General features: G+C 37.3%; 50 protein-coding genes, 1 tRNA gene and 2 pseudogenes (2 of these 53 cut by a window edge). 31 read left to right on the top strand and 22 right to left on the bottom strand.

Annotation, left to right across the window (positions count from 1 at the left end; all coding sequences use genetic code 11):
• Positions 1–144: the 5' end (the start) of a DNA primase gene (dnaG, locus tag MKJ01_RS05995; protein ID WP_241612564.1), read on the bottom strand. Its footprint begins 1,845 nt before the window's first position; 144 of the gene's 1,989 nt are visible here — the first part of the coding sequence; the start codon lies at positions 142–144; its stop codon lies off the left edge, out of view.
• Positions 145–225: 81 nt separating this feature from the next.
• Between dnaG and tsaE the strand changes: the two genes are divergently transcribed.
• The 7 genes from tsaE to MKJ01_RS05960 all read left to right on the top strand — a co-directional run bounded on the left by tsaE (position 226) and on the right by MKJ01_RS05960 (position 7,407).
• Positions 226–633 carry a tRNA (adenosine(37)-N6)-threonylcarbamoyltransferase complex ATPase subunit type 1 TsaE gene (gene tsaE, locus MKJ01_RS05990; protein ID WP_241612563.1) on the top strand — a complete coding sequence of 136 codons (408 nt, stop codon included), beginning with the start codon at positions 226–228 and terminating at the stop codon, positions 631–633.
• Between the two features lie 72 nt (positions 634–705).
• The gene (locus MKJ01_RS05985; protein WP_241612561.1) at positions 706–1,899 is read left to right on the top strand and encodes an alanine dehydrogenase; all 1,194 of its coding nucleotides are present in this window, start codon (positions 706–708) and stop codon (positions 1,897–1,899) included.
• Positions 1,899–2,270, top strand: coding sequence for a hypothetical protein (locus MKJ01_RS05980; RefSeq protein ID WP_241612560.1), 372 nt, complete (start codon positions 1,899–1,901; stop codon positions 2,268–2,270). The genes MKJ01_RS05985 and MKJ01_RS05980 overlap by 1 nt, the downstream gene beginning before the upstream one ends.
• A 76-nt stretch (positions 2,271–2,346) precedes the next feature.
• Positions 2,347–3,117 (top strand): histidine kinase, encoded by a 771-nt coding sequence (locus MKJ01_RS05975; RefSeq protein ID WP_241612558.1) that lies wholly within the window; start codon positions 2,347–2,349, stop codon positions 3,115–3,117.
• Positions 3,095–3,805: a LytTR family DNA-binding domain-containing protein gene (locus MKJ01_RS05970; protein WP_241612555.1), complete on the top strand. Its 711-nt coding sequence runs from the start codon at positions 3,095–3,097 to the stop codon at positions 3,803–3,805. Before MKJ01_RS05975 ends, MKJ01_RS05970 begins: the two co-directional genes overlap by 23 nt.
• Before the next feature lie 207 nt (positions 3,806–4,012).
• The gene (locus tag MKJ01_RS05965; RefSeq protein ID WP_241612553.1) at positions 4,013–6,304 is read left to right on the top strand and encodes a cation:proton antiporter; all 2,292 of its coding nucleotides are present in this window, start codon (positions 4,013–4,015) and stop codon (positions 6,302–6,304) included.
• A 257-nt stretch (positions 6,305–6,561) separates the two neighbouring features.
• Positions 6,562–7,407 carry a prephenate dehydrogenase gene (locus tag MKJ01_RS05960; protein WP_241612551.1) on the top strand — a complete coding sequence of 282 codons (846 nt, stop codon included), beginning with the start codon at positions 6,562–6,564 and terminating at the stop codon, positions 7,405–7,407.
• A gap of 145 nt (positions 7,408–7,552) precedes the next feature.
• Here MKJ01_RS05960 and MKJ01_RS05955 read toward each other — a convergent pair whose 3' ends face one another.
• From MKJ01_RS05955 to MKJ01_RS05925, 7 genes are all read right to left on the bottom strand, one after another.
• Positions 7,553–8,971 (bottom strand): L-serine ammonia-lyase, encoded by a 1,419-nt coding sequence (locus MKJ01_RS05955; protein WP_241612550.1) that lies wholly within the window; start codon positions 8,969–8,971, stop codon positions 7,553–7,555.
• Positions 8,972–9,152: 181 nt separating this feature from the next.
• On the bottom strand, positions 9,153–10,496 hold the full coding sequence (locus tag MKJ01_RS05950; protein ID WP_241612549.1) for an ammonium transporter: 1,344 nt from the start codon (positions 10,494–10,496) through the stop codon (positions 9,153–9,155).
• A 106-nt stretch (positions 10,497–10,602) separates the two neighbouring features.
• Positions 10,603–11,244: a hypothetical protein gene (locus tag MKJ01_RS05945; protein ID WP_241612548.1), complete on the bottom strand. Its 642-nt coding sequence runs from the start codon at positions 11,242–11,244 to the stop codon at positions 10,603–10,605.
• Between the two features lie 84 nt (positions 11,245–11,328).
• On the bottom strand, positions 11,329–11,955 hold the full coding sequence (locus MKJ01_RS05940) for a YceI family protein (protein WP_241612547.1): 627 nt from the start codon (positions 11,953–11,955) through the stop codon (positions 11,329–11,331).
• Between the two features lie 77 nt (positions 11,956–12,032).
• Complete coding sequence (locus MKJ01_RS05935; protein WP_241612546.1) at positions 12,033–12,599, bottom strand: YceI family protein; 567 nt, start codon at positions 12,597–12,599, stop codon at positions 12,033–12,035.
• Between the two features lie 156 nt (positions 12,600–12,755).
• Positions 12,756–13,805 carry a glucokinase gene (locus tag MKJ01_RS05930; protein ID WP_241612545.1) on the bottom strand — a complete coding sequence of 350 codons (1,050 nt, stop codon included), beginning with the start codon at positions 13,803–13,805 and terminating at the stop codon, positions 12,756–12,758.
• Positions 13,806–13,916: 111 nt separating this feature from the next.
• Positions 13,917–14,480 (bottom strand): hypothetical protein, encoded by a 564-nt coding sequence (locus MKJ01_RS05925; RefSeq protein WP_241612544.1) that lies wholly within the window; start codon positions 14,478–14,480, stop codon positions 13,917–13,919.
• Between the two features lie 250 nt (positions 14,481–14,730).
• Here MKJ01_RS05925 and MKJ01_RS05920 point away from each other — a divergent pair, with 250 nt between their 5' ends.
• Both MKJ01_RS05920 and MKJ01_RS05915 read left to right on the top strand, forming a co-directional pair.
• A complete protein-coding gene (locus MKJ01_RS05920; protein WP_241612542.1) occupies positions 14,731–16,110 on the top strand; it encodes a DUF1800 family protein in 1,380 nt (459 codons plus the stop codon).
• A gap of 47 nt (positions 16,111–16,157) precedes the next feature.
• Entirely contained in the window at positions 16,158–17,342 is a 1,185-nt protein-coding gene (locus MKJ01_RS05915; RefSeq protein WP_241612539.1) for a DUF1501 domain-containing protein, read from the top strand.
• 66 nt (positions 17,343–17,408) lie between these two features.
• Here MKJ01_RS05915 and MKJ01_RS05910 read toward each other — a convergent pair whose 3' ends face one another.
• From MKJ01_RS05910 to MKJ01_RS05895, 4 genes are all read right to left on the bottom strand, one after another.
• Positions 17,409–17,549 (bottom strand): hypothetical protein, encoded by a 141-nt coding sequence (locus MKJ01_RS05910; RefSeq protein WP_241612537.1) that lies wholly within the window; start codon positions 17,547–17,549, stop codon positions 17,409–17,411.
• A 52-nt stretch (positions 17,550–17,601) separates the two neighbouring features.
• Complete coding sequence (locus MKJ01_RS05905; RefSeq protein WP_241612535.1) at positions 17,602–18,615, bottom strand: YafY family protein; 1,014 nt, start codon at positions 18,613–18,615, stop codon at positions 17,602–17,604.
• Between the two features lie 148 nt (positions 18,616–18,763).
• Positions 18,764–19,093, bottom strand: a complete 330-nt coding sequence (locus tag MKJ01_RS05900) for a HopJ type III effector protein (RefSeq protein WP_241612534.1) — start codon at positions 19,091–19,093, stop codon at positions 18,764–18,766.
• The gene (locus MKJ01_RS05895) at positions 19,090–23,076 is read right to left on the bottom strand and encodes an AAA domain-containing protein (RefSeq protein WP_241612532.1); all 3,987 of its coding nucleotides are present in this window, start codon (positions 23,074–23,076) and stop codon (positions 19,090–19,092) included. Before MKJ01_RS05895 ends, MKJ01_RS05900 begins: the two co-directional genes overlap by 4 nt.
• Before the next feature lie 99 nt (positions 23,077–23,175).
• On the opposite strand from MKJ01_RS05895, the gene MKJ01_RS05890 reads away from it, so the two are divergent.
• From MKJ01_RS05890 to MKJ01_RS05845, 10 genes and pseudogenes are all read left to right on the top strand, one after another.
• Positions 23,176–24,558: an RtcB family protein gene (locus MKJ01_RS05890; protein WP_241612530.1), complete on the top strand. Its 1,383-nt coding sequence runs from the start codon at positions 23,176–23,178 to the stop codon at positions 24,556–24,558.
• 143 nt (positions 24,559–24,701) lie between these two features.
• Positions 24,702–25,850 (top strand): annotated as a pseudogene (locus MKJ01_RS05885) (IS256 family transposase).
• 259 nt (positions 25,851–26,109) lie between these two features.
• Positions 26,110–27,525, top strand: a complete 1,416-nt coding sequence (locus MKJ01_RS05880) for a TolC family protein (RefSeq protein ID WP_241612528.1) — start codon at positions 26,110–26,112, stop codon at positions 27,523–27,525.
• Entirely contained in the window at positions 27,522–28,274 is a 753-nt protein-coding gene (locus tag MKJ01_RS05875) for a C39 family peptidase (protein WP_241612526.1), read from the top strand. The genes MKJ01_RS05880 and MKJ01_RS05875 overlap by 4 nt, the downstream gene beginning before the upstream one ends.
• 338 nt (positions 28,275–28,612) lie before the next feature.
• On the top strand, positions 28,613–29,380 hold the full coding sequence (locus MKJ01_RS05870; RefSeq protein ID WP_241612525.1) for a C39 family peptidase: 768 nt from the start codon (positions 28,613–28,615) through the stop codon (positions 29,378–29,380).
• A 63-nt stretch (positions 29,381–29,443) separates the two neighbouring features.
• Positions 29,444–30,532 (top strand): hypothetical protein, encoded by a 1,089-nt coding sequence (locus MKJ01_RS05865; protein ID WP_241612523.1) that lies wholly within the window; start codon positions 29,444–29,446, stop codon positions 30,530–30,532.
• 13 nt (positions 30,533–30,545) lie between these two features.
• The gene (locus MKJ01_RS05860) at positions 30,546–31,982 is read left to right on the top strand and encodes a hypothetical protein (protein WP_241612521.1); all 1,437 of its coding nucleotides are present in this window, start codon (positions 30,546–30,548) and stop codon (positions 31,980–31,982) included.
• On the top strand, positions 31,966–34,161 hold the full coding sequence (locus MKJ01_RS05855; protein WP_241612519.1) for a peptidase domain-containing ABC transporter: 2,196 nt from the start codon (positions 31,966–31,968) through the stop codon (positions 34,159–34,161). The genes MKJ01_RS05860 and MKJ01_RS05855 overlap by 17 nt, the downstream gene beginning before the upstream one ends.
• Positions 34,154–35,491, top strand: a complete 1,338-nt coding sequence (locus MKJ01_RS05850; protein ID WP_241612517.1) for an HlyD family efflux transporter periplasmic adaptor subunit — start codon at positions 34,154–34,156, stop codon at positions 35,489–35,491. Before MKJ01_RS05855 ends, MKJ01_RS05850 begins: the two co-directional genes overlap by 8 nt.
• A gap of 100 nt (positions 35,492–35,591) precedes the next feature.
• Positions 35,592–35,828, top strand: a pseudogene (locus tag MKJ01_RS05845) (transposase); the annotation flags it as partial.
• Between the two features lie 10 nt (positions 35,829–35,838).
• Here the strand turns inward: MKJ01_RS05845 and MKJ01_RS05840 are convergent.
• Positions 35,839–36,372, bottom strand: coding sequence for a transposase family protein (locus tag MKJ01_RS05840; RefSeq protein ID WP_241612515.1), 534 nt, complete (start codon positions 36,370–36,372; stop codon positions 35,839–35,841).
• A 484-nt stretch (positions 36,373–36,856) separates the two neighbouring features.
• Here MKJ01_RS05840 and MKJ01_RS05835 point away from each other — a divergent pair, with 484 nt between their 5' ends.
• The 5 genes from MKJ01_RS05835 (at position 36,857) to MKJ01_RS05815 (ending at position 40,888) form a co-directional block, all read left to right on the top strand.
• Positions 36,857–37,606: a nucleotidyltransferase domain-containing protein gene (locus tag MKJ01_RS05835; protein WP_241612514.1), complete on the top strand. Its 750-nt coding sequence runs from the start codon at positions 36,857–36,859 to the stop codon at positions 37,604–37,606.
• Between the two features lie 18 nt (positions 37,607–37,624).
• On the top strand, positions 37,625–38,356 hold the full coding sequence (locus MKJ01_RS05830) for an ATP-grasp domain-containing protein (RefSeq protein WP_241612512.1): 732 nt from the start codon (positions 37,625–37,627) through the stop codon (positions 38,354–38,356).
• Positions 38,357–38,360: 4 nt separating this feature from the next.
• The gene (locus MKJ01_RS05825; RefSeq protein WP_241612510.1) at positions 38,361–38,795 is read left to right on the top strand and encodes a hypothetical protein; all 435 of its coding nucleotides are present in this window, start codon (positions 38,361–38,363) and stop codon (positions 38,793–38,795) included.
• Complete coding sequence (locus MKJ01_RS05820) at positions 38,785–39,543, top strand: tRNA(His) guanylyltransferase Thg1 family protein (RefSeq protein ID WP_241612508.1); 759 nt, start codon at positions 38,785–38,787, stop codon at positions 39,541–39,543. The genes MKJ01_RS05825 and MKJ01_RS05820 overlap by 11 nt, the downstream gene beginning before the upstream one ends.
• A gap of 277 nt (positions 39,544–39,820) precedes the next feature.
• Entirely contained in the window at positions 39,821–40,888 is a 1,068-nt protein-coding gene (locus tag MKJ01_RS05815; protein WP_241612505.1) for a nucleotidyltransferase domain-containing protein, read from the top strand.
• Positions 40,889–40,939: 51 nt separating this feature from the next.
• Here MKJ01_RS05815 and MKJ01_RS05810 read toward each other — a convergent pair whose 3' ends face one another.
• The 6 genes from MKJ01_RS05810 to rpsO form a co-directional block, all read right to left on the bottom strand.
• Positions 40,940–41,374: a cold shock domain-containing protein gene (locus MKJ01_RS05810; RefSeq protein WP_241612502.1), complete on the bottom strand. Its 435-nt coding sequence runs from the start codon at positions 41,372–41,374 to the stop codon at positions 40,940–40,942.
• A gap of 552 nt (positions 41,375–41,926) precedes the next feature.
• Positions 41,927–42,286 (bottom strand): hypothetical protein, encoded by a 360-nt coding sequence (locus MKJ01_RS05805; RefSeq protein ID WP_241612500.1) that lies wholly within the window; start codon positions 42,284–42,286, stop codon positions 41,927–41,929.
• Positions 42,276–43,535, bottom strand: coding sequence for a PQQ-binding-like beta-propeller repeat protein (locus MKJ01_RS05800; RefSeq protein WP_241612498.1), 1,260 nt, complete (start codon positions 43,533–43,535; stop codon positions 42,276–42,278). Before MKJ01_RS05800 ends, MKJ01_RS05805 begins: the two co-directional genes overlap by 11 nt.
• Positions 43,536–43,581: 46 nt before the next feature.
• Positions 43,582–44,310 carry a WG repeat-containing protein gene (locus MKJ01_RS05795; protein WP_241612496.1) on the bottom strand — a complete coding sequence of 243 codons (729 nt, stop codon included), beginning with the start codon at positions 44,308–44,310 and terminating at the stop codon, positions 43,582–43,584.
• Positions 44,311–44,416: 106 nt separating this feature from the next.
• The gene (locus MKJ01_RS05790; protein ID WP_241612494.1) at positions 44,417–46,711 is read right to left on the bottom strand and encodes a polyribonucleotide nucleotidyltransferase; all 2,295 of its coding nucleotides are present in this window, start codon (positions 46,709–46,711) and stop codon (positions 44,417–44,419) included.
• Positions 46,712–46,995: 284 nt separating this feature from the next.
• The gene (gene rpsO / locus MKJ01_RS05785; RefSeq protein ID WP_027386233.1) at positions 46,996–47,265 is read right to left on the bottom strand and encodes a 30S ribosomal protein S15; all 270 of its coding nucleotides are present in this window, start codon (positions 47,263–47,265) and stop codon (positions 46,996–46,998) included.
• A gap of 277 nt (positions 47,266–47,542) precedes the next feature.
• Here rpsO and MKJ01_RS05780 point away from each other — a divergent pair, with 277 nt between their 5' ends.
• From MKJ01_RS05780 to MKJ01_RS05765, 4 genes are all read left to right on the top strand, one after another.
• Positions 47,543–49,645 (top strand): hypothetical protein, encoded by a 2,103-nt coding sequence (locus MKJ01_RS05780; protein WP_241612491.1) that lies wholly within the window; start codon positions 47,543–47,545, stop codon positions 49,643–49,645.
• Positions 49,646–49,825: 180 nt separating this feature from the next.
• Positions 49,826–50,374 carry a hypothetical protein gene (locus MKJ01_RS05775; protein ID WP_241612489.1) on the top strand — a complete coding sequence of 183 codons (549 nt, stop codon included), beginning with the start codon at positions 49,826–49,828 and terminating at the stop codon, positions 50,372–50,374.
• A gap of 319 nt (positions 50,375–50,693) precedes the next feature.
• The gene (mgtE, locus tag MKJ01_RS05770; protein WP_241612488.1) at positions 50,694–52,016 is read left to right on the top strand and encodes a magnesium transporter; all 1,323 of its coding nucleotides are present in this window, start codon (positions 50,694–50,696) and stop codon (positions 52,014–52,016) included.
• Positions 52,017–52,042: 26 nt separating this feature from the next.
• Positions 52,043–52,777 carry an ABC transporter substrate-binding protein gene (locus MKJ01_RS05765; RefSeq protein ID WP_241612487.1) on the top strand — a complete coding sequence of 245 codons (735 nt, stop codon included), beginning with the start codon at positions 52,043–52,045 and terminating at the stop codon, positions 52,775–52,777.
• Between the two features lie 148 nt (positions 52,778–52,925).
• On the opposite strand, the gene MKJ01_RS05760 is transcribed toward MKJ01_RS05765, so the two are convergent.
• A complete protein-coding gene (locus MKJ01_RS05760; protein ID WP_241612486.1) occupies positions 52,926–53,375 on the bottom strand; it encodes a GAF domain-containing protein in 450 nt (149 codons plus the stop codon).
• Positions 53,376–53,387: 12 nt separating this feature from the next.
• A complete protein-coding gene (locus MKJ01_RS05755; RefSeq protein WP_241612485.1) occupies positions 53,388–54,815 on the bottom strand; it encodes a hypothetical protein in 1,428 nt (475 codons plus the stop codon).
• Between the two features lie 56 nt (positions 54,816–54,871).
• Here MKJ01_RS05755 and MKJ01_RS05750 point away from each other — a divergent pair, with 56 nt between their 5' ends.
• From MKJ01_RS05750 to MKJ01_RS05740, 3 genes are all read left to right on the top strand, one after another.
• On the top strand, positions 54,872–55,639 hold the full coding sequence (locus MKJ01_RS05750; RefSeq protein ID WP_241612484.1) for an MBL fold metallo-hydrolase: 768 nt from the start codon (positions 54,872–54,874) through the stop codon (positions 55,637–55,639).
• A 75-nt stretch (positions 55,640–55,714) separates the two neighbouring features.
• Positions 55,715–55,794: transfer RNA gene (locus MKJ01_RS05745), tRNA-Leu, on the top strand.
• A gap of 97 nt (positions 55,795–55,891) precedes the next feature.
• The gene (locus MKJ01_RS05740; RefSeq protein WP_241612483.1) at positions 55,892–57,040 is read left to right on the top strand and encodes a site-specific integrase; all 1,149 of its coding nucleotides are present in this window, start codon (positions 55,892–55,894) and stop codon (positions 57,038–57,040) included.
• 31 nt (positions 57,041–57,071) lie between these two features.
• Here MKJ01_RS05740 and MKJ01_RS05735 read toward each other — a convergent pair whose 3' ends face one another.
• On the bottom strand, positions 57,072–57,671 hold the end of the coding sequence (locus tag MKJ01_RS05735) for a Y-family DNA polymerase (protein ID WP_241612482.1). 657 nt of this gene lie beyond the right edge of the window; the window shows 600 of its 1,257 coding nt (coding positions 658–1,257); its start codon lies beyond the right edge, outside the window — the gene reads right to left on this strand; the stop codon is at positions 57,072–57,074.

Raw genomic sequence — 57,671 nt, 5'->3', positions numbered from 1 at the left:
GACAAAACTGGGAGATTTTTCATCATGAAACGGGCTCAATCCTTTAAAATTGGACCCTGCCCTCTTCAGCTGCACATATTCCCCGACAATTTCCTCTACACGGATTGTTGAAAAGATCTTGTCAATGGTCAGCTTGGAAATCATAATGTATAAGTATGGTAAGGAAGTAGAAAATTTTGCTACAAATATAACGGTTTATAGCTAATTTTGTATCAAAGAACTTGCATGCAATTTAATATAAAAAGCATAGATGACTGGCAGTCAATAGCTGAAACCGTCATATCAGAATTAAAACATCCTATCCTTTTACTAAAGGGAAATCTTGGTGCCGGGAAGACAACTTTCACACAGGTTTTACTTAAAAATCTAGGAAGCCTGGATGAGGTGAGCTCGCCTACTTACTCTATTGTCAACGAATATGACACGCCGAAAGGAAAAGTCTATCATTTTGACCTATACCGCCTGAAAAACATTGAAGAAGTCTATGATATCGGTATTGAAGAGTATCTGGACAATGCTTTTCTCTGCATTATCGAATGGCCTGAAGTGTATGAAGAAGAGCTTTACGGGCTTAAGTACCATGAAATGAGCATCATCAATACCGGAGAAAGCAGAGACGTTTCATTCGTATAAATATTATGTATCTTTGCTGTTGAAATTTGAATGTAAAATAACGATCTGTAAGAACTTAATTAATTTATAAGGATGAGTACTACAAACATTTTTACTCCTTTCACCGAAGAGGAACTGATGCCGAAAGAAGAAAAGCTGGAGGTCATTAAAAAGGGAAAACAGTTCAGCATAGGGATTCCGAAAGAAACCTCTCTGAATGAAAGAAGGACGTGCATAACGCCGGATGCCGTACAGGTGTTAGTAGAAAGTGGTCACGAAATTATTATAGAATCAGGAGCCGGAGAAGGTTCATTCTTTACAGATTTACAGTATTCCGAATCAGGAGCTAAAATTACAAATGATCCTAAAGAAGCTTTTGCCCAGGATCTAATTTTAAAAATCAATCCGCCTACCGAAGAGGAAATCGACTTTATGCGGCCTAATACCTATCTGGTTTCTGCACTTCAGATCAATTTAAGGGATAAGGATTACTTCTTAAAGCTTGCAGACAAAAAGGTCAATGCCATTGCTTTCGAATTTATTGTTGACGAATATAAGCAACTGGCTTTGGTAAGGCTGATCGGGGAAATTGCAGGAACCGTTTCTATTTTGTATGCTTCAGAACTTCTTGCCTTGTCTAATGGTCTTATGCTGGGAGGCATAACAGGTGTACGCCCTGCGGAAGTAGTCGTTTTAGGAGCCGGCATTGTGGGTGAATTCGCTACAAAAGCAGCAATCGGACTGGGAGCCAACATAAGGGTATTTGATAATTCACTTTCAAAACTAAGAAGACTTCATACGCTGGTGGACAGCAGAGTTCCCACTTCTATTATTGATCCTAAGGAACTGAAAAAAGCATTGAGGAGAGCAGATGTGGTGATCGGTGCTCTGCCGAGACTTAATATGACTCCGGTAGTCACTGAAGATATGGTAATGAAAATGAAAAAAGGCAGTGTCATTATCGATATAACCATTGATAACGGAAAGGTCATTGAAACCTCGGAACTCACCACTATGGAAAACCCTTACATCATTAAACATGGCGTTATCCACTGCGGGCTTCCGAATCTTACTTCAAGAATGCCGAGAACCACAACAAAAGCCGTTTCCAATTTCTTTCTATCCTATATTTTAAATTATGATGAAGAGGGAGGTTTTGAAAATATGCTGGTCCGAAAGAATGAAATGAAGCAGAGCCTTTATATGTACAAAGGAAGGCATACTAAAAAAATCATCTGCGACCGTTTCGGGCTTACCTATCATGATATCAATCTTTTAATTTTCTAATGAAAAAACTGAAGTTCTACTTAATCGGCCTTATTCCCGGGCTTATTCTTGTATTTTTTATATTAAACAAAAAAGGGGCAAGCTGTAGCGGTTACCTACCCAACAGCAGGGTGATTGCAGAAACACTTTCTAAAGATTTCAAATATTCAGATGAGGCAAAAACGGCCATGCAGACATTGAAAATCAATGAAAAATTCCTGAAAGACAGCATCATTACCCATGGAATAATAGACTTTGACAGGAGCCAGGCTCAGAAAAAACCATGTCCTGCCTATCTTTTAACGTATCCTGAGAAAAATCCTAAGTACGAAATTACATTTGAAAAGTGTGGGGAAAACATGACCTTGAATTCTTTAAAGAAACTGAGGTAATAATAACTATAAATATGTTTACCCGTAAAAATCTCTTTTTCAGGCCTTTTATTTAAATAATTAGCACATTGTATTTATGGACGGCAATTATTACATGATTCATGACTACCTGATATTCATCGCGGTATTTGCCATTTTCCTTTTTTTAACAGTCGCTGTTTTTTTATTCAGTCAGAATCAGGCAATACGGAAAAAAAACGCCAGGCTGGCAGCTACCAACAAGCTTATAGAACAAAGGCTGAACGAAGTACAGCTTGAGCATATCGGCACCAAACTGAATCCTCATTTATTTAAAAATATTCTGAATTCAGTTCAGTCCCATGCCTATCACACTTATATGTCACTGGATAAACTGGCCAATGTGCTGGATTATATTCTGTACGAAAGCAACAATAAATTCGTAAGCCCGAAAGAAGAACTTCACTTTGCATTAAGCCTTATTGAGATTAATAAAATTAAAGTGAATCCCTTATTCGATTTCAGGATCAAATCCAAAATAGATAAATCCGATGAAATGTATGAGGAAAAGGTTTTCGCTCCTCTGATCACGGTAGACCTGATAGAAAATGCATTTAAGCATACGGATTTTCTGGCTCAGGACTCCTTTATTTCGATTCAGATAGAACTTGAGGATGGTACTTTTATGATGAAGGTCAGCAATAAAGCTTCTCTGAAAAACATGCTGGAAAAAGAAAAAAGCGGATTTGGGAGCCAGTCTCTTGATCAGAGGCTGAAAATGATTTACAGTAACTTTTATATGCTTCAAAAAAATTCAAAAAACGGTATCTTCACGGCGGAACTAACAATTAATTTTAGGGAATTCTATGATAAAATGCGTTATTCTTGATGATGAATTACTGGCGATCAGTTATTTAAAATTGCTCTGTGAACAGATCGACCATGTGGAAGTGGTAAAGGCATTCAATGACCCTAAAGCCTTTTTAAATGAGATCGATCAGATTGATTGCGACGTTTGTATCCTTGATATTGAAATGCCCGGAATTAACGGACTCCAGGTGGCAGAGCTTATTTCAGGATCAAAAAAAATTATTTTTACTACCGCTTATAAGGAATATGCTGCCGAAGCATTTGACCTGAATGTTGTGGATTACGTTAGAAAACCAATCAAAAAAGAAAGGCTGGCACAAGCGTTTGAAAAAGCTCAAACACTGATTCAGCAGCCTGCAAGAAAAGACTTTATTGAATGGAATACCAACATCGGTAAAACAGTCATCTTTACGGCCCAGATTGTCTACATTAAAACTTCCGAGATCGACAGCAGGGATAAAGACATCATTTTGAACGACGGAACAAAAATGGTCTTAAAAAACCTCAATTTTAAAAATCTCCTGGACATGCTTCCTGCAAAAGATTTTGCCCAAGTCAATAAAAAAGAGGTGATCGCGCTGTCCTCTATAAAAATATTCTCAACCACTGAAATCATCACCACCATCCCTTCTGAAAATGGTCATTTTTTAAAACTACAGATCGGTGAAACCTATAAAAGCTCATTGATGGAACTTTTCGGGAAATAAATAGTTCACTTATTTATATTTCAGCTTTCAACCTGCTACAACTTCAAAAATGCAAAATAAAACGAAGCCTGTAAAATGAGGACCGACTTTGGATATCCGTTCTCGTATGTTTCATTACATTATTTCTCTTTTTGGTTACATTTTAAGAAGTCGCTCTGGTATCATTCATATATTCTTAGGAGATTTGCACTTTAATTAAGCGGAATTATGAGTTTGGGAAAATATAAAAACATTATTTTTTACATCACCACCATTGCATTTTTTTCATGTCTGATGTATTGGTTTTTTATAGAGGGAAAAACACTTGAAATCGGAGAAAACATTGCCATTCCTAAAACCACCGGTTCTACTATGTGGGAAAATTTCACCGATTCATTTATGATAAATCTTCATCATCCGTTGGCCTTGCTCCTGGCACAGATTATTACCATTATTCTCGTTGCCAAACTCTTCGGCTGGATATGCGTAAAATTGAAGCAGCCTTCGGTTATCGGTGAAATGATTGCGGGTATTGTTCTCGGGCCTTCTCTTTTCGGGTTATATTTCCCGGAGCTTTCGGCTTTTATTTTCCCAAGAGAATCCCTTCCCAACTTACAGTTTTTGAGCCAGATCGGGCTTATTCTTTTCATGTATATCGTCGGGATGGAACTTGATCTCAGTGTTCTGAGAAAAAGAGCCCATGATGCAGTAGTCATAAGTCATGCAAGCATTATTTTTCCCTTTGCTTTAGGAGTAGGACTGTCTTATTTTATTTATAAGGAATTCGCTCCGGAAGGCATTCAGTTCAGCTCATTTGCCTTATTTATTGCGATCGCAATGAGTATCACGGCTTTTCCTGTTCTGGCAAGAATTGTACAGGAAAGAAATCTTCATAAAACAAAAATCGGTACCGTTGTCATCACCTGCGCTGCTGCAGACGATATTACAGCCTGGTGTATCCTGGCTGCTGTTATTGCGATTGTAAAGGCAGGATCTTTTTCAGGATCCGTATTTGTAATTTTAATGGCGGTTCTGTATGTATTTATCATGATCAAAGCGGTCAGACCGTTTCTTCACAGGATTGCTGAGTCTCAGAAAGGAAAAGGCTTTATCAGCAAAGCACTGGTAGCTGTGTTTTTTCTGATCTTAATTATTTCCTCTTACGCAACAGAAGTCATTGGGATCCATGCGCTTTTCGGAGCATTTATGGCGGGTGCGGTCATGCCGGAAAACGTAAAGTTCAGGAACCTGTTCATAGAAAAGATAGAAGATGTCGCTCTGGTTCTTTTACTTCCGCTTTTCTTCGTTTTTACAGGATTAAGAACTCAGATCGGACTGCTGAACGATCCTCATCTCTGGAAGATCGGCGGATTCATCATCCTGACAGCAGTCACAGGGAAGTTTGTAGGGAGTGCCCTTACGGCAAAATTCCTTAACCTGAGCTGGAAAGACAGTCTCACGATAGGCGCATTAATGAATACAAGAGGACTTACCGAACTGATTGTACTTAATATCGGATATGATTTGGGTGTCTTGGGTCCGGAATTATTTGCAATGCTCGTCATTATGGCCTTATTCACCACATTCATGACGGGGACTTGCCTCGATCTTATCAATTATATTTTCAAAGGAGGAAAATCAATGACTGACGATGAAAAAAGAGATGGCAATGATGCTAAATACAAGGTCCTGCTATCCTTTGAAACCCCACAATCCGGAAGTGCACTCCTGAAGCTGGCTGATAATTTCACCCGCAAAATGAACGGAAATAAAAGTGTTACCGTGATGAATATTGCTCCTGTTGATGAACTTCATGCCTTTGAGATTGACGACTTTGAAAAAGAACAGTTTAAAAATGTCATTGAAACATCAAATGAGCTGGATCTTGAAATCACCACCCTTTTTAAAGCTTCTACTGATGTAGAAAGTGATCTTACCAACATTACCAATAAAGGCAATTATGATCTTCTCCTCATTATGCTGGGAAAATCCATGTATGAGGGAAGTTTGTTGGGAAGGCTTCTAGGCTTTACCACCAAAATCATCAATCCCGAAAAGCTGTTGAATACCGTGAAAGGAAAAGGAAACATTTTCAATAACTCTCCTTTTGACGATTTTACACTTCAGATTTTAGATAAAACCAATATTCCGGTAGGGATTTTGGTTGAGAAAGAATTTAAAACAGCGGATAGGGTTTTTGTCCCTATTTTTAACCTGAGTGATTTCTACCTTTTGGAGTATGCGAAAAGACTCATTAATAACAATAATTCACAGATCATTATTCTGGATGTTGCCGGGCAGATCAGGAATAATATCGAAGTAAAGGAACTGATCAGAAGTATTGAGCAGGTTGCCCCTAACCACATCACTTTATATAATGAGAAGAGGATCGAAAAAGAATTTCTGAATGCACAGGATCTGATGCTGATCAGCAGCAAAAGCTGGAAAAGCCTGATTGACACCAAGAGCCTTTGGCTATCAGATATTCCGTCGACCTTGATTATCAGCAACCCTCAATAGGGAATGGTAATTGTGCTGTACAAACTGGGCGTTTTTTGAAATGGCTTTTACCTATTTAAAATAATGACACCTGTACAGCACAATTACCATTCACATTTTTAATCTTAATTAAAAATTCATATCTTCGTATGATGATTATCAATACTGGAACATATTATTACGGAATTTTTACCTCAAATTTGGGATAAGGATTTCTTATATAGATAACGTAAACCTCGTCCACGGACGGGGTTTTTTGATTTTAGATTTAAATAAAGATGAAAATAAGTATTATTGGAACCGGGTTGATCGGCGGATCAATGGCTTTGAAATTGAAACAGAAAGGGATGGCAGATTTTATTTACGGTATAGACCATAACCGGAATCATATAAATGAAGCTTTACGTTTAAAGATCATTGATGCTGAATCCGATCTGGAATACGGCATTAAAAATTCCGATCTGGTTATTATTGCAATCCCTGTAGATTCTGCAAGGAGTTTACTGCCGAAAATCCTGGATTTGATTTCAGACCATCAGACGGTGATGGACGTCGGGTCTACGAAGGCTGGAATTGTGAATGCTGTACAGCACCATCCCAAACGTCCGAGATTCGTGGCATTTCACCCGATGTGGGGAACGGAGAACAGCGGCCCTGCATCTGCTGTTTCAGATAGCTTTTCGGGAAAGGCAGGAGTCATCTGCAACAAGGAAGAATCTGCTGCTGATGCATTGCAAACGGTTGAAAAAATTGCTGAAAATCTAGGCATGCACCTGATCTATATGAATGCAGGAGACCACGATATTCATACCGCTTATATTTCCCATATTTCCCATATCACCTCATATGCTTTGGCCAATACGGTTTTGGAAAAAGAACGTGAGGAAGAAACTATCTTTCAGCTGGCAAGCTCGGGGTTTTCCAGTACAGTCCGACTCGCAAAATCCCATCCTGAAATGTGGGTTCCGATTTTTAAGCAGAATAAAGAAAATGTTCTTGATGTCCTCAATGAGCATATTTCGCAGCTGAGAAAGTTTAAATCTGCTTTGGAAAAAGAGAACTACGAGTATTTAGGAGAACTGATTAACCATGCGAATAAAATAAGAGGCATTCTTGGTAAATAAAAAAGCAGATACAGCAATCGTTTATATATGGAAAATAAACTTAAATAGCGTAAAGCGAGAAAATGTATAATTTGAAGAAAATAAAAACAAGCAAAATCCTTAGAACAACATTCTAAGGATTTTATATTTAATTACATCTTAAAAATTAACATTCTGGTACGTTCACTGCGATGGCCAGGCCACCTTCGGAGGTTTCTTTAAACCTGTCGTTCATCGAAAGTGCTGTTTCCCACATCGTCTGAATGACTTCATCCAGCGTTACTTTAGCTTTTGAAGGATCACTTTCCAACGCAATATTGGCAGCCGTGATGGCTTTAATGGCTCCCATGCTGTTCCTTTCGATACAAGGAATCTGAACCAGTCCTTTGATCGGATCACAGGTTAAACCCAAATGATGTTCCATCGCAATTTCCGCCGCCATCAGCACCTGGCCGACACTTCCTCCCAAAATTTCTGTAAGTCCGGCTGCAGCCATTGCTGAAGAAACTCCGACTTCCGCCTGACAGCCTCCCATTGCTGCAGAGATCGTCGCATTTTTCTTGAACAATGTTCCGATTTCACCTGCGACCAGCAAAAACCTTATGATGTTCTCTTCATCAATAGCGTCAGTAAAAGCCTGTGCATACATAAGTACGGCGGGAATCACTCCGCTGGCTCCGTTGGTAGGTGCGGTAATTATTCTTCCGAAGCTGGCATTTTCTTCATTCACTGCCAATGCGAAACAGGCAATCCATTTATTGATATTGGTAAAGTTTTCTTCTGAGTCAACAACCTGCTGAAACCATTCATCTTTATTTCTGTAGATTTTATCGCCTAATAATTTCCTGTTGATTCCGGCTGCTCTGCGCGTCACATTCAGGCCGCCGGGAAGAATACCTTCCTTGTTCACTCCTTTATAAATACATTCTTTAATCTGCTGCCAGATGTAGAGTGCCTCCTGCCTGGTTTCTTCCTGTGTTCTCCAGCTTTCTTCATTAATTAAAATTAAATCAGAGATCCTGCTGAATCCCAATTGCTGGCAGTATTTTGAAATATCTGATGCTTTGTGGCAAGGATATAAGGTCCGGATACAGTGCTTTTCTATGGAATTTTTTTCCTGGCTTGCGATAAAACCTCCACCCACAGAATAAAAATCCTGAACAAGCTCTGTCCCATCTTCAAAAACCGCTTTAAAAATCATTCCGTTAGGGTGAAAATCAAGGGATTTCTGCATATTCAGAATCAAATGATGCCCGTAAATAAAAGGAATTTCTTTTTCACCACCCAGATTGAGGATCTGTGTACTTTTTATCTTTTCAATTTTCTCATCAATTTTTGAAGTATTGATGGTCTTAAAATCCTCACCGTTTAAACCCAGCATTCCCGCAATATCGGTTCCGTGCCCAATCCCTGTTTTAGCCAAAGAGCCGAAAAACTCAAGAAAGACTTCTTTTACCTCAGCAACAGACCTTTCCCTTTTTATTATCCTGATAAAGGCAGAAGCTGCATTCCATGGCCCCATGGTGTGGGAACTTGAAGGTCCTATTCCAACCTTAATAATTTCAAAAACCGATATTGATTCCATATAGAAAATTCGTACATTTTTCCTTAACGCAAAGATACACGATAAATCGAAATGCAAAAGCCGGAGATAGAAAATCACTTCCCGCTTTACGAATTATATATGAATACCTACAGATCATTTTTTAAATCCAAAGACTGAATTGAGATTTAAAAATCAACGCCAAAAAGAATTAAAATTATTTTCAGCAAAGAGTTTCTTCATGCTGGGAGATGTCTAATCCGAGTTCTTCAGATTCTTCAGAAACCCGCAACGTAATAATTTTATCTGTAATTTTATACAATACAAATGATCCGAAAAAAGCAAATAACGACACAAGAATCAAAGCCATCATATGATGGGCAAAAATCTCAAAACCACCGTGAAGCAGGCTGGCATTTTCACCGTGGGCAAAAATTGCCGTTAAAATCATTCCCATAATTCCGCCGACACCATGGCATGCAAAAACATCCAGCGTATCGTCAATTTTCTTTAAAGCTTTCCAATTGAGCATGATATTTGAAACAATAGCTGAGATAAATCCAATAAAAATACTTTCAGCAATCGAGACAAAGCCACATCCGGGAGTGATCGCTACCAAACCAACCACCGCACCGATGCAGGCTCCCAAGGCAGAAATTTTTCTCCCCTTAATCCTGTCGAAAAAGATCCACGTCATCATCGCCGAGCCGGAAGCAATGGTCGTTGTTCCAAAAGCCATTGCTGCTGTTGCATTAGCACTTAAAGCAGAACCGGCATTAAACCCGAACCAGCCGAACCAAAGCATTCCGGTTCCCAACAGGACATAAGAAATATTCGATGGCTCGTGATGCGGCTTTTTCCGGTTGCCCACGACTAATGCACCTGCTAAGGCAGCAAAGCCGGCGCTCATGTGTACCACTGTGCCTCCGGCAAAATCTTTAATGCCAAAGTATTTGTTTAACAATCCGTCCGGATACCAGACCATATGGCACAACGGTGTATAGATAAAAATACTGAAAAGCACCATGAATAAAAGGTATGAGACAAAGCGTACCCTTTCGGCAAAAGACCCTGTAATCAAAGCAGGAGTGATAACTGCAAATTTCATCTGAAATAAAGCAAAAAGCACAAACGGAATGGTGGAAGCCATCATTTTATGTGGTAAGACGCCCACCCCGTTAAAAAAAGGATAGCTTAAAGGATTTCCTATAATTCCATAATGTTCACCATTCATTGTAAACCCGATTGAATCACCAAAGGAAAGCGAAAAACCGATGACCACCCATATAATGGAAATGACGCCTAAAGCAATAAAACTCTGAAGCATGGTGGAAATTACATTTTTCTTACCTACCATTCCCCCGTAAAAAAATGATAAACCCGGCGTCATTAATAAAACAAGACCTGCTGCTGCCAGAATCCATGCAACATCTGCCCCTACAATTTTATCTTCAGATAAAAACTCACCGGTATTAGGAACACCAACCTGAGGACTCCAGAATAATCCCCCAATTGCAATACATGTAATAATTGAGAATGAAACGATCCATTTTAACCCTACTTTCATAAAATTTAATTTAAACCCTACCAAATTTAGGTATTAATTTTACAAAAACTAACTTTTATTTAATATACCCCTTAAAAATTTAATACAAATTAAAAAAATATTATTTCTAACCAAAGACCTCTTTCAAAATAAGTGATACTTCTTTAGATCTTGTGGCAGGAAAAAGATGGGTGCCTCCTTTAATAATATAGTTTGGCTTGGAATTTTTCAAAGGAAAAACAATATCCTGATCTCCCAGAATCTGTATTACTTCGGGATCTTCATCAAATGTCCAATCAGCAATTTTTTCTATTGACCATTTAAGATAATAAGGATCCCTTACCTTAAAATACTGTAGAACTTTTGGATTTTTGGGATCAAAAAATTTTCTGAATACAGAGTATATACGGGTGGTTTTCTCATTGAAAAATGTCAGAGGCAGTATTTTTGGCAGCTTCGTTATTTGTCCCGTTTTTATAAGCCGTGACTTTTCCTTATCAGATTTTATGCTTCCGAGGATAACTACTTTTTGGGCAGGTTTTATTTTATGTATTTCCTGTACCATAATTCCACCAAAGGAATACCCCAAAAGGTAAAACGGAGCTGAATCATCAATTCCCTCTGCCATTCTCTTCACATAATCCAGAAACCCTTCATTTTGCAGCGGAATAAGCCAATTGATAAAAACCACTTCATGATGATCCGGAAAATGAATCTTTTCCAATACGGTAAAATCCGCACCCAGGCCGCTTACTACATAAATTTTCATGTTACTAAAATAAAAAAAATCAAACAAAAAAATAAGCGGCTCCACAAGAAACCGCTTATTTATATTTTAAAGATCAGATTGATGCTATCCTTTCTTTTTCGGAGTTCTGTTTTCATTATCCAGCTTTTCCGTTGAAAGCTTGAATTGGATATCCATTTCGTTTTTGATAAAATAATCTTTCAGTGAAGACTGATAGAATACTTTGAAGTCTCTTCTGTTTAAGGAGAACTTTGCAGATTCAATTACCACTGTAAATTGAGTAATATATACGTTTGCAGGGAATGTAATGGTTTTTCTTACGCCTTTGATCGTGATATCCCCGTATACGGTAGAGTTGTATTCGCTGTTTGCCAGAGGAATAATTTTCGTCAGGTGAAATTTTGCAAGAGGGAACTTTTTAACCTCGAAAAAGTTGGTGCTTTTCAGGTCATTTGTCAGTTTTACCTGATCTTCATCTGAAACATCTCCTGCCATAATAGATTTCATGTCAATCACGAATTCCCCGTCAACCAAAACCGTTTTATCGAAAGTAAATTTTCCACTTTTAAGTTTTACTGTTCCTGAATGAGAGGTAGGAACCGTCTTTACCACTTTATATCCCCACCATCTGATCTCAGACGAGGTTACCTTTACCACTTTATCTCCCTTCTTCTGAGCGAAAACAAATGACATGCTCACACACATCATAGCAAACAATAGTAATCTTTTCATTTTTTTTATTTACAATTCAACAAAAATAAAAAAAAGTGTAGAACTTCTACACTTTTAACAATCTTTTTTTGATTAAATTATTTTGCTGTTACTTTTACAAGCAAATCCATATCATCTTTCACAAGGACATCCTGCATGGTTGATTTATAAGCAACGTCAAATTTCTGTCTGTCGATGGTGAATTTTTTTGAAGCAAGAGTTACTGTTCCGTTCGTATAAGTAATCTTGGCAGGGAAAGAAACAGCATTGGTTTTTCCTTTTACCGTTAAATTTCCTGTTACCAGAGAATTGTAAACTTTGTCATTGTTTTTCTTTACGCCTGTAATTTTAAAAGTTGCCGTCGGGAATTTTTCAACTTCAAAGAAATCACCGTTTTTAAGGTGTCCGTTCAGTTTCTGCTGGTATTCACCGGTAAGATCGGTAGCATTAATGGAAGTCATATCCAATACGAAAGTACCTCCAACAAGCTGATTCCCTTTCATCACCATTTCTCCTGATTTTACTTTTACGGTTCCGTTGTGAGAGCTGGCTTCAGATTTTGCAATCTTGTATCCCCACCACTGGATATCAGAACCTACTACTTTTTTTGCCTGGCCGAAAGCCAATCCACTGGCTAATACTGCTAATAAGAATATTTTTTTCATTTGAAATAAAAAGTAAATTATTTATTATTTTACTAGTGCAAATCTAATCAACTGTATCGTTAGATTGTCTTGATGTACATCAATAAATAATTATATTTTTATCAGCTGCTATTTGTTGTCATTCCATAAAAAAACTCCGGAGATCCGGAGTTCAGTTTAGTCTTGATAATAAGCAGTATACAGTGCAATGCCGTTAAGGGCAGTCTGATCCTGCTTGATCAGGTAAATCGGAATATTTTTCAGCATTTCTTCCATCTTATCACTGATTTTATATTTTTCATAGAATTTATCTTTGTCGATATACGCTCTGATCTCCTGAGGAATATCTCCGGAAATAAGCAGGCCTCCTGTTGCCTTAAGCTTCAAGGTAAGGTTATTGGCCTCTCTCGCCAGGAATTCCAGGAAGGTATCCAAAGCAATCTTACAGATCAAGACTTCGTCTTCTACGGCTGCTTTATATAATTCCTGAACAAAGTTGCCATTATTCAGCTTTTCTGCAAGACCTTCCGGTTCAGGATGTCTTTTAACGTCTCTTAAGAACCTGTAAATATTGAAAAGTCCTGCTTTAGACAACACATTCTCCCAACTTACGATTCCATACAGATTGTTAAGGAACTGATAAAATTCAACCTCAACGGTGGTTCGGGGAGAAAATTCGGAATGTCCTCCTTCGGAAGCGAAAGGTCTAAGGTATTTTCCGTCAAAAAAATATCCGGCTTCACCCAGCCCGTTCCCCGGTGCCAGGATGGCTACGTTCCCTTTTTCCAGATGTCCGCTGGTATAAATCGGCTCAAGATCACTGTCTTCAAGAAGACCCATCCCGTAGGCTGAAGCTTCCTGGTCGTTCAGCATATCTACCTTTTCAAAGCCGAAATCTCTCGAATACTCTTCCATATCAAGGTTCCAGCCTAATCTTTCCGGGCGGCTCCTTCCGTTAAGAACCGGCCCAGGAACGGCCATACCGAATCTTTTTATGTTTTCCAGCTGGTTATCCTGAATAAACTTCTTTAAAATATCTGAAAAAGCAGTGTATTCTTTGGTAGGATAACTTTGTTGGATTTTAATCTCAAGACCTCCGTTACCGGAAACAAAATAACCTAATGTTGTCACGTCTTCACGAAGGTTTGCGCCAATGATAGAAACATTATCATTGCTACCGTTTTTTACGCCCGGTAAATAAAGTGGAAATTTTGGATTCAAAATCATAACCTCAAATTTTATCAAATATAATAATACTTTTGTAAATGTCCGCTGTAAATAAAAAACCTTTTCAAAAGCTCGAAAAGGTTTGGCTGATAATTACTTATATAAATCTAACTATTTTCCTAAAGGAATGTTGTAAGAAAACCCTACTCCAATATTGCCTACATTGTAGTCCTGATTAGGCATATCACCGTTGCTTCCTACAAATACCTTCTGATACTGTACAAAGAAATTCCAGTCCTGGTTGTGATATCCGATCTCAGGCTTGATATAAAACCCTCCATTCGGACGGTCTGTTGCAGCATTTGCAGCAACTTTATCATTACCTACTAACAAACCGTACCCTAAATCAGTCCCGAAGTAGAATCCCATTTGTTTAGGATAAATTCTGATTAAAGCAGCTATAGGAACTACTCCTACATCATTGTTATCATATCCGTTGTTTTCTTTTCCAAAATAATGGCTGTATCCTGTTGCAATACCTAATCCGAAGCCCGGCGTTACCAGATTCTGATACGATACATCCAATCCGACAGCGGCGGAAAGGTTATCTGAAGGAACCGCTAAACCAACATTGGCACCCACCTTAATCATGTTGTTCATCTGTGCATTTTGAGCGCTTACTACACCAGCTGTTAAAAGTCCAGCCAATACTATTGCTTGTTTAAACATTTTCATACTTCTGATTTTAAAATTTCACTACGCTGACAGATGTAAAAATCATGCCAAGGAAAGTTTTTAATCCTTCTTATTAGCGATAATAGCTATACTGTATTGAGTATTAATTTATTAAAATTTAAATAACTGTTTAATATTTTTAAATCATTATTCTTATCTCAATAGCATAAAAATAATATTATTAACAATTCTTAACCGTTATTCATTTTAACCTTACCTCTTAAGACACATCAAAATACAAATTACCGGCATGATCCCTTCATCATTCATCAATAACAAACACCTTCTTTGGAGAGCAGGCTTCGGAGCTGGAATCAACCAGTTTGAAAATCTGAAAAACAAAAATACAGAAACGATCCTTAAGGATTTGCTGAATGAAGATATGTTTTCGGATATCAGCTATGAAACTCCCGATGTGGATACCTTAGATTATATGGATGATAAATCCCCGGCTGAAAAGAAGAAGGAAGTCCAGAAGATCAACCGCCTGCAAAATGAAGAACTGAACCTTAATTTTCTTAATAAAATGGTCAGCAGCAACGGGCAGCTGAGGGAAAAAATGGCTTTTTTCTGGCATGGACATTTTGCTTCAAGAGTGCAAAACCCTAAATTTAACCGCCAGATTTTGAATGTGATCAGAAAGAATGCTTTAGGAAACTTTAAAGATCTTTTATTTGAAGTAAGCCAGGCGCCCGCCATGCTTAACTTTTTGAATAACCAGCAAAATAAAAAAGACCATCCCAATGAAAATTTCGCCCGTGAGGTGATGGAACTTTTTACCATGGGAAGAGGAAACTACACTGAAAAAGACGTCAGAGAAGCAGCAAGGGCTTTTACAGGATGGAGTTATGATAAGGAAGGTAATTTTACCGAAAGGCAGAAGCTGCATGACGTAGACACAAAAATTTTTCTTGGAAAGACCGGAAATTTTACAGGAGCAGATGCTTTGAATATCATCCTGGAGGAAAAAGCTACTGCAAAATTTATTACAGCAAAAATCTACAGGTTTTTTGTTAATGAAAATATGGATGAAGCCATTGTAAATACTTTAAGCGAAGGTTTTTATCAATCCGGGTATGATATTAAAAAGCTGATGACTGATATTTTTTCAAGCTCATGGTTTTATGACAGAAAAAATATCGGCAACAGGATTAAGTCGCCAATCGAGCTCATGGCCGGGATTATGAGAACGCTTCCGATGAAGATCCGGAATCCGGAAAATCTGATTGTTTACCAGAAACTATTGGGACAGATGCTTATCTATCCTCCTAATGTAGCAGGATGGCCCAACGGTAAGTCATGGATAGACAGCTCAACACTGATGCTGAGACTTCAGATTCCCCAGATCTGGTCAGGACTGAGACCGTTGGAATATACTCCAAGACAGGATGATGATATTGATATGGGCATTAAATCACGGGAATCCAATTTAAATAAAACATTTAAAAATCCGAACATGGTTATTGACTGGGCACGTGTAGAAAAAATTTTTAAACATGAACCCGTAGAGGAATACCTTATTCAAAGTTCAAAATCGTTAGATATGGGATCTGTAAAAGACTTTTCAGACAACAGTGTGAAAATGAACGTCATCAATATCATGTCAACGCCTGAATACCAGTTGATGTAGCGTAAAATTCCCAATCACAATTCATCATTAACCAAAAACCTGATCCTATGTTAATTAAAAGAAGAGAATTCCTGAAAATAAGTTCATTGGCTACTGCATCATTGCTGATGCCTAACTTTCTCAAAGCCATGACCTTCGATCAGGCATTGGAACCGAATCAGAAAATCCTGGTGGTGCTTCAGTTCACCGGCGGAAATGACGGACTGAACACCATCATTCCGGTTAAAAATGATATTTACTTTAAAGAAAGGAGCAGTATTGCCATTAAGGATTCATTGGCTTTGACTGATGAAGCAGGCATTAATCCTGCTCTGTCCTATTTTAAGGAATTGTACGATGATGGTAAGCTCTCCATAATGAACAATGTCGGGTATCCCAATCCTGATAAGTCCCATTTCCGCAGCATGGACATCTGGCATTCTGCCAGCAAGAGTGATGAATACCTGGAAACAGGCTGGCTGGGAAGGTTCCTGGATGAGGAATGCTACCGTTGCGAGCACCCTACCCAGGCACTGGAAGTTGATGATATGCTGAGCCTGGCTTTAAAAGGGAAACACAACAAGGCATTTGCTTTTAAAGATCCGAAAAGGTTATACCAGACCAGTCAGGAAAAATATTTCAAGTCTCTTTACGACCACCATCATGATGATGAAACAGTTTCCTATTTGTACCAGACGTTAGGCTCCACTATCAATAATGCCGATTACATTTTTGAAAAAAGCAAAGCCAGGAAAACAGAGCAGGCCTATCCGAATTCCCAGCTGGGAAAGGATTTTAAAACCGTTGCCTCATTAATAAAATCTGACATTAATACCAGAGTATATTATGTTTCTGTGGGAAGCTTTGATACGCATGTCAACCAGAATGACCGGCAGCAAAAGCTTTTTGCTGATATTAATGAGGCCGTAAAATCTTTTGTGGCAGATATGAAAAGCAATGGACTATTTGATGATCTTCTTCTGATGACCTTCTCGGAATTCGGCCGACGGGTAGCCCAGAATGCCAGCAACGGAACCGATCACGGAACTGCCAACCAGATGTTTTTCATCAGTGGCGGCTTAAAGAAAAAAGGGCTTTTAAATTCCCTTCCTGATCTCTCTAAATTAAATGAAGGTGACCTGATTTACACTGAAGATTTCCGGAAAGTTTATGCCACCATCCTTAAAAACTGGCTGAAAGCAGATTCTTCCAAAGTGTTAGGCTGGAAAAACGGGATCTATAATTTCATCTGAGCTGAGCAACGGTATACAAATAAAAAGACTGTTGAAGAAACAGTCTTTTTTTATCTTTAAATTAAATTATTCCCAGTTGTGGACCGGAATCTGCTTTTTATCTTCTGCTGGTTTCTCATCAAATTTCTCAGCGATTTTTTTAATGATAAATTCAATGACTAACGGAGCAACTACGGCTACTACAGCTTTTAATATTCTTGATTTCATATTGTATATTTTATAATCTGGATTAATACAATTTCCAAGCCATTATACAGGATTAACGGTCAACATCTTCCTGAGCATAGTTCCGGCAGGCTTCCTTTAAACTTTTCTGAATTCTTTTCCTAAGCTTATCCGGTTTCAGAACCGTTATAAATTCACCGAGTCCTAAAATCATCCGTTCCAGCTCGAAATTCAGCTGGACACAGATTTTGAAAGTGGTACCGCTTTCATCTTCCCCAATAATTTCCTGAGAATGGTGAAACGGTTTCGTCTTTACGTATGGCGCATGTTTGGAATTAATTTTAAAAACAACATTCTGAGGACGCTGGGTTTCAGAAACGGTTACCCCGATCACTTCGCCAAAGTACCGGTCAGAGTCGAAATCTTTATCAATATATTGAATATCTTCTTTCACAGAAATTTCCTCCATCCTGTCCAGAGCAAAATTAAAAAGCTTGTTTTTATGCCAGCAGATCAGGAACCATCGGTTGTTATATTCTTTCAGCAATTGCGGATGAACAATATAAGCATCCGATTCCCGGGCCTTAAAGCTTTTATAAACGATGCACAGCACTTTTTTGTTCAGAATCGCTTCATAAAGGATATCAATGTGTTCAAGGCCTTTCAGCTTTTCGTTTTTATCCAAATGAATAATTGATTTCTGATGAGTCGCATGGATCGAATCCTCCAGTTTCTGAATGACCCCGTTCATTTCCTTAAACATCGAAAAATCTTTGAACTGCTTTAGAATCTGCACTGCATTGTTCATTGCTTTCAGATCGCTTTCATTGACTGAAATATGATGAATGCTGTAATCCGGATCACTGTACCGGTAATATTTCCTTTGGTAGACTTCAATCGGTGCCTCATATCCGAATTTTTCACTCCGCATATTCTGCAGATCCAGCTGCACCGTTCGCCTGCTGACAAAAGATTCTTTGCCTTCAAATTCAAACAATGCTTCGGAACATTCGTCGATCAGATCATCTAAAGTATATTTTTTGTATTTATTTTTCAGGCATTTATCCAGTGTTTTATAACGGATAAGGGCATTTTTATTGGATGACATGCTTTTGTATTTATATGGACGTTTGGTTCAGCTAGGCTCGGGGCTTCGCCCCGAGCCTAGCTGAACCCTTTAATCAGATTTTCCCAAATTTCATAATTAATTATAAACAGATTCTGACCTCTTCCTTACCAAGGAAGAGATCATCAACTTATTTCTTTGTTAAAGCTTCACCTTCAAAAGAAACCCCTTCCCAGCCAAACACCATAAAGTTCCTGATGTTCTGATGATCCGTTCCTTCAGGATGCTGAAGGACATCCTTTCTGTAGAATTCACCGAATAATGCCAACGTTTCATCTTTTGAAAGATCATGTAATCGTGCAAAACTGAAAATTTTGCAAGAGCCGCTATTCTGCCCGGCTTCATTTACCGTGTTTCCATTCGTGAATTTGGTCGGTGTAAAATTGTAATGTTTATCAATGTGAGCAATTACCTCATTAAAATCAATGTGTTCGGGTGATTTTTTGATCTGTTCTATCATACTATTTTTTTATTAATTTTTTGAAGTTCGGCTTCCAGATTCTGCCAGCAGTTCTGGCTCCATATTCTTACGTATTTAAAACCTGCATTCCGTACTATTTTTTCTTTATGCAAATCCTCCAGATAACCCAGGTTGCCGGAATATTTTGCTTTACTCATGGCTTCTATGACAACGGATTTTCCATCTTTATTTTCGACAAGAATATCAAATTCATAGCCTCCGAAGCGATGGTTTTTCAGTACATTCAGATGGAGGAAATTCCGCTGTACCCGATTGTAGATTTCATCAATAAAGACACTGGAACTCTTATTTTCTTCCGGACGGGCGGCATAGCCGAACTGATCAAGAGTATTCAGAATTTCTATTCTCTCACTGTCATTTCCCTCACTTACCGCTTTACAATAGGCGAGATAAGCATATAAAACAGCCTTCCTGTTATTAGAGCCTTCCTGCACCAACGCCTCCTTGTAATTCGAGAAAATTTCTTCAGGAACCGAGTTGCAGATATAGATTTTTTCCTTTGCCCTGGTAATAATCACATTGAGGAGCTTATATCCTTTGGTATGGTTGATCGGGCCGAAACTCTGGATAAATTTCCCGCCGGTTTTTCTTCCGTAGGTTGCCGAAACAATAATAATATCTCTTTCATCACCCTGGATATTTTCGAGGTTTTTAATAAAAAGCCCCGCAGCTTCCAGTCCAAGAATCTTATCTTTAAACCGTTCATTTCCTGGAAGATTTGTCTGCTGGACAATTTTTCTTTTGATATAATTCCGCTGTGTAATATTAAAGGTAGCAATTCCTACCGAAGGATAATTCCCATCTTTCATCGGCTGGATATTTTGTAAAATTTCTAAAACTTTATCCGCCTCCTGCTTATTCGTATGATCTTCAAAAACACCGTCAACCTGAAAGAATTCAATCGGAAGAGTTTCAGATTTTATCGGAAGAGGCTTCAGCCGTGAATTATAAAAAGCATGATTTGAAAAATCAATCAGGTAAGGATGCTTGGAACGGTAATGAAAATCAAGATGATTCTTTTCAAAGTGGCTTTCAGCAGCATAATCCAACAGCGATTCGATGTTCAGCAAAGCATTCTTATAGGTAACCACATCATTTTCAGCTTCCATATCGTCTTCATCTTCAATGATGCCCTCAAAAACTTTGCTGAAATAATTTGAAGGCGGCATCTGATGTTCGTCACCGGCAATAATGATATTTTTCCCCTTCAGCATTGCAGGAAGATTGTCTTCCAGTTTCAGCTGGCTGGCTTCATCAAAAATAACATGGTCAAAGTAGAAATTTTTTCCCTGGAAAAGATTGCTGCAGGCATCTGGAGTAATAAGAATAATCGGGAAGAAGCTGGTAAACAGATCTGTATCTTTCTGAACCATTTGCCGTAAAGTCAGTCTTTTATGGTTTGTACTGCTTCTTTTATTATATAAGTTGGCTACTGTAACTTCTTTATTCCTCTGCTCAAACTGCTTTACAGCATTCTGCCGTGACTCATTCCAGAAATATTGAATGAAATCCTTCTGAGAAAAGCCATATTGTTTAATCTGTTTGGAGATTTCTTCGTAATTTCTTTCATTAAAATTAAGCTTCGGATCAGCAGAATGATTGAGCAGCAAAGGGAAATAAGCTGAATAAAAAGAAGATCTCCAGTTATTGACCGGATATAATTTTTCCAATACTTTTTTTTGAAAAGTACTGAGCGGCTGATAAAAATAGAACCAGTTGTATTCAGCTGACAAAGGATTGTCCGGATCATTCCTGTAAGATCGGTAACGGTCTAACACTGAAATCAAATACCGGTCAAAGGATTCATACGTGTTCCCGAAATTGAGATCTTTAACCCACTGGTCATTTACAATGCATTTTTTTAATTCCTTAATGCGCCGGGCAATTGCCTCTGTCTCTATTCCTGAAACCACAGGGTCAAATACATTCAGAAAATCAACCGTATTAAATTGTTCCTCCAGTTTGGAAGAAAATTCTGCCTGAAGGTTTTGTATTTTCTGGCGGTACTTCAGAATTTCATTTTTATTATTCCAGAGATTATCCGACAGTTCAATGGAAGGAAAAAATTCATTAAGACTGATCTGCTTGATGGATGCGCTGATCTCCAGCAATTTTTTCTGATTGCTGATCTTTTTTTTCTTTGATGCGGAAAATAATGCCGTGAATTTATAGAAAAAACCGCTGGTGATTTCCGGATGAAACTCTTCAGAACTTTGAGATAACACGGATGTGATGACTTCTGTTTCATCGATTAATGAAGACAGCTTTTGAAAATTCTGACTGAAATCCCTTTTTCTTTTTTCTTCATATACCGGTTTAAACTGACCGATGAGCATTTGAATTTCATCCCATAATTTTTCATACTTCTGAAAAGAAAAATCTAAATGATGAAGGCTGTTATGAAAATTTTCACGGATCAGCTTTTCAGGATTGATAAAGGATCTTTGTTCAAAAGGCCGGTACTCTTGATATACCTCTTTTCCCTTTTCTACAATATATGCAATATCCTTCCCCTCATCTGCTGAAAAGGAGAACCGGATATCCCGTATATCGACATCTTCATGAGACTTCTGAAATGCGAGAAGGTATCCAACGAGCTCTGTCCAGTTTTTTCCGGGAAGAATATCTGAATTCAGGATTTCATGCACGTTGTTGATCGCGGCTTTATGCTTATCAATTGCTCTGAGTTGCTCCTGTAAAAGCTGAACGGAATGAAGTTGTCCCGGTTTCTTAAAGTCTGCAGGATCAATCGTATTCCTTACCGCATCCACCACCAGTTTCCGGTCAGACACACTGTCTTTAATCATGATGCAGTAACGTTCCAATCCCAGTTTATGAAGCGCATTGTACAGAACTTCCAGTGCGGTTTGCTTTTCGCAGACCACAATTGTTTTTTGTCTGTTTTCCAACGCATTAACCAAAACAGCAGTTAATGTCTGGCTTTTCCCTGTCCCCGGCGGCCCCTGAATCAGGATTCGGGTCTGTGATTTTAACGATTCTAAAATTGCCTGCTGGGACGGATCGGTCTCAATTGAGGTAATGGACTGAAAGTCTTCTTTTATATAATTCTCAAGAGGTTTAAAATCTTTTTTCAGCGATTCATAATCGTTAATGATATTCTGTTTCTGAACTTCAAAAATCGAGAACACCCCGGATTTAATAATTACGGCATCTCCTTTGTCCTGAAGCTGGTCTTCATAGGATGCTTTGGACTTTATGAGTGGGATTTCCTCGTAATTGTTAAGGATAAAATCAAGGTTCTGCGAAATTTTCAACTGGTCCAGCAATGTCTGGCAGATCTGTAATAGCTCAGGTTTATCAATCTTTCCGTCGGCAAGCATTTCCTCCGGAATCTGTTCCAGCGTAATCCCGGAATCACTCTGCAAGTGGTTAATGAGCACTTCATTTACATAAATAGGATCATCTTCCGTCCTGCTGATTTCCCAGGTGTTCAGTTCATTGACCGGCTTTATATTGACCGACCAGATGAGGATGGGTGACGCAGAAATCTGCCCATCCATATCTTTTCTGATGAGGATGGGAAATCCGAAACCTAAAGAATTGATGCCTTTCTCCGACTGTATAACTTCATTCTGGAAGATAAGGTTTTCAAGACCTGCAGAAAGTTTTTCCAGGACGAGTTCCTTTGACTTGTTTTTACCGATCGGTTCAGGCTGTTCTTCGCTTACATCTTCGGACAGATAGATCCTGTCTTTTAAAGGAGCTTCAGCAACCTCATCGGAAATCTTATCGTGGATTGAGAATTTGAAATTAATCGTCTTCTGGGTCAGAAGATGAATGATAAAATGCTCGGGAAGACTTTTATGGATCTCAGAAAGCCGGGCAAGGTCAAACTTATATCTTGAGCTTCCGGGAATAGCATTGAGATGAACGCCTCTTCTGTTGCCTGTCTTCAGTTTGTTTTGAAAGGCCTGAAATATTTCCGGATTTAGATTTTGCATGGTGTCTAAAAAAATTTATCAAAAATAGAAAATAATTTCTGCTGCGCAAAAACATTGCATACTTTAGTTCTTACTTTGCATCAACAAAATGAACGAAACATGGAATTTAACGGAAACCATTTAATAGAATTAGGATATCGGTCCGCAAAATGGTTCAAAGAAGCCATTGCGCATATCAACGAAAATCAATTAGACGAAGATCAGATTGCAACCTATCTGGAACAATTCAGGCAGCCTGAAATACTGCCTCTTCATGAAACAGCAAAAGACTTTGTCATTAACCTGAGAGCCGAGCATGAAACTGAAAATGATAATGTGGAAAAAGTAATCAGCACCATGAAGGTTTTAATGAAAACCCCAACTTTGGTCGCAGGAGCCGTTATGCCGGATGCCTGTCCTACAGGTCCTGCAGGATTAATTCCCGTTGGTGGTGTAGTAGTTGCTAAAAATGCCATTCACCCGGGATTTCATAGCGCAGATATCTGCTGTTCGGTAATGCTGACGGATTTTGGAAAAGCAGATCCTAAAAAAGTTTTGGATGCAGCTCACTCGATCACGCATTTCGGATATGGAGGAAGACCGAGAGGGGAACAGATGGAAATGTCTCAGGAACTGATGGATGCTTTCAGGGAAAATGATTTCTTAAATGATGAGAAATTGATAAGCATCGCCCGTTCGCATATGGGAACGCAGGGAGACGGTAACCACTTCCTGTTTGTAGGAGTTTCTAAAAATACCGGAAATACCATGCTGGTGACCCACCACGGTTCAAGAGCTCCGGGAGCAGCGTTGTATGATAAAGGAATGAAAGTCGCCAACAGATTCAGACAGGAAATTTCGCCGGCAACCCTGAGAGAAAATGCCTGGATACCGTATGAAACGGAAGAAGGACAGTCGTATTGGGAAGCCCTTCAGCTGATAAGAACATGGACGAAAGAAAACCATACGTCCATTCATGATGCTGTTCTCTATAAAATGAGCGTGGAAAAGCAGGACTGGTACTGGAATGAGCATAATTTCGTTTTCAAAGACGGAGATTTATTTTACCATGCAAAAGGAGCCACACCGCTGGATGATAAGTTTATGCCGGATATTACGGGGCCAAGACTGATCCCTTTGAATATGTCCGAACCTGTTCTGATCGTCCAAGGAAAGACCAATGAGAGAAACCTTGGTTTTGCGCCACACGGAGCAGGAAGAAACTTCAGCCGGACGCAGCATAAAAAATCATTGGCGCATAAGACGATTGAAGAAGTTTTTGCTGAAGAAACCCAGGGATTGGATATCCGTTTCTTCTCGAATGAAATTGATATCTCTGAACTTCCGACCGCGTATAAAAGTGCTAAAAACGTGAGGGCACAGATTGAAGAATACGGTCTTTGTGAAGTTCTGGATGAAGTGATGCCGTACGGATGTATCATGGCGGGTGATGTTCAGAAGAATGCACCCTGGAAGAAAAAGAAGAAGTTCAGAAAAGCTTAGAGGTAGTGTCTCACTAACTGTGTAAATTAAAAAGTTATTCTGGAAAATTTTGAGCTCTTATAGCTCAAAAAATTTACGGAAACCTAACGAAGTGGTTCGGCGTAGCCAAATAACTTTTTATTATTTTTAACCATTACATAGTTATGATCGACAAAGAAGATTTATTTAACAACAAAGATTTTTACAAATCCTTTAAAAATGGAGAAGATTTAACATCATTCTTCAAAGCAATGCACAAACGAGCAGTAGAACATATGCTTTATGCAGAGTTGGATTCTCATCTGGATAATGAGAAACATCAGAAATCCACCACTGGAAACTACCGAAACGGACACGGCAGTAAGAAAATAAAATCGTCTTTTGGAGAATCTGAAATTAAAGTTCCAAGAGATCGTGAAGGGAGTTTTGAGCCTGCATTAGTCCCAAAGAGACATAACATCATCGAAGGTTTGGACAATATTATCATCTCATTTTATGCTAAAGGGATGAGCGTATCAGACATTGAAGAGCAAATTAAAGAGATGTATGATTTTGAGGTTTCTACTTCTACCATATCCAGAATAACGGGTGCCGTTGCCAGTGAAGTGGTGAGCTGGCAGAACCGTCCGCTTGAAGATCTGTATCTCATCGTTTGGATGGATGGCATTGTTTTCAAGGTATGGGAAAACTCCAAAGTAATTAATAAAACTATTTATCTGGCTGCTGGACTAAACCGTGACGGGAGAAAGGAAGTCTTGGGAATGTGGCTTGGAAAAAATGAAAGTTCAGCTTTCTGGATGGGCGTTCTCACAGATTTAAAAGCTCGTGGTGTAGAGGATATTCTCATCACCGCTACCGATAATTTAAACGGATTTACCCAGACTATCCGTTCTGTTTTTCCTGAATCTCAAACCCAAATTTGTGTTGTTCATCAGATCAGAAATTCCTGCAAATATGTAGTTTGGAAGGACAGAAAAGAATTTTCTGCCGATATGAAACATACTTACACCGCTCCAACAAAACAAGCGGCGGAAGCTGCTCTAAATGATTTTGCAGGAAAATAGGAAAGTAAATATTCTTATACTATTGCGTCCTGGTGAAACAATTTGGATGAATTGACCGTATTTTCTGAATTTCCTTTAGAAATCCGCAAAATTATTTATCCCACCAATTTAATTGAAAATCTCAACGGGAAAATCCGAAAATACACCAAAAACAAAATGTCTTTTCCTACCGATGATGCCGTAATGAAATCAGTGTATCTCGCTTTAAAAGAAGCTACTAAAAAATGGACCATGCCAATTCAAAATTGAGGTATTGTTCTTAACCAATTTATGCTTATTTTTGAAAATAGGCTCAGATTATAACATCCAAACCCTAACTTTTTAACTTACACACTTCGTGGGAGACTGTCATATATTGAAGTTGTTTTAAATTAGTGTAAATATTAATATTTTTTTTTAAGAATAAACTGTTATTTTAGAAATAATTATATTCGTATATTTCCTGTTAATCGTATATTTTTTGTTTTTGTACCTTATAATTGATATCTTTGTGAAAAACTAAAAACTGATGTCAAGAAGAAAGGTTCTCCTTTTTATTTTTTTTATTATTTCTATCCGTTTATTCTCTCAAAGTGTCTATGATATAAATTATTTTATCGCTAATATTCATAATACTCATTCTTATAAAATAACTGAAAATGAATATAAGATAAAAAAAATAGAAAATGGTTTTCTTCGAAAGTCATTGCTTCCCAACGTGAATCTTGACTTTTCTTTACCTTATCAAAGATCTATTTCTGATGTAACGCAACCGGACGGGACGATTAAATTCTTGGAGCGGAATTTTCTAAACTCATATGCAACATTAAATACCAGCCAGGTTTTAGCATTCACAGGTGGAACTATTAACTTATCTAATTCAATAAATTACTCTCGGGATTTTAATAATAATTATACTAATTTTTCAAGCAATTGGGTGAATTTCTCATACCGTCAGCCCATAAACGGTTATAATAGTTACAAATGGGATAGAAAAATTAATAAGTTGGTTGAGAAAAAAGATTCGGTAGATTATCTTAAGAACAAAATAAAGATTCGCTACGAAGTTGCCAAAGCATACATTGATGCTGAAAATGCGCAATTGAAGTCCTTTTTATTGATAGAAAATATTAAAAAATCCAAATCTATTTTACATGAAATTTCGGAAAAATTCAAACATGGCCGTGCAATCAAGACTGATGTAATTCAAATGGAACTGAATGTCAGTAGACTGCAGGGCTATTTAAAGGTTAATGCAATCGAGTGCAGCAATCTTTTTAATCAATTAGAAAGAGTTAGCGGTATTGAGTTTCAGGATTCTATTGTACTGAAGAGTGTAGAAGAAATTGAATATTCTTTAGATAAAGAGGAACTTATAGGAAAGTTGGAGAGCAATGGATTTGGATTAGAATGGGCGATCAATGAATTAAAAGCAGAAGCTAACTACAATAAAATAAAAAAAGAAGGAAGTATCTCACTAAATCTTCAGGCAGGTATCGGAATAAATTCTTCTGCCAATGAAATAACAGATTTGTTTCACACTCCGCTTCAAACCCAATTCCTGACTTTAGGAATTAAAATTCCCATTTTAGACTGGGGTGTGTCAAAAGACAAAGTAACTATAGCTCAGATAGAGAGAGAAAATTTAAAGTTAAAGAAGGAAGAAGATGAGGAAGAACATATAAAATCAATAGAAGAATTGATAAGCTACTATTTAAATGTAAAATCGCAAATTGAAGTGTTAAAACATCAGATCATCCTTTCAGACAAGCTGACAGCCGATTATAAAGATCTTCTGCTATTGGGAAGAATAACATCTTCAGAATTTAATAACCAGCTTTATGAAAATATAAATTTGACCGTAGATTACGAAAAGAATAAAAACAACCTGTATTTATTGAAATTCAGAATAGAAGAACTTAATCTTAATACTAACAATTTATGAAGACACAATTAAGTGGTTTGGATTTAGAAGTACTGAATCCTATTGAAACAAAAAAAATCATTGGTGGTAACTGGTATGATTATCATGATATTCCAGAAGTTGTAATCCCGTGGGACGGGGGTGGAGGAAATGATGGCGGCTGGTGGGGCAACGATCCATGGTATCCGGATAATGGAGGTGGTGACTATGGCGGAGGTAGCGGAAGTGGCCCGGGTAATGGCTCAGGCGATTCATTTCCGGATCATATTTGTAAGCAGGGAACCAATGCAAACACATGCGCTGCAAATGCTCTTTCTTATGCTGCCGGACATTTCGGGGCTACTGGATTGACTGCTAGCGATTTTGCAGAAATGGCTGGTAAAGACTTCAGCAATATGGCTTACAATAATGGACCCGGACTGAATGGAGGAGACCTGTCAGATATTGTAATGAATGTTTTTGATAATAATGTAATCGGATTTGGAATTTCAGATATCATTACAGCAACAAGTGCAGGAAACCCCGTGATAGGAATTATTGAAAATCCTGGTGGAAATGATGGGCACGTTGTTGTGATTGTTGGCGCAAATGCCAATGGTACAGTATCTTTTATGGACTCAATGACAGGAAGTATGACTACAGCTAATATGAGTAACATTAATTTTGTAGGAAATTTTGTACAGCTTACAGGAGTTAAAGATAATGCATTGGTAAATCATTATAAGAATGATACTAATGATGCATCTGCATGTTCAATTTGCGGAAGATAAAATTAAGTATCGGGACTGCTAAAAATAATTATACTTACTGGAGTAACTGAATTTTTAAAAGCAGTTCCATTATATTTTATTATATCCGTTGTGCATTTTGCAAAATCTAAATATCAGATTCATCAGCTCGGATATTTTTTCTTAATAAAGTGGATAAAAAATAGTTGAGAACCGATTTATCTTTAAAATTATAAGCTTCTAGATACATTTTTTAGAATCTACTAGAAGTGATAAAATAAATCAAAATGCACAGCGGGTTTATTATATTTAAGAATATATAAAAATATCAAACAGAGAAAATAAATTTTTAAGATAGCCAACACAAACAAACAATTAGCATGAATACAAGAACAAACTTTTCAACAATAGGTTTTGAAATCCTAAATCCAATCGAAACAAAAAAAATTATTGGAGGCAATTGGTATGATTATCATGATATCCCAGAAGTTGTAATTCCATGGGATGGAGGTGGAGGAAATGATGGTGGATGGTGGGGGAATGATCCATGGTATCCGGACAATGGAGGTGGCGACTATGGCGGAGGTAGTGGTGGTTCAGGTGGAGGTCCTGGACAAGGGAGTTTACCATCGGCACCTACCCACATGTGCTTGCAAACTGCAGGCGTAGCTACTTGTGCCACAATGGCACTGAATTATGTTGCTAATTATTTTGGAGGAACTGGGCTTACTTCTAGTGATTTCGCTGAATTTGCCGGTCAGAATTTTGTAGATATGATGTCTGGTTTGGGCGGACTTAACACATCGCAAATGCAGGCGGCTGTAAATACATTTTTTCAGAATACGATAATCGATGGTTCCAATGGTATTACTATCGCTAATGAGTTAAATGCTGGTCATCCTATTTTAGGGACAATAGACCAAGGGGGTGGGGTTGGACATGAAGTTGTTATCGTAGGGTTTGATTCAGGTGCTGGTACAGTTACATATATGGATTCATTGGTAGGAGGAGTACAGACATATAATGTTTCTACTATAACTTTTACGGGATCATTATTTGCAATTTCAGGCCTAAATAACAACAGTATTGTAAATAAATACAAAACAGATACAAATGATATTTCTGGTTGTTCCATCTGCGGACATTAATTTCACCATAGATAAGGTTGCTAATTATTTTTGTCACGTTATCTTATTACCCCCACCTATTTTATGAAACGATATTTTTTTTTCTTAATATTCTTATATTCCTTAAGTTATTCACAAACTGTTCAGCAAAAGAATAAAGCATACAAAAACTTCGAAAGTAAGTGTAGGGCTACTACTTTGAAAGGAATTCCAAAGCCTGAATGGGTTGATAAGGAAACCTATTTCAAATCAGCTGTATTTTATCCTGTGCATATCGTAGATTATAATCCGAAAACTAATAAGACAGCTTGGATTATTGATACGAATAAATTCTTGGTAATATATAATGATAATTTAACGTACTTTATTGATTCAGTAATATCAGATTACCATAAGTCTTTTGATCATTATAATGTTCAAAACAAATTTGCTTCGCTTTTACTTACGATGAATAATACATCAGGGAATCTTAAAGTGGGTTATTTAACAGATGAATATTATCCCGCAACTGGAGCATTTCCTAATTTGCTTCTTATCGAAGACACAAAGCTTACAGATAAAGATCATATACACTCAAATATTGAAGATGTAATCAGCAGTCATTATGCTTCTCAAGAAGACTTTTTATTACAGAAAGAGATAAGTGTTTTGAGAAGAAACTTACAATCCTCTCAAATCATAAAAGGAATCAGATCATACTTCCGTTCCTTTGAGTATTATTGTCCAAAAGACACCGCGCTTGTAATAAATAAATTTATTGAAAATATTGATATTGGCTCAAACGGGTTAACTAAAATACAAAAAGAGCTGATATTAAAAGAAATATCAAAGAAAATAGATATACGCAAAAATGAAGAATCTACTGGAAAGAAAGATTTTGGAAATTTCAGCCTTTATAATATAGATTTTTCAGATTTTATGCGAAAAACTCTAAACTCTCAGCAACTTTCAAGTTATGAAGAGTATATGAATATTCATTTTCCGGAATATGTTCATAAGCAGTACGGAAGATATTTATACGGAGACTTAAAGCTTATTGATTCAAAACAGGTCAGAGATACAGATGATACAGCACTTTCATTACCTTATTTTAACGAGTTCGTAAAACAACAATTAACAGACTGCGGATGCGGGGTCGAATCAAAAGGCTTCCGCTTAGGAACTAAAAATTAATATCAGCAAAAGAATGTATCAACAGATAGATCAATTTTTGGATCATTACTTTCCGTTGTTGGAAGGTTGTATTTTATTCGGTAGTTATAAAGACGATTGCAATCATGCCAATGACATCGATTTATTACTTATCAGTCGAAAGTTTTCTTTTTCCGCAACCGAAAGTTTTGTCTTTAACGGTTTACCGTTTAATACAATTAAAATTAACAGTACAGAAGTGTTAAACATCGTTGCAAAACAATTCAGACAAGGTAATTTCCTATCTCATGCTTTTAAGACCGGAATCGTAATTAGAGATGAAACAAAGGAATTGTCACATATCAGAAAGTTTGTTTTGAGTAATGTCCCGGATTCTGCAGCAGATGTAATCCGCTTTGATCTGAGTGAAATCAGATTTAAAATTAAAGATTATATGGAGCCTATTATTAAAGCTAAAACTTTGACAAATAAAAATTTTCTGCAGGCTTCAAGAATTGTTTCGTTATTTATAGATTTTTTTCTTCTTGATAAAGGGATATACCTGAAAACAGAGAAAAGTAAGAATAAAATATTTTTTCAAGAATTTCCTATACAGACTATTGAGGTGTCAAAACTTATTGATGCATTAAGAAGTAAAAATTTTATTGAATTTAAAACGAATGTAGATTGGCTAAATTCAAAATATTCTGTCTTTATTGATAAAAAGTACTCAAATAATTTCATATTAGATGACTATACTCAGGATTGGGTATTTTGTTTCGTAGAAAGTACATTTAAGTTTGGCGAAATAACTGAAATAATCATAAAAATTAAAAAATATCAACCCAATGCTGAGTTCTATGTCTACCAGGCTGATGATGAAAATCAGGAGAAAAAAGGTTGTTATATAGTCTTTGACAATTCCAGATGTCTAATAGATTTTAAAAAAAAAGAGTGGATAGAATTTTTACAGATATTATTTAAAGATCATTCATTTACGTTTCCTTACAATAATATTTTTTGTTGTGCTGAAATAAAATTTATGGGTTCCTCAAATGAACATATAGTTAATCAATTCATGTTGTCATTAACCAACGCTATCCACTGTAATAAATACTTATCCAAAGAGGAATTTATATTCAAAATTGTAACATCTTTTTTTAATTCGTCAGCATTCACATATAATGATCTGTATAATTTTTATTTAATAAAAATGGATGGAAAAGCAAAAACATCCAATTTTTTGAATAGCAATATTCAAAAAATTGGCGACAAATTCATAAAGGCAAATCAGTCTATTGAAGAAACATTACTTCAAAGTTTTACTTTGAGTCAAGCTGAACTAATGGACTTTAGCGCTTTGGAGAAAATTAATCCCATTGTACATTTACAAATTATTGATAGAATGTTAAGTATTTTCCTAAGTAAGGATTACGAGAAACTATATTATATCTACGCAATTACCCTTAAATTCAATGAAAAAATTTCCTAATTACAGACAGCTTGACAATAAAGATTGTGGTTTAACATGTCTGCAAATCATTTCAAAACATTACGGAAAATTTTTTTCTATTCAAGATATTCGAGATTTATCATCTGTATCTAAAGAAGGCCTTTCTTTGTATGAGTTGGGGCTAACATCGGAAAGATTAGGTCTGAAATCTTTACCCGTAAAGGTAGAGTTTGAAAAATTAGCAAATAATATTCCTCTTCCGTGTGTAGCTCATTGGAGAAATAATCATTACGTTGTTCTATATAATATCTCAGCTTCTAAAGTATACGTTTCTGATCCTAAATTGGGAATGGTAAAATATTCTCACAAAGAATTTATGGAGGGATGGCTCAACTATGAAAAAGATGATGCGAAAAAAGGAGTGTTATTATTACTGGAACCTACGGATAAATTCAATGAAATAAAACCGTCATTACATCCAAGTAAAATATATGCTTTTAATTATTTTCTAAGCCATATTTTACCCTACAAAACACAGGTTTTTCAGCTTTTGGCTACAATGGTTTTACTTACATTGGTTCAGTCAGCTATCCCATTTATTACACAATCAATAGTGGATACGGGCGTATCCTCTAAGGATTTTAGCTTCATTACAACACTTTTGATTGCCAATATAGTATTAATTGTTAGTATCAGTATAGGAAGTTGGATTAGACAATCTATTAATATTCATATTTCATCAAGAATAAAAATTTCAATTTTATCAAATTTTATTATAAAGCTGCTTAAACTTCCTGTTAATTACTTTGAAAATAAATCTTCTGGTGATATTTTTCAGCGGGCACTCGATTACGATAGGATGGAAAATTTTATTATGAACTCTGCTTTTAGTATTATTTTGGCAGTTTTAAATATTCTTGTATTCGGAACGATTCTCTTTATTTATAAACCTACCTTGTTTATTATTTTCTTATTAGGAGGGATAATTTATGTTAGCTGGGATCTGTTTTTCTGGAATATTCGAAAAAAACTTGATATGAACTATTTTTCATTGAAAGCAAAAAACAATAATCATTGGATGGAGCTGTTGACCCATATTCAGGAAATAAAAAATAATAATTATGAACAGGGTAAGAGATGGTCATGGGAGAAAGTTCAGGTTAAACTGTACTATTTAGGTATAAAAGTATTGCGAATTAATCAAATTGATACTCTTGGTGCCAATTTAATAAATACAATTTCAGATGTAGTCCTTACATTCGTTTCGGTGTACTATGTGATAGAAGGTGAAATTACTATAGGTATGCTGATCGCCATTCAATATATATTGGGGCAACTCAGAAGTCCACTCTCGGAAATAACATCGTTTATTTCTTCATACCAGATGGCATTTATCAGTTTCATTCGGATAAATGATTCAAGTAATACGCCTGATGAGCAAACGGAAGAAAATGTAACTTCAAGAGACATTCCTTTAAATGGTTCTCTTGTTTTAAAAGATGTTTATTTTAAATATAACAATGCTTCAAATTATATATTAAATAATGTTTCATTAACTATTCCTAAAGGAAAAATTACTGCTATTGTAGGGGCTAGCGGAAGTGGTAAAACGACATTGCTGAAAATTTTAACAAGATTATATGTACCGGTTTCAGGAGAATTTTATATTGGTAGTATTAACATGAATTCACTTGATATCAGTGAGTGGAGAAAAAATATTGGGGTGGTTAATCAGGGCTCAGAAGCTTTCAAAGAATCTATTAAGGATAATATTGTTTTGAGCAGCGACTACAATCAGGAAAAATTATACGATACTTTAAGACAGGTAAATCTTTTAAACGATATCAATGTATTGCCTTTGGGAATAAATACCATGATGGGTGAGAACGGAAGAGGGCTGAGTGAAGGCCAAAAACAACGATTAATGATTGCCAGAGCATTATATAAAGACCCTCAGTTTTTATTTTTAGATGAAGCAACAAATTCATTGGATTCAATTAATGAGAATATGATTGTGAATAATCTCAATAACTCTTTTGAAGGGAAAACCGTTGTGATTATAGCTCACAGATTAGCAACAATTAAAAAAGCAGATAATATTTTAGTTATGGATAAAGGGCACATCGTAGAGATGGGTAATGAAGAACAATTACTCAGTAAAAGAGGGCTATATTATCTATTGTTTAAAAACCAAATGATATTAGATAACCATGAGTAAGAAACCTGTTTATTCTGAAGAATTTGATGATGCAATCTCCAAATTCCCAAAATTTAATTCTTTGTTATTCTATTCCTTGGTAGGAATAATAGTAGTAGCGGTTACTCTATTACAGGTAATAAAATCACCGGAAATAGTTATAGGAGAAGCTAGAGTGACCGCTGAAAAGCCACCGATTGAGATACTTTCCCAAAACTATGGTAAAATTATTTTCAAGAAATTTGTTCCACACAAATTTCTTAAAAGAGGCGAATATCTTGCTATTATGGAAAATCCGTCTGATGAAGATGATATATTGGCTTTAAAAATATTATTGTTAAATTATTCAAAAAATTTATATGCTTTGAAATCCTCTCATTTGGCTTTTGCTTATAATGCTGATTTAGGAGAATTAGAAGAACCTTTTTTTAATCTTTTAAATACTTTATACGGAATTGAAAAAGAAAAAGGATATAATGAAAATGATGCCAAGAAACAGGTATTGAATCAGCAAAACAAAAAGTATTTTGAAATGATTTCCAAAAGAAATGAAATTAAAAATGTGAAAAGAAATGAGATCAAATTACTTAAAAACAGATATAAAGAGGATTCATTATTGATGTCTAAAGGGCTAATTACCAAGATTGAATATGAAAATTCACAACGAAATTACTTGAGAGAAAGTGAAAATCTTAAAAACTATGAGGCTAAAGATGTAGAAAACAATTTCAATATCTCGGATAATAAAGCAAATATTCATGTAATTAACACAGAGAAAAACCTTAATTTATCAGACTTGGAATTTAAATTGATAAGTACCTATAATCAAATGCTTCAGGATATCAACTTTTGGGAATCTAAGTATGTAATAAAAATGCCTATTGACGGAACTGTCGATATGATGCAGTTTATATCTTCAAATCAATTCATTAAGCAAGGAGAAAGTATATTTAGCGTCCTTCCAAACAACAATATGTATATTGCTCAGTTGTTAGTTCCTCCAGCTGGTGCTGGTAAAATAAAAGTAGGACAAAATGTATCCGTTAAGTTAGCTTCATTTCCATTTCAGGAATATGGCAAACTTGAAGGGAAAATACAATCAATTTCTTTAATTCCGGCACAAAATTATTATCTTATTCTAGTAAAATTACCTGCCGGTCTAAGAAGTGATACCGGAAATGTTCTTGCTTTTTCCAAAAATATGGTGGGTCAGGCAGAGATTATTACTAATAAAAGAAGTTTACTGTCCAAATTGTTTTCCAAGATTACAAATATATTTGAAAAAGAAGATAATTCTTATCAGGAAAAAATGGATGATAAAAAAGAAGAGAAAAATAGTAAACCATTATAATAGTCGGCAGTTAGCTTTATACCGTAGGTAGTGGTGTAGGTACAAGGTAGTGCCTCACTAACTGTGCAAGTTAATGAGACACCACCGAATTGACCGTATTTTTGAGTTTCCTTTAGAAATCCGTAAAATCATTTATACGCCAACTTAATCGAAAATCTCAACGGTAAAATCCGAAAATACACCAAAAAAAAATGTCTTTTCTTACCGATGATGCTGTGCTGAAATCTGTTATCTTGCTTTGAAAGAAGCTACCAAAAAATGGTCGACGCCCATTCAGAATTGGGTATTGTTTCTCAACCAATTTATGCTTATTTTTGAAGAAAGGCTCAGATTATAAAATCTAAGTCCTAACTTTTTAACTTACACATATTATGGGATAGTGTCAACGCCAAAAAGCGTATGCTTTTCCAGGTAATATTCAGTGTTTCAAATTTTATCATTAAAGCTTTGGAGTCGTCTAACCATGCATTTGTCTGTTTTATTTTGAATCTGCTTTCGTACAGCTTTTCATCAAAATAAGAATCATTATCTATTGTTTTTCTATTTCTGGGATTAGGTTTGATGTTTCCCATTATTTCCTCCATTTCTAATTTCTGTCTTAAATTTTCACTGTCAAATCCTGAATCTGCATTCAAAAAAAGACCTTTATGGGAGATTTCCGCTTCAGACAAAATTTCAATGATCTCGCCCATAATATCTTCTATTTCATATAAATCGTGATGATTTCCACTTCTGGGATTTCCCATCGAAAGCATTTGACCACGATTGTCGCAAAGAAAAATCATATTGCTGGTTTTCGCAGATTTCCTGCTTTGGTACCCCGTTGACTCTCCGCACATTCTGCACCGGGTCTGGCTCCCATCGAGTTGAACACACGACATCCTGCAATCTCCTGTTACGATTCAGAATATGGACTCAAATATTCCTCAAGCTGCCGTCCCTGCTCTATTTATTGAAATAATAATATACATTCTGCCAGCTTATTTTTTCTTCCCCGAAATAGTCTTTTATAGAAAGTTCCCGCCACTGACAACCGGTTTTCAGCCGCTTTATAATGGTCTGAATTATTTTTACCAGGTCAAACTTTGCAAATACTGACGAATAAAAGATTAGGTTTCATTATGTATTATATTGTTTTACCATGTATTTTCAGAAGATAAAAATTTATAAATTCAATCTGCGTATATATTTCCGGCATTTTAAAGGCGGTTACCTCAACAGATTTTACCGACCATTCTATACAAACAATACATCATTGCCTTTATTTACTCTTTCCTGCTTCACCTTATAATTTTGAAATGAAAAAGTTCCTGCGTAAAATGATTGCGCATACGATCTTTTATTTTGTAGCATAAAACAAAAGCAATGACACCGAGAATACTGGAAAAATTAAAAGAAACAGAAGAAAAAAGAGAGATAGAAATACTTCTTGCCGTAGAATCCGGAAGCCGGGCATGGGGTTTTGCCTCGTCGGACAGCGATTATGATATACGCTTTATCTACCGCCACGAAAAAGACTGGTACCTTTCGCCATGGGACAAGGATGAAACGATAGAATTCATGACCGAAGATGACCTGGACGGTTCCGGATGGGATCTGAGAAAGACCTTCCACCTGTTATTAAAGTCAAATGCCGCTTTATTGAGCTGGTTCTACTCGCCGATCGTCTATGTGAAAAATGAAAAATTTTATGACCTGTTCAAACCTTTAGCTGATGAATGCTTTTCGCCGATAGCGGTCTCTTACCACTACCTGAGCATGAGCAAAAAATACCTGGAAACCTGCAGGCATGACGAGGTGAAATTGAAATCTTATTTTTACTGCCTTAGAACCGCACTGACCGGAAAATGGATACTGGAAAAAGGAACCGTTCCACCAGTGTTGTTCAGCGAGTTGCTGGTCCTGGTGGACGACTTCACGAGATCCAAAATAGAAGATCTTATCGCTTTAAAATCTACCAAAGGAGAATCGTATTTCCATCCGAATGACTGGGAGTTGTTTGGGTTTTTAGAGACAATAATATTGGATAATGAGGAAAGAGCAAAAGGTTTGAAAGGAGGAAATGCAGATAAGGTTGAAATGGAGAGGGTTTTTAGGGAAATATTAATAAATTAGGAAATGTAAATAAACGTTATGAAAAATATAGTCGCCCTCTCCCCCATGTACACGGAAGATAGCAACGTCCTGAAAAAAGCATCTATAAATTCAAACTACGAATTGAACCGTTTCAATGCAAAATGGAATATTCCCGAAGAATTCCGGGCAGATGTTATTGCAGTCTATGGCGAAGATATTTATGCGGAAATTGTTGCAGAACAATGCAGTTTGACCTTAACAAAACCCAGCGACAACTGGCTGTCAAAAATTTCGGAGGAATTTACAAAACGAAAAATCTCTTACGGACAGTTAAAGGAGTTTGTAAATGAAGAAAATGTTTTCATTAAATGTTCCGATTTTAAAAGTTTTAAAGCCGGAGTTTTTGATAAAGTTGAGAACATCAACGGTTTTGATTCACTGGATCCGGAAATCACAGTCTTTACTTCAGAGGTTGTGGAATGGGAACTTGAAGTGCGATGTTTCGTTCTAAATAACGAGATACAAACACATTCCCTATATTGGAGAAATAATACTTTTGATACCGGCGCGCTTTCCGCAACCGAAGAAAAAAATATGTTCATCTTTTTCAGCCGTTTTATACAAGAATATTCCGAAATGCTGCCTAAGGCTGTCGTTCTGGACTTTGGAATCATTAGAGGAAAAGGCTGGGCTTTAATTGAGGCAAATCCCGCATGGTGTTCGGGTTTATATGCCTGCGATGCGAAAAAGGCACTGGAAGTAATTGTGGAGAGCTGTATTAAAAATTAGGATTATGGAAATGATTATCTTCATAGGGATTCCTGCCAGCGGAAAAAGTTCCTTTTACAAGGAGCTTTTTTTCAATTCGCATATCAGAATCAGTATGGATCTGCTAAATACCCGAAATAAAGAAGGAAAGCTGCTTCATTACTGTTTTGAAACCCAATCGAAAATGGTAATTGACAATACCAACATAACAATAGAAAGCAGAAGGAAATATATAGATCTTAGTCAAAGAAACCAATATAAAATCATCGGTTATTATTTTGAAAACAATCTTCAGGATTGTCTTGAAAGGAATAAAAGCAGAAAGGATTCTATTAATGAAATTGGTATAAAAGCAAAATATAAAGAATTGGAAAAACCTTTATTTACAGAAGGCTTTGATACAATATTCAATGTGAAAATTATAGATAGCAAATTTGAAATCAGCAGTTATGAAATTTGAAGAAATTGAAGCATTAATGCGGAAAAACGAAAGTCTTTCGGAACAGTACATACTGCCGGAAAATTTCATTATTGTACGATTGGACGGAAAAGGATTCACTAAACTCACTAAGGAAAAACTTTCACTTGAAAAGCCCTTTGATGAGAAATTCAGTCAGGTGATGATTGATACTACAAAACATATTTTTAATATCGGTTTTAAGGTTCTGTACGGTTATACCCAAAGTGATGAAATTTCTTTGTTAACTGATAAAGACAATCGTACTTTTAACAGAAAAATAAGAAAACTCAATTCTGTTCTCGCAGGGGAAGCAAGTGCTTTTTTCAGTCTGCAGTTTCAGGAAATCTGTGTTTTCGACTGCCGGGCTATTGCTTTTCCGAATCAGAAAATGCTGCTGGATTATTTCTGCTGGAGGCAGGAAGATGCCCATCGAAATTCCCTTTCTGCTTACTGTTACTGGACGTTAAGGATTAACGGGTTTAATGCTGCACAAGCTACGGGAAAGATTGAAAAACTGTCACAGGCTGATAAAAACGAACTCCTCTTTCAGTACGGAATTAATTATAATGCACTTCCGTCATGGCAAAAACGTGGCGTCGGAATTTATAATAAAGAGATTAGCAAAACAGGCTTTAATCCTGTGACTCAGGAAAAAGTTGAATGTTTAAGAAATGAGTTGTTTGTCGAAAGAGACCTGAAGATAAGGGAAGATTATAGAAGGTTTTTGAAAGAGATTTTAAGAGAATAATAGAAATTACAGGAAGCTGTAATTATTTTATAAATAACCATCTTATATTTATTAATCTGACAACACTCTTCAACTCATGATAACAAGAATTAAACTTAATCAAATCGCCACTTATAAAAAATTCAATTGAAACAAATAGTCTTAAAAAAGTAAATTTCTTTTTTGAAAATAATGGTTATAGCAAATCCGATGAATCCAAAGAAGTTGCACTAAAAACTTTTGAATTGTTATTTGAAAAGATAAACGGCAAAAATCATTATAATAAAATGATGGAAATATGTTAAATATAGAATCTTTAAAATCCTGCAACCTCATCCTCCTCGAAGCCATCTCCGGCAGCCGCGCTTTCGGGTTGGCTACGGAAAACTCAGATACCGATATCCGCGGTGTATATTATGTACCGAAAGAAAATTTCTTCGGACTGAACCATGTTCCACAGGTTTCCAATGAAACGAATGATATTACGTATTATGAAATCGGGAGGTTTGTAGAGCTGTTGCAGAAAAACAACCCGAATATCCTGGAAGTGCTGGCGAGTCCGGAAGACTGTATCCAATATAAACATCCACTGATGGATCTGCTGAAACCGGAAGATTTCCTTTCCAAATTATGCAAAGATACCTTTGCGGGGTATGCGATTTCCCAGATCAAAAAAGCAAAAGGGCTCAATAAAAAAATCCTGAACCCGATTGACAAGGAACGGAAATCCATTCTTGATTTTTGTTATATTTTGCAGGAGCAAGGATCGGTTCCGCTGAAAAAATGGCTTTCAGAAAATGGGAAAGTCCAGGAGGAATGCGGCCTGGTAAGCATTGACAATACCAAAGGAATATTTGCCCTTTTCTATGATGAATCAGGAGAGTTGAACTATAAAGGAATTATGCAGCATGAAGAAGCCAACCAGGTTTCGGTTTCATCGGTGCCGAAAGAAGAAAAGCCGTTGGCGTATCTGTTCTGTAACCTTGATGCCTACTCTACCTACTGCAAAGACTACCGGGAATACTGGAAATGGGTGTCGGAGCGGAATGAAGACCGCTACAATGTCAATCAGAACCACGGGCAGAACTATGACAGCAAGAATATGATGCATACCATCCGTCTGCTGCAGTCCTGTGAAGAGATTTTAAAAACAAATTCTTTAAACATCCGCGTTAAAAACCGGGATGAATTACTGAACATCAAATCCGGAAACTGGCCGTATGAACAGGTCATGAAAAAGGCTGAAGGCCTGATCCGATCGATTGAGCATTACCATTCGGTTTCTACACTTCCTGAAATGCCGGACCTTGAGAAAACGACAAAGCTTCTGGTAGAAATACGGCAAGAACTGTATGAAAATAAATAAAGCTCCGGGATCCGGAGCTTTATCGTATATGCTTGTTTAAGATGGTAAAAATTATTTAACCAATTTAATGTCAATCGCAGAAAATCCTTTAGGTGATCTCTCTTTTTCAAATGATACTTTGTTACCTTTCTTTACGAGTTCAGTACAGTTGTTGCTATGGAAGAAAATATTTTCTTTCGATTTGTCTTCCGTGATGAAACCGTATCCTTTTTCACTGAAGAAGGTAACAATTCCTGTTTTTCTGATTTCTTCCGCTTCAATCGGAGCAGCACCCAACTGGATGTTTTCAAGATCTATTTCAATCTTCTCTACATGATCAGGAGGTGTTGAAGTAAGCTGGCCGTTTGCATCTACGTACATTAACATGTCATCAAGGCCTTTTCCTTTGTTGTTGCTCGTTTTACGCTCTTCACGTTTCTGAGCCTTTTCTTTTGCTTTTTGAACTTTTTTCTTGAAATTTTCTTTTTTAGAGAAAGAATCCGCCATATATTTTTTAGTATTAATTTCTAATTTATTTGTTTTTTACAGCCTACGAGAACATCTGGAAAAATGCCATTCAGTCATTTCAATACAGATTCAGGAAGTAATATTATTAAAGGTTTCTGAGTGCTTTTATCAATGTGAGTGCCTTCTGAAATTATGTAAGGCAAATAAAAATTAACCCGGAATAAAATAAGATCTTCTCAACGATCACAGGAGTAAAGACAGAGATTTCTTTTAATAAGTATACAAAGATACGAAAAATTATGCTTTCCTGCAAATGATATTGTATTCAAACTATTGAAATTCAATTTATTTATTAGCGAGGAAACTTAGCCCATCTCTGGTTAGGATCTTTTTAGTTTAGAGTCTGTTCAGAATACAGTCTATCATTCTACATAGGATTTTAAATCTTAATTTTATACATGCGTGCGGATTGAACAGATTTATTTGTATGTGCGTAATCACCATAATCTGCGAGAGATTATTTCACAGCTGACTTAAACAGTCCCTTGGCTACTTAGTCACTGATCTATTGATTCCTATAACATCAGGGCATTACTTGTTCTTCTTCAGAATATAATAAATTGCTTTGTCTTTTTCATCATTCATGGTATAGGCAAACTGAAAGGAAAAGCCGTTGGCAGACATAAAATTAAGCGCATCCATCATGGAATTAAACTTCATATTTCTGCCTCTGTCATCTTTAATGTTGGTGCCGTTTTTAAAAGAAATGGACTTTGTTTCCTGTCCGAAATCTATTTCCACATTGACTTTCGTGCTTAACGAGCGTCCTGTTCCTATGATCTGGATATAGTCAACATCGATGTCTTTTATTGGTACATCGTTTACGGTCTGGGCAAAAGCAACTTGGGTCATGGCTAATGTCACGAAAAAGGTAAGCATTTTATTTTTCAAAATATTTAATTTGATTTAAAGGGATTGAACTTGGGTAAAAGGTATGGGCAATGAGTAAGGTAGCCTGTTTTGTTTTCCGGTCAAGAGAAACAATTCCCTTGCCGGAAATGTATAACAGCTGTTTTTTCGAATTGATTTCAATATTGGAGACGGGATATAAAGAAGGATCAATCGGAGCCTCAAAATTAATTGCTCCTTTAGAATCCACGACAAATATTTTATCTTTCGTGTATCCTGTAATTTCATTCTGATTGGCGGGATGCCAGGTTTTTATAAGGCCTGTCCTCTCGAATATCCATTTTTCTTTCCCGGATTTGGAGTCAATGGCAATGAGTGCTGTTTTGCTTTCATTCTCGGATTGTTTACAGACAATCAAAAGATTACCGAGCAGAGCGGTCTGGTCATCTCCCAGGGCCGGATATTTCTCCGACTGGTAGGTCCATTCAAAAAACTGATCATTCTTCGCATAATTGCTGCCCGGGTCAGAATTGTTCCCGGCTTTGACAAATCCGTCTTTATTAACCTCGCAGGCATAAAACCTACCCTCGTTATCACCAAACAGCAGACGATTCCCGGAAGTCTGCATCTGTACATATAACGTATGGTCAAATGATGCATTCTCATTAATGCCGTTCCTGTCTGACCCGGACTGATAATGGAGGTCCAGAAATACGGCAGAATTAACGTACATATTTCCTTTATTTTCCACAGGCTGGAAATAATTGTAATTGGTCGAATTTGGATTGGTCCGTATCACGTTGCCGTTTTTCGCATCAACCACAAAAAAATCAGATTTGAAAGTCTCCGGCCTGCCTGCCGATGCAATGTATACCCTATTGCCGGAAACCAATGGTCTTGACATAAAAATGGGCCCCAAATACCTGTCGGAATAATCTTTATCCGGATCCGTGTTACCCGCATTATCCGTAGCCCGATAGGAAGGATTTATGAAATTATGGTCCCATATCACCTTTCCGGAATTAATATTGACACCGATCAGCCTTCCGCTTTCAAACGGCATATAAATTTTTTCTGTATCATACGTAAAACGGTTGCGGTTACCTAATGTATCTTCTTTGGAAACATACTGCCAGGTCAGTTTTTTGGTCTCAAGATTAAAATTAAATAATTTCCCTTTGCTGGAAACAATCAGCGTTTCGTTCGGCACCACGACTTTAAGTGAATCCTTTTCGGAAGAATTACAGCCTACTAAAATTGTCAATAATGCAGTTACCAGGATTTTTCTCATATTTTTTTTGGATTGATTATTAATTTTTGACAAAATGAGAACTACCTTATTTTTTAACCACCTTTCCGCTGCTGTACACTACATATTCATCTCCACCGTCCTTCTGCAATACCACTTTCCCGTTTACAAACTCTGAGGTGAATGTAAATTCAGGCTGAACAATGATTTCATCCTTGAAATTTCTAAGGCCCCACCGCTGCGGTTCTTTCATATAAAAAAACAAACCGTCTCCCGCATAAGAAGCGCCCTGATATTTCGGCGGTATCAGTACTTTACCGGAAGTATCGGCAAACCCGTTTTTCCCGTCTTTATTAATGACTAACAGATTATCTTTGGCATGATCTATCCAATCATACACAGGTGGCAGAATCTCCTGGCCTTTATCATTTACCATTCCTTTTTTATCCAGTGACACTTCACATAAACCATTGACAAAGCCAATTGACAATCCTGAGTATTTTGTAGCCACCATAATCTTACCTTTCTTGTTGATAAGGCCCAGATGCGGCTCATCCTGATTGTCTGTCAGACGATAGACACTTGCGTAATCGTTGCCCTCAAAATAAGCGGATTCATAAAAAGGGTCTTCACTGATCCAGGCATCATCTGCTTTGCTGTAATGTCCCTTTACCTGTTTTCCGAAATCATTTGTTACAGTCTTTTTTGAGGCTGCAGCTTCTACCGGTTCCTCTTTTTTCTGCGGTTCAGCATCCTTGTTTTTTTGCTGACAGGATATGAATACGGACATGAGACAAGTGATGGCAATTTCTTTCATACTCTTTTTTTATAAAGATAAAAAAAATGTGGTATAAAATTCAGATAATAAAAAATCCCCCGAAAGATTCGGGGGATTCTATTATATTTATAGGTAAGAATTTATCTTAAGCTTCAGTTGAAGGATTCTGATCTGCATCTCCTGCAGGCTTGTCACCTTCAGGTCTTCTTTCACCCTGAGGTCTTTCAGATCTGTTTTGCCCTCCAGGTCTCGCCGGTCTGTCAGGTCTGTTTTGTCCTTCAGGTCTTCCCTGACCTTCCTGTCTTGGTTTTCCTTCCGGTCTGGGAGGTCTTGGCAAAAGTACTTTTCTGGAAAGCTTCATTTTTTTACGGTCATCATATCCCATAAATTTCACTTCCACTTCATCGCCCTCATTATAAGGAACTTTATCTAAACGTGACCATTCAATTTCAGAAATATGAAGAAGGCCTTCCGTTCCTTTCGCAATCGCTACAAATGCTCCGAAATCCATTACCTTCACCACTTTACCATTGTATACTTCTCCTACTACCGGTACAAAAGTAATTTCGTTGATTTTAGCAATCGCTTCATTAATTTTATCCCTGCTTACACCGGAAATTTCAATTCTTCCGATTTCACCGATTTCTTCAATAGCAATTACGGTATCTGTATCTTTCTGCATCTGCTGGATAATTTTTCCTCCAGGTCCGATTACAGCACCGATGAATTCCTTAGGGATTTCCATCATAACCATTTTCGGAGCGTGAGGTTTCACATCTTCTCTTGGCTGTGCAATGGTTTCCGTAATTTTATTTAAAATATGAAGTCTTCCGTCTTTAGCCTGTAAAAGCGCTTTCTCCATAATATCCATCGATAATCCCTGGATTTTAATATCCATCTGGCATGCAGTAATTCCGTCTGCCGTTCCGGTTACTTTAAAGTCCATATCACCTAAATGGTCTTCGTCTCCCAAAATATCGGAAAGTACGGTAAATTTACCTGTCTTCACATCAGTTACCAATCCCATGGCGATACCGGAAACAGGTTTTGAAATCTGAATCCCTGCATCCATTAATGCCAATGTTCCTGCGCAAACCGTTGCCATAGAAGAAGAACCGTTAGATTCCAGGATATCGGAAACAATACGGATCGTATATGGGTTTTCTTCAGGAATCATGTTTGCTAAAGCTCTCTGGGCCAGGTTTCCATGCCCTACTTCTCTCCTTGAAGTTCCTCTTAAAGGTCTTGCTTCACCTGTAGAGAACGGCGGGAAGTTATAATGAAGGAAGAACCTTTCGTCATAGTTCACCATTACGCTGTCTACCATGTTCGCATCTTTTACCGAACCTAAAGTTACAGCAGTAAGAGACTGGGTTTCCCCTCTCGTAAAGATAGCGGAACCGTGAGCACCCGGTAAATAATCGATTTCGCTCCAGATCGGTCTGATGGTTTCAGGATCACGTCCGTCAAGACGGATTTTATCGTTGATGATCATCTGACGCATCGCTTCTTTTTCCACATCGTGGTAGTATACTTTTGCAAACGGCGTTACTCTTTCCAGTTCTTCAGGATGATCTACATACTGCGCTAAAAATTCAGCCAAAACAGCTTTGAATTTCTCGCCTCTTTCTTCTTTTCCTGAAGGCGTTTTCGCTACTTCATATACTTTATCGTATGTTTCTTTCCACACTTTTTCACGGATGGCTTCATCGTGGTTTTCGTGGCTGTATTCTCTTTTAGGGAAAGACTTTCCTACTTTCTCAGCAAGTCTTTCCTGCGCTTCCACCTGCTTTTTGATCTCTGCATGGGCAAACTGGATGGCTTCAAGCATTTCTGCTTCGGTAATTTCTTTCATCTCACCTTCTACCATCACGATAGAATCCTTTGTCGCTCCTACCATAATATCAAGGTCGGAATCTTTAAGGTCCGCATAGTTAGGATTGATGGAAAGTTCACCGTTGATTCTTACAACCCTTACTTCAGACATTGGTCCGTTGAAAGGAATATCGGTAATTGCAATCGCTGAAGAAGCGGCAAGACCTGCCAAATCATCAGGAATCGACTGTCCGTCATAAGAAATTAATGAAATCATCACTTGAACTTCCGCATGGAAATCATCAGGGAATAACGGTCGTAGCACCCGGTCTACCAAACGCATGGTCAGGATTTCCTGGTCTGACGGTCTGGCTTCTCTTCTGAAGAAATTTCCCGGTATTTTACCACCTGCGTAGAATTTTTCTCTGTAATCTACCGTTAAGGGTAAAAAATCTACACCTGGGTTGGCTTCTTTGTTGGCTACAACCGTTGCTAAAAGCATGGTTCCACCCATTTTAACGACAACAGATCCGTCAGCCTGCTTTGCTAATTTTCCTGTTTCAATTGTGATTTCTCTGCCGTCTGCAAGAGTAATCAGCTCTGTAATTGCTTGAGGTACACTCATAAATTGTTTTGTGTTGCACTCCGTATTGAGCGCTTTAATATTTATATTTCGTCTAAATTATCGTCTGCAAATTTAATGTAATTATTTGGATAAAAGCATTTCTCCGCATCAAAATCCATATCAAAAGACTCAGCCGGCTGTCTTTTCAGTAAAAAATTAAGGATTTAAATCATAATTATACGGCCTGGATTTTTCACTTATTTGTAAAACCAACTCCGCTTCATTTTCAGGATATAAAAAAAGCAATCTCTTTCGGGATTGCTTTATTTTAAAATCTTTGTAGATTATTTTCTTAAACCAAGTTCAGCAATAATTGCTCTGTATCTTGTAATATCTTTTTTCTTAAGATAATCTAATAAACTTTTTCTTTTACCTACAAGTTTCACCAAAGATCTCTCCGTGTTGAAATCATGACGATTAGCCTTTAAATGCTGAGATAAGTGGTTAATTCTGAAAGTAAATAGAGCTACCTGTCCTTCAGCAGTCCCTGTGTCTTGTGCAGATTTTCCATGTTTTGCGAAAATTTCTGCTTTTTTTTCTGTTGTTAAGTACATTCCAATATTGTTTAATGATTATTATGTAACGGCTGCAAAAGTACAACTATTTATTGATTCGGCAAAAAGTAATTTGAAATTTACCAATACAACTCTAAAAATGTCATTTAATAAAGACCTTTAACAAAACATGCAATGATATATTTCAGCTGTAAGCGGCTACCACAAAAAAATAATTTTAGTAGTTTTATATTATTAAAGAATCAGATTGCTAAAAAAGAAATTTAAAAACGGTCATTATCTGAACCAGACAAGCACAAACATTTAAAATATGAATATGAACGAGGAAATTAAAAAAGCTTCAGAAAGATGGATTAACGAAGGAAAAGAAACAAAATCAGCCATTAACAACTGGATTGATACCCTGTATCTTAAAAATGAGCAGCCTCCGGAACCGTGTCCGGAAGAAACGCGTAAAGATATGGCTGAATTTGTACTGGAAAAACTGGCAGAATATAATGCGGCAGGCAAATATAATGAGTTCAGAGAATTATTCCCGCCTGACAACGATCCCCTGAAAGACGTTCTTTACGAAGAAAACCGATGGGAAGAGATACGTAAGGTAGCCTTTCTGCCGGATGAAAGAATTGCCGTAAAATTTGGAGATTGCCGGGAAGACGATGGAGTTTATGTAATCAATGATGGCCACATTTCTTTAATCGAAGATTTGTTCGGATTCGGATTCAGCCATGACAAAAAATATTTCGCAAAAGTCTATGAAACCCGGATCGATGTACATGAAGGCTGGGATGGAAAGATCATCCGGACGTTTTCTCTTCCGAATCATACCCAACTTCAGTATCTGATGTATGAGGGCGTGGAGGTTCTTCCCGACGGAAACAGTGTGATTCTCGTCACGCACTTCGGAATATTCCTGATCAACGAAAATGGTTTCGAACTCATTCACGGAGGGATTATAGGCTATGACGATGATACAGACAACAGCGACGGACCGGAGAAACCTGAGACCGTTCCTGCCGAAGCAAAATGGAATGCCGGTGAAAACGAATGGGAACTCGGTGAAAAAAATGCCAGGGGGAACAATGTCGGTAAGTGGAGATGGTGGCTCGCTCCCAACGGACACCTGTGCTGCGAGACTGAATTTCATGGTGAAGACGAAAACGTTTTTTCATTTACCCGCTTTCATCCCGACGGAACCCCCTCAAGAAAAGGCGTATATGTAAATGGCCAGCCCAGCGGAAAAATCAGCTGGTACAAAAGTGACAACCCGACCATGGAACAGTATCCTTACAGAAATGCAGGAGAAAATGTTTACGAAACGGTTCAGGTCATTAAGGGTGGCTACTGCGTGGAAGAATATTATTATGATAAGGAGGGCCGGGAGGTTCAGGAACCTTATATCAGCAATGCTGAAGCTTCAGAACTTGTACAGCAGATGTCGGTTCTTGATCATATGTTTGAAAACAAAGACTGGAATAATCTTTTAAAAGAATCCGAAAAAGCTTTGACCAGTAAAATTGCCGAAAACCACAAGGAAGACCTGATGAGATTGCTTTACTTTAATGCTTTTTCCGCTTCTCAAATTAATCAGGAAACTTCAGCATCTGCTACTGAAGAAAACCTGGAAAAACTTCTTGATCTTCACGATTTCCAAATCTGGAGTTTCCTGGACGAGCACAAACATCTTACAGAAGCGGTTGACTTTGCCAAAAAAATTCTCGGTGTGAAAGATGAAGAAGAGGAAGAAGAAAAGCCTAAAGCACCTGATTATGAATATCTCGACTATCCTCACGCAGCTGTTTCACCTGACGGTAAATACATTGCCGTCGGCTCACAGGACAGCTCGCATATTGTTTTGGTTTTGAAAGACGGCAAGTACCAGCAGACCGCGACCATAGAACCCCGCTCATCCTATCCCAATATTGCCTGTTTTAATTACAGAAACGAAGTTGGCCCTCTGCTGGCTTTAGGCTCCTGCCACTTTAACCAGAGCGGATCTCTTGTTGCTTTTGTAGATGAAATTGAAGGACTCCGCGCTTCGGGATGGGATCTTGACAGCGAATCGATTTATGTTTTAGACGATCAAAAGTGGATCTTCAGCATGCTTGATTCCGGAATCGGATTTTTTCTCGGCTGTAATGACGGTTATATTTGGGTAAAATGGGCTCATACTAATGCTCCGGTTTATATTCACATCGGAGGCACGGTAACGAGTATGGATTTTTCTGCAGACCGTACAGAGCTTTTGGTAGGGACCCATTCAGGACAGGTAATTGTTTTAAAATTCAGAAAAGATATGCCCGCCATACCGGAGGAGAATACAACAGGCCGTGTTGACCCTTACTTAATCACCAATATGTCGGTTGAAGATAAAAAACGGTATGTATTTCCAAAAGAATCGGAACCGTTGGTTTGGTAAGTTCCAGAACCTTTACATTATTTACAGCAACTTGTTTTCAGGTTGCTGTTTTATTAAATCTGGGCTTTGAAAACATTATCGATTTCATAAATCAAAATTGATAGAAAAAAATGTTAATTATTTCTTAAAAAAATATTTTTTTCAGGTTAAAAGGCAGTAATTTTGCATACCCTATTAGTGATGAGAAAATTTATAATCTTTGCCACCTTTACTGCTATTCTTTTTACAGGCATTTCTGTGAAAGCACAGAAAAAAAATGATCATGGAGTTCGGAAAGTCCTGTACTTCAATCCCCAGGTGGATCCTGACATCGAAGAGATCAAGGAGCCTACCAATACCGCCTTCTTCAGTGCCGTTTCAGATAATTTAAGCGAAAGGAAAAACAAAATGCTTAAAACCGAAGTTCAGGTTCCTTTTGACAGTATCGACAAACAGACAATTTCTGATTACTGTATGAATAATGATGCCGATTTTGCTGTAGTTCCCAAAGTAAAATATTTTAAAGTAGGGATCGGCAAATATGTTTTCTCCAACCAGGTTATTGTCAGCATGAAACTTTTTGATGCCGAAGGAAATCTTCTCACCGAAAGCGATTATGATACGTATAAAAAGAATATGCGGCTTCTGGGCTCTACCACGAACTCTGTAAAAATCGGAACCCACGGAGCCATTAAAGATATACTGAAACAATTACGGAAAATAAAGCCTTCATCGGAAGTGGGGTTTTAATCCTGTTGACACTCGTTATCTAGAATAATTTTATCTACTGTTTTATCGGTATTTCAAAGCGTATTTTAAAAATATTATGCATTACATTTAATTTTATTATTTAAAATCACAAAAACGTGAATAATATAAATTATTTTATTAATTTAGTATAACAATTCATTCAACCTATCTCAAACAAACTTCTTCAGGCATCTGCATTTCTTGCAGATGTTTTTTATTGTTGTAATAACTTTTGAAATTTAATAAATCCTTAAATTTTACGGTTCACTGGTCAGTCTTAAAAATTTGAATTATTTTTGCATATCTAAAAAATTACGTTTTGAATTCCAGAGACGAACTGACCTTCAATCCAGCCGATATTGCCGAAACTCTCAGTGAACTACACGCTGATGAGAGGCTTCTGGCGTTTCTGAAAGTTCCGAAAGAATACAAAGCTGACGTTTTTTCTCACCTAAACCCTGATTTCCAGGAAGAAACCATCCGGAGTATCGGAAGCGATGAGGTTTCAGAGATCCTGAATGCGATGACCCCGGATGACCGGACTGCGCTGTTCGAGGATTTCCCTGACGAGCTTATCAAATATTCTATCAACCATCTCAATCCCCAGGAAAGAAGGATTGCCTTAAAACTGCTGGGCTATGATTCCGATTCCATTGCACGTCTGATGACGCCTTATTATATCCAGATCCGTAAAGAATGGACAATTAAAAGATGCCTTCAGCAGATTAAAAAAGTAGGAAGCAAGGTGGAAACCATGAACTATCTGTATGTGGTGGATGAAAGAAACCGCCTGATTGATGATATTGCACTGGGAAGCCTTTTGCTTGCGGAAGAAGATACCCTGGTTTCAGAAATTACCGATAACCAGTTTGTTGCCATCGCAACCACGGTGTCTAAGGAAGATGCTGTTCAGTATTTTGAAAAATATGACAGAGCGGCACTCCCGATTGTTACTGAAGCCGGCGTTCTGGTAGGCATTGTAACGATTGACGACATCCTGGATCAGATCGAACATCAGAATACGGAAGATATCCAGAAATTCGGAGGTCTGGAAGCCCTGGATGATCCATATACACAAACTTCACTGATTGAAATGGTGAAAAAAAGAGGTATGTGGCTGATTATCCTTTTTTTCTCTGAAATGCTCACCGCTTCTGCAATGGGCTATTTTGAAGACGAGATCCAGAAAGCGGTTGTTCTGGCTTTATTTGTACCTTTGATTATTTCTAGCGGCGGAAATTCAGGTTCGCAGGCTGCTACACTGATCATCAGGGCAATGGCCCTTCAGGAAATCGGTCTGAAAGACTGGTGGTATGTGATGAAAAAAGAAATTTTCACAGGACTTTTCCTCGGCGGAATCTTAGGGATCATTGGTTTTTTAAGAATTATGGTCTGGCATAAAGCAGGCCTTTTCGATTACGGCATTCACTGGACGTATGTAGGGCTAAGCGTAGGCGTTTCTCTGGTAATGATTGTGTTGTGGGGAACACTTTCAGGCTCTATGGTGCCTTTTATCCTTAAAAAATTAAAGCTCGATCCGGCCACTTCTTCTGCCCCTTTTGTGGCAACGCTCGTAGATGTTACCGGTTTAATTATTTATTTTTCCGTAGCGGGCCTTTTCTTAACGGGTAAACTTTTGTAATTTTAGAGCACCTCTAAAATACGATTATGAAAGTTGTTTCTCTGGTTCCCTCAATTACTGAGGTATTATTTGATTTGGGCTTAACTGAAAATGAAGTGATCGGAAGAACCAAATTCTGTATTCATCCTGAAGAAAAGGTAAAAAACATATCCATTATCGGCGGGACGAAAAACATTAATATTGATAAAATTAAATCTCTACAGCCCGACCTTATTCTGGCTAATAAAGAAGAGAATATTAAGGAGCAGGTAGAAGCGTTGATGGATGATTATAAGGTAATCGTAACCAATGTTGAAAATATCGAAGACAATTATTATCTGCTTAAACACTTGGGCACTCTTCTTAATAAGGAAGATAAAGCACAGCTTTTCAATTTAAAAATTTATGAGGTTCTTCAGGCAAAAATCAGCTCCAAGATCAAAGTTGCTTACCTCATCTGGAACAACCCTTATATGACCATCGGTTCAGATACCTTTATCCATAAAATCCTTGAAGAAATCGGTTTTGAAAATATTTTTAAAGACAGAATCCGCTATCCCGAAATCCAGACTGAGGACTTGGCTGATGCTGACCTGATCATGCTGTCTTCCGAACCATTCCCTTTTAAAGAAAAGCATATTGAAGAGCTGAAAGCATTTTATCCTGATAAAAAAATTATGATCGTAGACGGCGAAGCATTTTCATGGTACGGAACGCATCTTGCGAAATGTGAAGATTATTTTAAGGAGTTGATTGCTGAGGTTGAATCGATTAAAATTTAATTCTGAATATTATTAATAAGTTTAAGCTAAAGACAATTTTATGGTGGAATTTTTAGACTAGGCTAAAGCCCATTCCTATTGACCCACTTAATACAAAAAACTCCGCTTCAATAGAACCGGAGTTTATATTTTATTTTTATAAATTCAATTATAAAATCTTAGACACCTCATTACAAAGCCATTCCAGTAATTCTTTGTCTTCTGCAGTGAAAGGATCTACCGTATGGGAATCAATATCAATTTGTCCGATATTCTGTCCATCTTTAAAGATAGGGACTACAATTTCAGCCTTGGTATCAATAGAACAGCTCAGGTAATTGCTCTCTTCCTTTACATCCGGCACAACAAATGTTTCATTGGAAACCGCTACCTGCCCGCAAATACCTTTTCCGTAAGGAATAATTGTGTGATCTGTTGGTGCTCCCACGTAAGGCCCTAGCTTCAATTCGTCCTTATCCCCATTTTTAAAGTAAAAACCCGTCCAGTTAAAATAGGAAACCTCCTGGTCTAAAAGGTGGCATACTTTCTCAAGTTTTTCTTCTGTATTGTGTTTAGGACTTTCAAGGATTGATAAAAGCCTTTTTTTTAATTCTGACATTGTATATTTTTTTTAAGAGAATTGTTTTAAGGAAAGTTCTTCTTTGTAGCCGAACATTCCGCGTTCTTTGATCATTTCTGCAACACCTTCCGGCAACTGGTTTTCCCAGCCTGTGATATTGCACCCTATTTTTTTCAAAATATCTCTTGAATAAATTTCCAGAAATTCCGGATTGTAATTCTTGATGTCCACAATACGGTCATTATGTTTGAAATATTTATACAGTTCTTTCAGGTTTTCTTCTACTTTTAATGTTGAAGAATCCAGCAGCTCATGGGTTTCAGGATCTTTATAAGGATACAGATATACCCTCATTCCGTTTCTGAAGAATTTTCCGAAAGCTTCAAGAATTCCTCCTGACAAGTTTTTATAGTATTTTTCATCAAACACCATCAGCAGGTTGTTAACGCCCATGGCAACCCCGATATTTCCGTTGGTATAGGAAGCAAAATAATCAATCAGCCTGTAATATTCCGAATAATTTGAAATGATTACTGTATATCCTAATCTTCCCAGAACATCTACCCTGTCCAGGAAATCCCTTTCATCAATATCTCCGTCTGCTCTCAGGTTCGAGATGGTAATTTCAATAAGAACCTCCGTATCTTCCTGTGTGCATATAGCATCTTTCAGGAACATCTCCATCCCGTTTTTCAGCATGTCAATATTCACTTTGGTTACCGGCCTGAAACTTCCTCTTACTGCAAAAATATTTTTTTTGTATAAGATATCTGCAGGAAGCATATTATTGCCTTCAGAATTGAAAATTACAGCATCGGTCATCCCGTGCTTCACCAGCTGCAGAGACATTAGCCTGTTATCGACATATTCAAATCCCGGCCCGCTGAAATCAATCATATCGATTTCAAGATTGTCCTTAGCAACATCATCATACAGGGATTCGATTAAATTCCTCGGATTATCATAATAATGGAATGCCCCGAAGATGAGGTTTACCCCAAGATTCCCCAAGGTTTCCTGCTGTAAAGTAGCATCGTTCTCTTTAAATTTAACATGGATAACAATCTCATTGTAGCCTTCATTTTCTTTCACCTGAAAACGGATCCCGACCCAGCCATGGCCTTTGACCGTCTTATCAAAATTAATGGTGGTAACAGTATTGGCATAAGAAAAAAACTTTCTGTTGGGATTGTTTTCTCTGGAAATTCTTTCTTCAATAAGGGATACTTCATAACGAAGCATTTTACGGAGCCTGTTTTGGGTGACATACCTGTTTTTTACCTCTTTCCCGTAAATTGCATCACTGAAATCTTTGTCGTAGGCTGACATGGCCTTAGCGATTGTACCTGAAGCTCCTCCTGCTCTAAAAAAGTGCCGAACAGTCTCCTGCCCTGCTCCAATTTCCGCGAAAGTACCATAAATAGTAGGATCTAGATTAATTGTTAATGCTTTTTGTTTAGGAGTTAATTTCTGATACATTAGGACATTAAATTTTTCGTAAATTTACCAAAATTAAACCAACCTGAAAAGAAAAAATGAAGTTGAAATTTTTAGGAACGGGAACTTCCCAGGGCGTGCCTGTAATCGGCTGCACCTGCGAAGTCTGCACATCAGAAAACCCCAAAGACAGCCGTCTCCGGTCTTCTGTAATGGTGACTACGGAAGAGCACAGGAAAATACTGATCGACTGCGGTCCGGATTTCAGGCAGCAGATGTTGGCGAATCATGAAAATACCGTAGACCTGACCCTTCTTACCCATGAACATAATGACCACGTTATCGGACTGGATGATATGCGCCCTTTAATTTTCAAGAGCGGAGAAAACATGCCGCTTTACTGCTCCATGAGGGTTGGAAATGAGGTAAAAAAACGTTTCCCGTATGCTTTTGCCGACGTGAGGTATCCCGGAGCCCCCGCTTTTGACCTTCATAATATTGATAATAGGCCGTTTGCGGTACTGGATACAGAAATTACTCCCGTAGAAGTAGTTCACTATCAAATAACTGCTTTGGGGTATAAATTTAAACAGCTGGCTTATATTACCGACGCAGGCTTTATCTCTGATTCGGAAAAAGAAAAGCTTAAGAACCTCGATGTATTGATCGTCAACTGCATCAGAAAATTTGATCCGCATCCTGCGCATTTCATTCTTCCTGATGTCATTGCCTTATTTGAAGAACTGAAACCTGAAAAAATGTTTTTAACCCATATCAGCCATCATTTGGGATTGCATGATGTTGAGGATAAGCTGCTTCCGCAAGGAATGCATCTTGCCTATGACGGTCTGGAAATTAATTTTTAAAATTTTCTTCACAAAAGCTTTCTAATATTGATTAAAGTTTTTATATTTGCACACCAATTTAAAACATGAACACCAGCCCAGGTGGCGGAATTGGTAGACGCGCTGGTCTCAAACACCAGTTCTTAGGAGTACCGGTTCGATCCCGGTCCTGGGTACATATCTTCGCAAACCCTCATCCATAACGGGTTTGCGAATTTTTTCAAAACATTCTCTTGTGCGTTATTTTTTAATCGTGTATAAAAACGTGTAAAAATGAAATCGCATTCTGAAATCAAAGTTACTCCCAGAACATGGGAAAAACCACTCAAATCCAATCTTGAAAAAACGTGGGAAATTTATTACACGTTTTACGACAGGCAGCACCCGGATGGTGTTAAAATTCGTTTTAAAGGTATGAATCGTGCAAAAAGCCTGGAGGAAAAACAGGCTATTACAAAAAGTATGATTGAAAATGAGATTAAAAATCTCCAAAGAGGATTTAATCCAATAATCGGTGAATATGTTGTAGAGGACGAAAATCTTATAACTGAAATTACTCCTTTTATCAAAGCTTGTGAAATTGCTCTTAAATGCTTCCAAGGTGTGGAATCAACAATGATTGACCTAAATAATAGTTTAAAGCACATCCGAAATTATGCTACAATTCTTAGTATTAATAATAAAGATATTAAGTCAGTAAGTAAAGGAGATATAAAACAACTATTGATGAGAATGTCAGTTGACAAACATTCAAATTACAGAGTAAACAAAACGAGAGCTCACTTGTCAAAATTTTTCGCTCATTTTACCGAATTGGATATCTTTCAAGTTAATTTTATTGAAGGAATTTCAAAGCTTGAACATACTTCAAAAAAGAAAAAGATCATAAGAACCGAAGCTGATTGGAAAAAATTCCATAAAATAAAAGATCTTAATTACAGTGTTTATATTTTTCTAAACATATTTCTATATTCAGGCTGTAGATTCGAGGAAATGATACAGATCAAAAAAGAGGACGTCAATCTTGAGAAAAGTTTTTTTTGGATAAATTTAAAGAAAGGCGGAAAACACACAAGGGCAATGAGACCAATAAACATGCATGTCTGGAAATACTGGAAAAGAATTTTCGAAATAGCCCAGCCGCTTCAATATATGTTTAGTTTCGAACAAATGCCGAATGATAATCCTGTTAAAGCTCACAGCTTATATGATTTATCCGGAAAATACTTAAGAAAAGTAGGATTAGATATGACCGGATATGGACTTAAGCATACATTCTTGAATCTTGTATCAAAAGATTTTGGAATATCAAAAGCCGCAGAAATAGCAGGTCACACCAGTACTAAAACAACGGAGAAATATGCTGTTGACTGGCAGGAGCATCAGGTCGAAAGAAATAAAAAGATTGACATCTCTATATAATAAAGAATAAAACCTCTGAACTCCGGAGGTTTTACGCTTTGAGTATTATAGCCTCGTAAAATGTGGTAGAATATTTGGGAGATAAGTGCTTTTGTTCCATTTTCCAAGTTTTCTGAATATCCATCGAAGCGAGTTTTACTTTATGAGTTCCCAGCTTATTATTAATGCGGTCCATGGCTTGCATAATAGGTTTATGCTTTTCGTGATGGTCTTCATCGAACATGCTGGTCATTCGCTCATTTTCCGGCACGAAGGTTCCCGTGATCACGCCGGCCTTCCGGTAACTGAAACCAGGAATGAATATTTTATCCAGTGCTTTTTTAGCGTATTCTGAAATTTCTATGCTTGAATTGCTGGGATTTGGAAGAGTGATAGTAAACGAATCTGAATATTGAGTGTCTGTAAGCCGATATCTGTCTGTGGTTATGAAAACAGTCACATGCTTACAACAACTCCCTTGCTCTCGCATCTTCCGAGCACATTCGGATGCATAGGTCGAAACCCGTTCCCAAATGTAATTGTAATCCTCCCGGGCTTTATCGAATGTTCGTGTTGTGGAAATGTTCTTTTTCGGTTCAGGAATGGTCATTTGGTATTGTCGTTCGCCGAGAAGTTCTTTCTTCATCCGCAC

This window comes from Chryseobacterium sp. SSA4.19, assembly GCF_022601875.1.
In the GTDB taxonomy this organism is placed as follows: Bacteria; Bacteroidota; Bacteroidia; order Flavobacteriales; family Weeksellaceae; genus Chryseobacterium.
This window is presented reverse-complemented; position numbering and strand designations above follow the sequence as displayed.

Coding starts and splice junctions, on each gene's coding strand:
- tsaE (WP_241612563.1), top strand. CDS start 226: ATGCAATTTAATATAAAAAGCATAGATGACTGGCAGTCAATAGCTGAA.
- MKJ01_RS05985 (WP_241612561.1), top strand. CDS start 706: ATGAGTACTACAAACATTTTTACTCCTTTCACCGAAGAGGAACTGATG.
- MKJ01_RS05980 (WP_241612560.1), top strand. CDS start 1,899: ATGAAAAAACTGAAGTTCTACTTAATCGGCCTTATTCCCGGGCTTATT.
- MKJ01_RS05975 (WP_241612558.1), top strand. CDS start 2,347: ATGGACGGCAATTATTACATGATTCATGACTACCTGATATTCATCGCG.
- MKJ01_RS05970 (WP_241612555.1), top strand. CDS start 3,095: ATGATAAAATGCGTTATTCTTGATGATGAATTACTGGCGATCAGTTAT.
- MKJ01_RS05965 (WP_241612553.1), top strand. CDS start 4,013: ATGAGTTTGGGAAAATATAAAAACATTATTTTTTACATCACCACCATT.
- MKJ01_RS05960 (WP_241612551.1), top strand. CDS start 6,562: ATGAAAATAAGTATTATTGGAACCGGGTTGATCGGCGGATCAATGGCT.
- MKJ01_RS05955 (WP_241612550.1), bottom strand. CDS start 8,971: ATGGAATCAATATCGGTTTTTGAAATTATTAAGGTTGGAATAGGACCT.
- MKJ01_RS05950 (WP_241612549.1), bottom strand. CDS start 10,496: ATGAAAGTAGGGTTAAAATGGATCGTTTCATTCTCAATTATTACATGT.
- MKJ01_RS05945 (WP_241612548.1), bottom strand. CDS start 11,244: ATGAAAATTTATGTAGTAAGCGGCCTGGGTGCGGATTTTACCGTATTG.
- MKJ01_RS05940 (WP_241612547.1), bottom strand. CDS start 11,955: ATGAAAAGATTACTATTGTTTGCTATGATGTGTGTGAGCATGTCATTT.
- MKJ01_RS05935 (WP_241612546.1), bottom strand. CDS start 12,599: ATGAAAAAAATATTCTTATTAGCAGTATTAGCCAGTGGATTGGCTTTC.
- MKJ01_RS05930 (WP_241612545.1), bottom strand. CDS start 13,805: ATGATTTTGAATCCAAAATTTCCACTTTATTTACCGGGCGTAAAAAAC.
- MKJ01_RS05925 (WP_241612544.1), bottom strand. CDS start 14,480: ATGAAAATGTTTAAACAAGCAATAGTATTGGCTGGACTTTTAACAGCT.
- MKJ01_RS05920 (WP_241612542.1), top strand. CDS start 14,731: ATGATCCCTTCATCATTCATCAATAACAAACACCTTCTTTGGAGAGCA.
- MKJ01_RS05915 (WP_241612539.1), top strand. CDS start 16,158: ATGTTAATTAAAAGAAGAGAATTCCTGAAAATAAGTTCATTGGCTACT.
- MKJ01_RS05910 (WP_241612537.1), bottom strand. CDS start 17,549: ATGAAATCAAGAATATTAAAAGCTGTAGTAGCCGTAGTTGCTCCGTTA.
- MKJ01_RS05905 (WP_241612535.1), bottom strand. CDS start 18,615: ATGTCATCCAATAAAAATGCCCTTATCCGTTATAAAACACTGGATAAA.
- MKJ01_RS05900 (WP_241612534.1), bottom strand. CDS start 19,093: ATGATAGAACAGATCAAAAAATCACCCGAACACATTGATTTTAATGAG.
- MKJ01_RS05895 (WP_241612532.1), bottom strand. CDS start 23,076: ATGCAAAATCTAAATCCGGAAATATTTCAGGCCTTTCAAAACAAACTG.
- MKJ01_RS05890 (WP_241612530.1), top strand. CDS start 23,176: ATGGAATTTAACGGAAACCATTTAATAGAATTAGGATATCGGTCCGCA.
- MKJ01_RS05880 (WP_241612528.1), top strand. CDS start 26,110: ATGTCAAGAAGAAAGGTTCTCCTTTTTATTTTTTTTATTATTTCTATC.
- MKJ01_RS05875 (WP_241612526.1), top strand. CDS start 27,522: ATGAAGACACAATTAAGTGGTTTGGATTTAGAAGTACTGAATCCTATT.
- MKJ01_RS05870 (WP_241612525.1), top strand. CDS start 28,613: ATGAATACAAGAACAAACTTTTCAACAATAGGTTTTGAAATCCTAAAT.
- MKJ01_RS05865 (WP_241612523.1), top strand. CDS start 29,444: ATGAAACGATATTTTTTTTTCTTAATATTCTTATATTCCTTAAGTTAT.
- MKJ01_RS05860 (WP_241612521.1), top strand. CDS start 30,546: ATGTATCAACAGATAGATCAATTTTTGGATCATTACTTTCCGTTGTTG.
- MKJ01_RS05855 (WP_241612519.1), top strand. CDS start 31,966: ATGAAAAAATTTCCTAATTACAGACAGCTTGACAATAAAGATTGTGGT.
- MKJ01_RS05850 (WP_241612517.1), top strand. CDS start 34,154: ATGAGTAAGAAACCTGTTTATTCTGAAGAATTTGATGATGCAATCTCC.
- MKJ01_RS05840 (WP_241612515.1), bottom strand. CDS start 36,372: ATGTCGTGTGTTCAACTCGATGGGAGCCAGACCCGGTGCAGAATGTGC.
- MKJ01_RS05835 (WP_241612514.1), top strand. CDS start 36,857: ATGACACCGAGAATACTGGAAAAATTAAAAGAAACAGAAGAAAAAAGA.
- MKJ01_RS05830 (WP_241612512.1), top strand. CDS start 37,625: ATGAAAAATATAGTCGCCCTCTCCCCCATGTACACGGAAGATAGCAAC.
- MKJ01_RS05825 (WP_241612510.1), top strand. CDS start 38,361: ATGGAAATGATTATCTTCATAGGGATTCCTGCCAGCGGAAAAAGTTCC.
- MKJ01_RS05820 (WP_241612508.1), top strand. CDS start 38,785: ATGAAATTTGAAGAAATTGAAGCATTAATGCGGAAAAACGAAAGTCTT.
- MKJ01_RS05815 (WP_241612505.1), top strand. CDS start 39,821: ATGTTAAATATAGAATCTTTAAAATCCTGCAACCTCATCCTCCTCGAA.
- MKJ01_RS05810 (WP_241612502.1), bottom strand. CDS start 41,374: ATGGCGGATTCTTTCTCTAAAAAAGAAAATTTCAAGAAAAAAGTTCAA.
- MKJ01_RS05800 (WP_241612498.1), bottom strand. CDS start 43,535: ATGAGAAAAATCCTGGTAACTGCATTATTGACAATTTTAGTAGGCTGT.
- MKJ01_RS05795 (WP_241612496.1), bottom strand. CDS start 44,310: ATGAAAGAAATTGCCATCACTTGTCTCATGTCCGTATTCATATCCTGT.
- MKJ01_RS05790 (WP_241612494.1), bottom strand. CDS start 46,711: ATGAGTGTACCTCAAGCAATTACAGAGCTGATTACTCTTGCAGACGGC.
- rpsO (WP_027386233.1), bottom strand. CDS start 47,265: ATGTACTTAACAACAGAAAAAAAAGCAGAAATTTTCGCAAAACATGGA.
- MKJ01_RS05780 (WP_241612491.1), top strand. CDS start 47,543: ATGAACGAGGAAATTAAAAAAGCTTCAGAAAGATGGATTAACGAAGGA.
- MKJ01_RS05775 (WP_241612489.1), top strand. CDS start 49,826: ATGAGAAAATTTATAATCTTTGCCACCTTTACTGCTATTCTTTTTACA.
- MKJ01_RS05765 (WP_241612487.1), top strand. CDS start 52,043: ATGAAAGTTGTTTCTCTGGTTCCCTCAATTACTGAGGTATTATTTGAT.
- MKJ01_RS05760 (WP_241612486.1), bottom strand. CDS start 53,375: ATGTCAGAATTAAAAAAAAGGCTTTTATCAATCCTTGAAAGTCCTAAA.
- MKJ01_RS05755 (WP_241612485.1), bottom strand. CDS start 54,815: ATGTATCAGAAATTAACTCCTAAACAAAAAGCATTAACAATTAATCTA.
- MKJ01_RS05750 (WP_241612484.1), top strand. CDS start 54,872: ATGAAGTTGAAATTTTTAGGAACGGGAACTTCCCAGGGCGTGCCTGTA.
- MKJ01_RS05740 (WP_241612483.1), top strand. CDS start 55,892: ATGAAATCGCATTCTGAAATCAAAGTTACTCCCAGAACATGGGAAAAA.